Source organism: Ruegeria sp. J8 (assembly GCF_056531925.1).
In genome coordinates this window covers 1-54448 of the sequence record NZ_JBQFMR010000016.1, presented here as the reverse complement: position 1 = coordinate 54448, position 54448 = coordinate 1, and the positions used below count along the sequence as shown (strand labels likewise).

66 protein-coding genes and 1 tRNA gene are annotated in these 54448 nt (G+C 56.9%); 14 read left to right on the top strand and 53 right to left on the bottom strand.

What is annotated here, in order from left to right; all coding sequences use genetic code 11:
* Nucleotides 1-767: 767 nt before the first annotated feature.
* The 4 genes from ACR0L1_RS22460 to ACR0L1_RS22445 form a co-directional block, all read right to left on the bottom strand.
* Entirely contained in the window at nucleotides 768-2441 is a 1674-nt protein-coding gene (locus ACR0L1_RS22460; RefSeq protein WP_480860871.1) for a sulfatase-like hydrolase/transferase, read from the bottom strand.
* A complete protein-coding gene (locus ACR0L1_RS22455) occupies nucleotides 2438-2686 on the bottom strand; it encodes a hypothetical protein (RefSeq protein ID WP_480860870.1) in 249 nt (82 codons plus the stop codon). Before ACR0L1_RS22455 ends, ACR0L1_RS22460 begins: the two co-directional genes overlap by 4 nt.
* Before the next feature lie 57 nt (nucleotides 2687-2743).
* Nucleotides 2744-3976, bottom strand: coding sequence for a DUF3179 domain-containing (seleno)protein (locus ACR0L1_RS22450; RefSeq protein WP_480860868.1), 1233 nt, complete (start codon nucleotides 3974-3976; stop codon nucleotides 2744-2746).
* Between the two features lie 534 nt (nucleotides 3977-4510).
* Nucleotides 4511-5521, bottom strand: coding sequence for an AraC family transcriptional regulator (locus ACR0L1_RS22445; protein ID WP_480860867.1), 1011 nt, complete (start codon nucleotides 5519-5521; stop codon nucleotides 4511-4513).
* Between ACR0L1_RS22445 and ACR0L1_RS22440 the strand changes: the two genes are divergently transcribed.
* Nucleotides 5521-7020: a metal-dependent hydrolase family protein gene (locus tag ACR0L1_RS22440; protein WP_480860865.1), complete on the top strand. Its 1500-nt coding sequence runs from the start codon at nucleotides 5521-5523 to the stop codon at nucleotides 7018-7020. The two genes, ACR0L1_RS22445 and ACR0L1_RS22440, sit on opposite strands and share 1 nt — an antisense overlap.
* Nucleotides 7021-7618: 598 nt before the next feature.
* Here ACR0L1_RS22440 and ACR0L1_RS22435 read toward each other — a convergent pair.
* The 4 genes from ACR0L1_RS22435 to ACR0L1_RS22420 form a co-directional block, all read right to left on the bottom strand.
* Nucleotides 7619-7695: transfer RNA gene (locus ACR0L1_RS22435), tRNA-Arg, on the bottom strand.
* 64 nt (nucleotides 7696-7759) lie between these two features.
* Nucleotides 7760-9142, bottom strand: a complete 1383-nt coding sequence (locus ACR0L1_RS22430; protein WP_336510186.1) for a sensor histidine kinase — start codon at nucleotides 9140-9142, stop codon at nucleotides 7760-7762.
* 18 nt (nucleotides 9143-9160) lie between these two features.
* Nucleotides 9161-10579 carry a dihydrolipoyl dehydrogenase family protein gene (locus ACR0L1_RS22425; protein WP_480860864.1) on the bottom strand — a complete coding sequence of 473 codons (1419 nt, stop codon included), beginning with the start codon at nucleotides 10577-10579 and terminating at the stop codon, nucleotides 9161-9163.
* A gap of 4 nt (nucleotides 10580-10583) precedes the next feature.
* Nucleotides 10584-11315 (bottom strand): TVP38/TMEM64 family protein, encoded by a 732-nt coding sequence (locus ACR0L1_RS22420; RefSeq protein ID WP_480860862.1) that lies wholly within the window; start codon nucleotides 11313-11315, stop codon nucleotides 10584-10586.
* Between the two features lie 296 nt (nucleotides 11316-11611).
* Here ACR0L1_RS22420 and rpmH point away from each other — a divergent pair, with 296 nt between their 5' ends.
* The 12 genes from rpmH to ACR0L1_RS22360 all read left to right on the top strand — a co-directional run bounded on the left by rpmH (nucleotide 11612) and on the right by ACR0L1_RS22360 (nucleotide 22090).
* A complete protein-coding gene (gene rpmH / locus ACR0L1_RS22415) occupies nucleotides 11612-11746 on the top strand; it encodes a 50S ribosomal protein L34 (protein WP_005980833.1) in 135 nt (44 codons plus the stop codon).
* 26 nt (nucleotides 11747-11772) lie between these two features.
* Nucleotides 11773-12195 (top strand): ribonuclease P protein component, encoded by a 423-nt coding sequence (gene rnpA, locus ACR0L1_RS22410; protein WP_170773665.1) that lies wholly within the window; start codon nucleotides 11773-11775, stop codon nucleotides 12193-12195.
* Nucleotides 12192-12428 (top strand): membrane protein insertion efficiency factor YidD, encoded by a 237-nt coding sequence (gene yidD, locus ACR0L1_RS22405; RefSeq protein ID WP_170773663.1) that lies wholly within the window; start codon nucleotides 12192-12194, stop codon nucleotides 12426-12428. Before rnpA ends, yidD begins: the two co-directional genes overlap by 4 nt.
* A gap of 42 nt (nucleotides 12429-12470) precedes the next feature.
* Nucleotides 12471-14087, top strand: coding sequence for an acyl-CoA dehydrogenase family protein (locus ACR0L1_RS22400; protein WP_480860860.1), 1617 nt, complete (start codon nucleotides 12471-12473; stop codon nucleotides 14085-14087).
* 44 nt (nucleotides 14088-14131) lie between these two features.
* A complete protein-coding gene (gene ttcA / locus ACR0L1_RS22395; RefSeq protein ID WP_480505960.1) occupies nucleotides 14132-15025 on the top strand; it encodes a tRNA 2-thiocytidine(32) synthetase TtcA in 894 nt (297 codons plus the stop codon).
* A gap of 71 nt (nucleotides 15026-15096) precedes the next feature.
* The gene (locus ACR0L1_RS22390) at nucleotides 15097-16629 is read left to right on the top strand and encodes a putative bifunctional diguanylate cyclase/phosphodiesterase (RefSeq protein WP_480860858.1); all 1533 of its coding nucleotides are present in this window, start codon (nucleotides 15097-15099) and stop codon (nucleotides 16627-16629) included.
* 123 nt (nucleotides 16630-16752) lie between these two features.
* Nucleotides 16753-18582, top strand: coding sequence for a membrane protein insertase YidC (gene yidC, locus ACR0L1_RS22385; protein ID WP_170773655.1), 1830 nt, complete (start codon nucleotides 16753-16755; stop codon nucleotides 18580-18582).
* The gene (locus tag ACR0L1_RS22380; RefSeq protein ID WP_480505963.1) at nucleotides 18579-19316 is read left to right on the top strand and encodes an MOSC domain-containing protein; all 738 of its coding nucleotides are present in this window, start codon (nucleotides 18579-18581) and stop codon (nucleotides 19314-19316) included. The genes yidC and ACR0L1_RS22380 overlap by 4 nt, the downstream gene beginning before the upstream one ends.
* Nucleotides 19313-19966 (top strand): ribosome biogenesis GTP-binding protein YihA/YsxC, encoded by a 654-nt coding sequence (gene yihA / locus ACR0L1_RS22375; RefSeq protein WP_170773652.1) that lies wholly within the window; start codon nucleotides 19313-19315, stop codon nucleotides 19964-19966. Before ACR0L1_RS22380 ends, yihA begins: the two co-directional genes overlap by 4 nt.
* Before the next feature lie 60 nt (nucleotides 19967-20026).
* Entirely contained in the window at nucleotides 20027-20890 is an 864-nt protein-coding gene (gene argB, locus ACR0L1_RS22370; RefSeq protein WP_170773651.1) for an acetylglutamate kinase, read from the top strand.
* Nucleotides 20891-20909: 19 nt separating this feature from the next.
* Nucleotides 20910-21596, top strand: a complete 687-nt coding sequence (locus ACR0L1_RS22365) for a ferredoxin (RefSeq protein WP_480551869.1) — start codon at nucleotides 20910-20912, stop codon at nucleotides 21594-21596.
* Nucleotides 21593-22090, top strand: a complete 498-nt coding sequence (locus tag ACR0L1_RS22360; protein WP_480860856.1) for a SixA phosphatase family protein — start codon at nucleotides 21593-21595, stop codon at nucleotides 22088-22090. The genes ACR0L1_RS22365 and ACR0L1_RS22360 overlap by 4 nt, the downstream gene beginning before the upstream one ends.
* A 46-nt stretch (nucleotides 22091-22136) precedes the next feature.
* Here the strand turns inward: ACR0L1_RS22360 and ACR0L1_RS22355 are convergent, their stop codons facing one another.
* From ACR0L1_RS22355 to ACR0L1_RS22140, 44 genes are all read right to left on the bottom strand, one after another.
* A complete protein-coding gene (locus ACR0L1_RS22355; protein WP_269149621.1) occupies nucleotides 22137-22928 on the bottom strand; it encodes an amino acid ABC transporter ATP-binding protein in 792 nt (263 codons plus the stop codon).
* Between the two features lie 12 nt (nucleotides 22929-22940).
* Complete coding sequence (locus ACR0L1_RS22350) at nucleotides 22941-24239, bottom strand: amino acid ABC transporter permease (protein WP_480505969.1); 1299 nt, start codon at nucleotides 24237-24239, stop codon at nucleotides 22941-22943.
* 3 nt (nucleotides 24240-24242) lie between these two features.
* Entirely contained in the window at nucleotides 24243-25475 is a 1233-nt protein-coding gene (locus tag ACR0L1_RS22345; RefSeq protein WP_170773647.1) for an amino acid ABC transporter permease, read from the bottom strand.
* 122 nt (nucleotides 25476-25597) lie between these two features.
* A complete protein-coding gene (locus ACR0L1_RS22340) occupies nucleotides 25598-26614 on the bottom strand; it encodes an amino acid ABC transporter substrate-binding protein (RefSeq protein ID WP_170773646.1) in 1017 nt (338 codons plus the stop codon).
* A 207-nt stretch (nucleotides 26615-26821) separates the two neighbouring features.
* On the bottom strand, nucleotides 26822-27529 hold the full coding sequence (locus tag ACR0L1_RS22335) for an ATP12 family chaperone protein (protein ID WP_480860854.1): 708 nt from the start codon (nucleotides 27527-27529) through the stop codon (nucleotides 26822-26824).
* A gap of 4 nt (nucleotides 27530-27533) precedes the next feature.
* Nucleotides 27534-28205, bottom strand: a complete 672-nt coding sequence (locus tag ACR0L1_RS22330; RefSeq protein ID WP_170790530.1) for an HAD-IA family hydrolase — start codon at nucleotides 28203-28205, stop codon at nucleotides 27534-27536.
* Complete coding sequence (locus tag ACR0L1_RS22325) at nucleotides 28202-29245, bottom strand: RluA family pseudouridine synthase (RefSeq protein ID WP_480860852.1); 1044 nt, start codon at nucleotides 29243-29245, stop codon at nucleotides 28202-28204. The genes ACR0L1_RS22330 and ACR0L1_RS22325 overlap by 4 nt, the downstream gene beginning before the upstream one ends.
* Nucleotides 29246-29340: 95 nt before the next feature.
* The gene (locus ACR0L1_RS22320; RefSeq protein WP_480860851.1) at nucleotides 29341-30651 is read right to left on the bottom strand and encodes a replication-associated recombination protein A; all 1311 of its coding nucleotides are present in this window, start codon (nucleotides 30649-30651) and stop codon (nucleotides 29341-29343) included.
* The gene (locus ACR0L1_RS22315; RefSeq protein ID WP_480860850.1) at nucleotides 30648-32033 is read right to left on the bottom strand and encodes a trypsin-like peptidase domain-containing protein; all 1386 of its coding nucleotides are present in this window, start codon (nucleotides 32031-32033) and stop codon (nucleotides 30648-30650) included. Before ACR0L1_RS22315 ends, ACR0L1_RS22320 begins: the two co-directional genes overlap by 4 nt.
* Nucleotides 32034-32163: 130 nt before the next feature.
* Entirely contained in the window at nucleotides 32164-32586 is a 423-nt protein-coding gene (rplQ, locus tag ACR0L1_RS22310) for a 50S ribosomal protein L17 (RefSeq protein ID WP_039538314.1), read from the bottom strand.
* 118 nt (nucleotides 32587-32704) lie between these two features.
* Nucleotides 32705-33721, bottom strand: coding sequence for a DNA-directed RNA polymerase subunit alpha (locus ACR0L1_RS22305; RefSeq protein ID WP_170773634.1), 1017 nt, complete (start codon nucleotides 33719-33721; stop codon nucleotides 32705-32707).
* Between the two features lie 114 nt (nucleotides 33722-33835).
* Complete coding sequence (gene rpsK, locus ACR0L1_RS22300) at nucleotides 33836-34225, bottom strand: 30S ribosomal protein S11 (protein WP_170462414.1); 390 nt, start codon at nucleotides 34223-34225, stop codon at nucleotides 33836-33838.
* A 15-nt stretch (nucleotides 34226-34240) separates the two neighbouring features.
* The gene (gene rpsM, locus ACR0L1_RS22295; protein ID WP_170456119.1) at nucleotides 34241-34609 is read right to left on the bottom strand and encodes a 30S ribosomal protein S13; all 369 of its coding nucleotides are present in this window, start codon (nucleotides 34607-34609) and stop codon (nucleotides 34241-34243) included.
* Nucleotides 34610-34819: 210 nt separating this feature from the next.
* A complete protein-coding gene (locus ACR0L1_RS22290; RefSeq protein WP_480860848.1) occupies nucleotides 34820-35467 on the bottom strand; it encodes an adenylate kinase in 648 nt (215 codons plus the stop codon).
* A complete protein-coding gene (gene secY, locus ACR0L1_RS22285) occupies nucleotides 35464-36828 on the bottom strand; it encodes a preprotein translocase subunit SecY (RefSeq protein ID WP_170773630.1) in 1365 nt (454 codons plus the stop codon). Before secY ends, ACR0L1_RS22290 begins: the two co-directional genes overlap by 4 nt.
* A 109-nt stretch (nucleotides 36829-36937) precedes the next feature.
* A complete protein-coding gene (gene rplO / locus ACR0L1_RS22280) occupies nucleotides 36938-37411 on the bottom strand; it encodes a 50S ribosomal protein L15 (RefSeq protein WP_170773628.1) in 474 nt (157 codons plus the stop codon).
* 200 nt (nucleotides 37412-37611) lie between these two features.
* A complete protein-coding gene (locus tag ACR0L1_RS22275; RefSeq protein WP_170773626.1) occupies nucleotides 37612-37827 on the bottom strand; it encodes a DUF1127 domain-containing protein in 216 nt (71 codons plus the stop codon).
* Between the two features lie 239 nt (nucleotides 37828-38066).
* A complete protein-coding gene (gene gntH, locus ACR0L1_RS22270; RefSeq protein ID WP_480860847.1) occupies nucleotides 38067-39326 on the bottom strand; it encodes a guanitoxin biosynthesis MBL fold metallo-hydrolase GntH in 1260 nt (419 codons plus the stop codon).
* 227 nt (nucleotides 39327-39553) lie between these two features.
* Nucleotides 39554-39742: a 50S ribosomal protein L30 gene (gene rpmD / locus ACR0L1_RS22265; protein ID WP_074736195.1), complete on the bottom strand. Its 189-nt coding sequence runs from the start codon at nucleotides 39740-39742 to the stop codon at nucleotides 39554-39556.
* Between the two features lie 13 nt (nucleotides 39743-39755).
* Nucleotides 39756-40319 carry a 30S ribosomal protein S5 gene (rpsE, locus tag ACR0L1_RS22260; protein ID WP_170356677.1) on the bottom strand — a complete coding sequence of 188 codons (564 nt, stop codon included), beginning with the start codon at nucleotides 40317-40319 and terminating at the stop codon, nucleotides 39756-39758.
* Nucleotides 40320-40435: 116 nt separating this feature from the next.
* Nucleotides 40436-40795 carry a 50S ribosomal protein L18 gene (gene rplR / locus ACR0L1_RS22255; protein WP_170356678.1) on the bottom strand — a complete coding sequence of 120 codons (360 nt, stop codon included), beginning with the start codon at nucleotides 40793-40795 and terminating at the stop codon, nucleotides 40436-40438.
* Nucleotides 40796-40806: 11 nt separating this feature from the next.
* Complete coding sequence (gene rplF / locus ACR0L1_RS22250) at nucleotides 40807-41340, bottom strand: 50S ribosomal protein L6 (RefSeq protein ID WP_170456135.1); 534 nt, start codon at nucleotides 41338-41340, stop codon at nucleotides 40807-40809.
* Between the two features lie 11 nt (nucleotides 41341-41351).
* Nucleotides 41352-41744, bottom strand: a complete 393-nt coding sequence (gene rpsH, locus ACR0L1_RS22245) for a 30S ribosomal protein S8 (RefSeq protein ID WP_068340741.1) — start codon at nucleotides 41742-41744, stop codon at nucleotides 41352-41354.
* Between the two features lie 13 nt (nucleotides 41745-41757).
* Nucleotides 41758-42063 carry a 30S ribosomal protein S14 gene (gene rpsN / locus ACR0L1_RS22240; protein WP_068340744.1) on the bottom strand — a complete coding sequence of 102 codons (306 nt, stop codon included), beginning with the start codon at nucleotides 42061-42063 and terminating at the stop codon, nucleotides 41758-41760.
* A gap of 19 nt (nucleotides 42064-42082) precedes the next feature.
* The gene (gene rplE / locus ACR0L1_RS22235; RefSeq protein WP_170755578.1) at nucleotides 42083-42643 is read right to left on the bottom strand and encodes a 50S ribosomal protein L5; all 561 of its coding nucleotides are present in this window, start codon (nucleotides 42641-42643) and stop codon (nucleotides 42083-42085) included.
* The gene (gene rplX / locus ACR0L1_RS22230; RefSeq protein ID WP_170356681.1) at nucleotides 42636-42947 is read right to left on the bottom strand and encodes a 50S ribosomal protein L24; all 312 of its coding nucleotides are present in this window, start codon (nucleotides 42945-42947) and stop codon (nucleotides 42636-42638) included. Before rplX ends, rplE begins: the two co-directional genes overlap by 8 nt.
* Before the next feature lie 2 nt (nucleotides 42948-42949).
* Nucleotides 42950-43318 (bottom strand): 50S ribosomal protein L14, encoded by a 369-nt coding sequence (gene rplN / locus ACR0L1_RS22225; RefSeq protein WP_008757934.1) that lies wholly within the window; start codon nucleotides 43316-43318, stop codon nucleotides 42950-42952.
* Between the two features lie 76 nt (nucleotides 43319-43394).
* Nucleotides 43395-43625 carry a 30S ribosomal protein S17 gene (gene rpsQ / locus ACR0L1_RS22220; protein ID WP_152459158.1) on the bottom strand — a complete coding sequence of 77 codons (231 nt, stop codon included), beginning with the start codon at nucleotides 43623-43625 and terminating at the stop codon, nucleotides 43395-43397.
* A 4-nt stretch (nucleotides 43626-43629) separates the two neighbouring features.
* Nucleotides 43630-43836, bottom strand: coding sequence for a 50S ribosomal protein L29 (rpmC, locus tag ACR0L1_RS22215; protein WP_010437082.1), 207 nt, complete (start codon nucleotides 43834-43836; stop codon nucleotides 43630-43632).
* 182 nt (nucleotides 43837-44018) lie between these two features.
* Complete coding sequence (locus tag ACR0L1_RS22210; protein WP_480860845.1) at nucleotides 44019-44885, bottom strand: glycosyltransferase family 92 protein; 867 nt, start codon at nucleotides 44883-44885, stop codon at nucleotides 44019-44021.
* 59 nt (nucleotides 44886-44944) lie between these two features.
* Nucleotides 44945-45565, bottom strand: coding sequence for a 2OG-Fe(II) oxygenase family protein (locus tag ACR0L1_RS22205; protein ID WP_170773620.1), 621 nt, complete (start codon nucleotides 45563-45565; stop codon nucleotides 44945-44947).
* A 40-nt stretch (nucleotides 45566-45605) separates the two neighbouring features.
* The gene (locus tag ACR0L1_RS22200; RefSeq protein WP_480505996.1) at nucleotides 45606-46154 is read right to left on the bottom strand and encodes an amino acid synthesis family protein; all 549 of its coding nucleotides are present in this window, start codon (nucleotides 46152-46154) and stop codon (nucleotides 45606-45608) included.
* Nucleotides 46155-46307: 153 nt separating this feature from the next.
* Complete coding sequence (gene rplP, locus ACR0L1_RS22195) at nucleotides 46308-46721, bottom strand: 50S ribosomal protein L16 (protein WP_058283513.1); 414 nt, start codon at nucleotides 46719-46721, stop codon at nucleotides 46308-46310.
* Nucleotides 46722-46733: 12 nt separating this feature from the next.
* Complete coding sequence (gene rpsC, locus ACR0L1_RS22190) at nucleotides 46734-47444, bottom strand: 30S ribosomal protein S3 (RefSeq protein WP_008758042.1); 711 nt, start codon at nucleotides 47442-47444, stop codon at nucleotides 46734-46736.
* Nucleotides 47444-47824 (bottom strand): 50S ribosomal protein L22, encoded by a 381-nt coding sequence (rplV, locus tag ACR0L1_RS22185; RefSeq protein ID WP_039538267.1) that lies wholly within the window; start codon nucleotides 47822-47824, stop codon nucleotides 47444-47446. The genes rpsC and rplV overlap by 1 nt, the downstream gene beginning before the upstream one ends.
* A 3-nt stretch (nucleotides 47825-47827) precedes the next feature.
* Complete coding sequence (rpsS, locus tag ACR0L1_RS22180) at nucleotides 47828-48106, bottom strand: 30S ribosomal protein S19 (RefSeq protein WP_005980699.1); 279 nt, start codon at nucleotides 48104-48106, stop codon at nucleotides 47828-47830.
* Nucleotides 48107-48109: 3 nt separating this feature from the next.
* Complete coding sequence (gene rplB, locus ACR0L1_RS22175; RefSeq protein WP_170356688.1) at nucleotides 48110-48952, bottom strand: 50S ribosomal protein L2; 843 nt, start codon at nucleotides 48950-48952, stop codon at nucleotides 48110-48112.
* Nucleotides 48953-49200: 248 nt separating this feature from the next.
* Nucleotides 49201-49776 (bottom strand): hypothetical protein, encoded by a 576-nt coding sequence (locus ACR0L1_RS22170; protein ID WP_480505998.1) that lies wholly within the window; start codon nucleotides 49774-49776, stop codon nucleotides 49201-49203.
* Between the two features lie 135 nt (nucleotides 49777-49911).
* A complete protein-coding gene (locus ACR0L1_RS22165; RefSeq protein ID WP_480860844.1) occupies nucleotides 49912-50544 on the bottom strand; it encodes a hypothetical protein in 633 nt (210 codons plus the stop codon).
* Entirely contained in the window at nucleotides 50541-50837 is a 297-nt protein-coding gene (locus tag ACR0L1_RS22160) for a 50S ribosomal protein L23 (protein WP_008757532.1), read from the bottom strand. The genes ACR0L1_RS22165 and ACR0L1_RS22160 overlap by 4 nt, the downstream gene beginning before the upstream one ends.
* Nucleotides 50834-51451 carry a 50S ribosomal protein L4 gene (gene rplD, locus ACR0L1_RS22155; RefSeq protein ID WP_480860842.1) on the bottom strand — a complete coding sequence of 206 codons (618 nt, stop codon included), beginning with the start codon at nucleotides 51449-51451 and terminating at the stop codon, nucleotides 50834-50836. Before rplD ends, ACR0L1_RS22160 begins: the two co-directional genes overlap by 4 nt.
* Complete coding sequence (gene rplC / locus ACR0L1_RS22150) at nucleotides 51448-52173, bottom strand: 50S ribosomal protein L3 (RefSeq protein ID WP_008758167.1); 726 nt, start codon at nucleotides 52171-52173, stop codon at nucleotides 51448-51450. Before rplC ends, rplD begins: the two co-directional genes overlap by 4 nt.
* An 18-nt stretch (nucleotides 52174-52191) precedes the next feature.
* Nucleotides 52192-52506, bottom strand: a complete 315-nt coding sequence (rpsJ, locus tag ACR0L1_RS22145; RefSeq protein ID WP_008756422.1) for a 30S ribosomal protein S10 — start codon at nucleotides 52504-52506, stop codon at nucleotides 52192-52194.
* A gap of 230 nt (nucleotides 52507-52736) precedes the next feature.
* Complete coding sequence (locus ACR0L1_RS22140; RefSeq protein ID WP_480506004.1) at nucleotides 52737-52946, bottom strand: hypothetical protein; 210 nt, start codon at nucleotides 52944-52946, stop codon at nucleotides 52737-52739.
* Between the two features lie 111 nt (nucleotides 52947-53057).
* Here ACR0L1_RS22140 and ACR0L1_RS22135 point away from each other — a divergent pair, with 111 nt between their 5' ends.
* Nucleotides 53058-54251 (top strand): alpha/beta hydrolase, encoded by a 1194-nt coding sequence (locus tag ACR0L1_RS22135; RefSeq protein WP_480860841.1) that lies wholly within the window; start codon nucleotides 53058-53060, stop codon nucleotides 54249-54251.
* A gap of 107 nt (nucleotides 54252-54358) precedes the next feature.
* Here ACR0L1_RS22135 and ACR0L1_RS22130 read toward each other — a convergent pair.
* Nucleotides 54359-54448 (bottom strand): EF-Tu C-terminal domain-related protein (locus ACR0L1_RS22130; protein WP_480495899.1); only part of this gene is annotated, 90 nt, incomplete at its 5' end.

Below are 54448 nucleotides of genomic sequence, written 5' to 3'. Positions count from 1 at the left end.
CCAGAGCGCACACGTAATCTTGAGTGCTTGGGCGGATAACGCTTCAGGTTTCGGTCTCATGTTTGCCATTCTTGGTCCTCCGTTTCCTAAACATAGCAATGGACCAGTTCAGTTGGGGAAGCTCATACACGGCTGTAGGCTGACCGCTCTGAGCCCAAAGCAGCCACCCTTTCGGCATCTTATCTTTGTCCGCGCAATGAATACTCGCTAGATCACTGGACGAACAGCCTCCTTCGATCCACCGCATGTGTTCGAAAGTGGCAATGGCGGTACCTTTGTCCAAACCTTGGAGTACTCTTCGGACCAAGCGGAGCAGAACGAGGGTGAGGACTATCACCTCGTCGCCGGACCCGGAGGAAACAAACCTTCACGCGCAGCTGGTAAGCCCGCTGGATCTCAATCCGAACAAAGGCTCGCACCCGGTCAAACCCATCATCAAACTGGGCGCGAAGCGAACGTCGATGTCGATGTCGATGTCGAATTTGACGACGATGAACGCGACTATCTTGTCGAGAATGATACGGCGCGAGGGTTTGTTGCAGGAGTAGGGCTAGGCGCTTCAGTTTCGAACTCCAACAGTTCGTCATCGACCCAAAGCTCTAATGACACTTGTTTGGATGAAAACCAAGACGGTGTTTGTGACGATAGTCTGTAGGATGCCTTTGCAATTCTTGAAAAAAGCTTCGCCACACTGGCTTGGAAGTGCCCGCCAGAAGGAGCTTATTACGGGTAGGTTGAGGCGACGGTCTTTCGCCGCCTCAACTCAGCTATTTCTGCGGTGAAGCTTGTTTAATTTGGAATGCCTCAACCGCGGCTGCGGTCTCAGGGCGAATGTTTTCAATCCCTTCATAGGGTACGCCAAACGCTGGCTTCTCGTCAGGGAATTTTTCCTTCCGGGCTTGGTGCCGCGCGAGAATTCGAACGAATTCCTGGCCTCCCCAAGCTCCAACTTCGGTCGAAACAGGATACTTTTCATGAGTGTCGCGATAGATGTCGATGAAGTCTGCCAAAATACCGTTTGCAAGGTCCTTCGGTAGGTTCATACGGAATTTATCTTTGATGATAGCTCCGGGTTTATCGATGTTATAGACAATCAAAGAGTCCCTGCGACCTTTGGATTCATCGGCAAACAAAATCGAAGCTGACTGATCGACACCATCCACCAGCCGATCACGTGGAATGAACGCATCTGCGCCGGCTATGCGTGACAGCGTTGTATAGAGATCGGAGACGTGAATGATGTTGTTTACCATTGAGTCAGCGCCGATAACGCCGGGCCAGCGTATGAAGGCGTCAACTCTAACTCCGCCTTCAGTGGTGTCGCCTTTACCACCTTTGTAGATCATCGGTGTGAAGCCAGATTGAGGTGAGTATTTGGTGAAATGTCCGTTGTCGCCCATGACTACGACGACAGTGTTATTCGCGACGCCAAGGTTTTCCATTTCGGCGAAGATTTCCCCCAGGTACTCATCGAGCAGCTGGAGCTTATCCGCGTAGAGGCCACCATTGGGTGACTCTGGCCCAGTTCTCCCGGTGCGCGTGTTATGTAGTGGGATCATCGGCCAGTATTGAAGGAAGAATGGTTCCTCACCGGCAGCAAGACGTCTTAGCTCTTCTATCGTCTTATCTTGGTAGGCTTGGTTCATCTCATCGTATTTCAATGCGCCCCAACGCTCTCCAGGTTGCATTCGAATTTCCCGAATTGGTCCACCTGCATCGCCTTCGATAACGGTCATCATCGCCGAAGCGTCTGGACGGAACCACTCGTCGAGCACGTACTCAGGAACAAAATCTCCGATACCAACTGAGACCTGCTCGCGGATAGCATCGTCGTTGAAAATCGTAAGTTGGCCTTGCTGGTGGATCGCATGTTGTGCGTAGTCAAAACCCTGGTTCATCGCCCAGCTTTCAGCGATGTCACCCATATGCCATTTACCCACATGACTGGTTGCATAGCCAGCTTCTTTTAGGACCTCAGCTAGAGTAACTTCCTTTCCTGGGAGACCAAACCCTGCAATGTCCACAGTTGTGTTGCCCATTCCGATGCGTACTGGAAGACGACCAGTCATTTGAGCAACCCGCGTAGGAGTACAGGATGGTTCGGTGTACATTCGCACCATCCTCATGCCTTCATCCGAAAATTGGTTGATGTTCGGAGTTTCGATGCCACGTACTGCGTTCAGCTCAGGTATGCCCATGTCACCAAAACCAAGATCATCTATCAGGATGGAGACGATATTTGGCGGATTGCCATCATTGCGCTCCCGAAACTCAGACAGCAGCGCGTCGACGGCTGCATCATCATCGGCCCATTTATCGGCGTGCTGGGCCTGCAGTATATAGTACTCAGCATCATGCTGAATGGGTGCTTCCTGCGCGAAGCAAGGCGTCGCGGCAGCTACCGCGAGCGTTAGTTTCTTAAACAAAACTCTTCCTTTCATTCTGTTATTCCAAAGCTGAGCTTTTCATCTCGGGGATACGAACCCCCATTATGAAAAATAAAGAGAACAAGAGCCTCAGCTGTAGTTAATTTGACATGGGGTGACGAATTTTTATCGCTGTAGCGATCAAAGCGATGTGTATCAAATAACGCATCGAACAATGGCGGCATTGTCCTACCGACTGAATCGTTGGCCGCACCACACTCCTCGAACTTCTCTGCGATTGAGAAGTATTTCAAGGTCATTCTCGGCCGTTCGTAGAATTCGCGTGCGACAAAATTTGGGCTACCGTTTTTGAGTGCTTACGTCTCCATTTCTTTAGAAACGGCCACGCGATTAATGTCCGTATGGGGGAAGAACTCTGCCCAGACATGCCAGAAAAGACCCGCCTTCACATCTGGAGATCGCCGAAGCTGGCCATTTGCCGTTTTTCCCCAGAAATCAATCTCCTCGACGGGAGCGCCCGTATCATTTATCCAGACGTTCAAGCTTTCGAAAATAGGGTCCCAACTTACTACAAGTGGCGTCCCACCGACCTCAGCGTTGACGACATTTCCGCATTGAACAACAAAGTCATCGGTCCAACAGGCCGCATCGTCGCCTATGTTCACTCCCCAGACATAGGTCTTGGTTGGGAGCCTTGGATCAATTGGACGCTCAAGGTTCTGCATCGCCGGCTTAGCTTCCGTGTGATGCTTAGAAATAGTGGCCGTAAAGGCCATCTCCATTGCAAAGTCGAGCAGATAGAGAAACGGGTTGGTCGACGGTTTATTTAGGAACACTGTCCCGTCAGGATAAGCCTTCTGAAACCCTCGGAAAGTCATGCGAAATGTCGGCCAAGGCTGCATTACCAATGATTGTCGCAAAGCACATACAGGGCCATCAGTCGATGTGTCCTGATCCATTGAGCGGAAGCCGTATATCTGCTGTAATGGCTCACCGGTTTTGTTGTCTCTCAAAACGAGATTGTTTCCATGTTGCGCCAGTACTTCCATGTCGATGTGCTGCCCTTCGACCTCAGGCGTGTAGCCAAGGCCGAGATTGGCGATAGCGCAATATGTCATGACAACGTTCTCACCGTCGAGCCCGTCTTGGGTCCCGACAAGATGCGGACGCATAATCTGCGGTTGCGGATGGGCCCGGGCCACGCCATTGTTTTCCAGAACGATGACTTGAGTAGTCGGACTAACGAAATCCTTGGCTTCCTCGATAGAATAGAATTTTGCCGTCTCTTTTTGGTTTCGAAGGCCGAGATGGACGTAGATCCAAGTGAAGGCAATCAATCCAAGGGTGAGCACTGTCGCAAGCCAGAAAACCAAACCTGAACCAGCGCCAAATCCGAAATGTAGAATTGCAGAAATGAACCACGCTCCTAGCCCAACCGCGATGAACCGATATTCGTTTCGAATAAACCGATCAACATTGGATCGCTTGGTTTTCATGAATAGCTGGGGAATGTCGCCAAGGTCACGGAAGTATAGCAACGCAATTGCCAATGACGTCGCTGTCGACAGATAGAATAAGATGCTGCTCACAGCGTGTCTCCGTTTTCAATTCGCCCTAAGCGCCGGATAAACTAAACTAGAAATACCCTCGCTTGCTCCTTGGCTCGCACTAACGTCGAACTGAAAGCCGCCTTGGAACGTATCAAACATTTTGCATAGGGAGCGGAACGTATCAAACATTTTGCATAGGGAGCAAAATCAGCGGAGTTCCGTTTGTCAATAAGAGGCGGCGCTTAACAGTGGAGAACAATAGTCTATTCTGCCTGTTCAGCGCATTTGCCATCCACCCTTTGGCAAGTTTGACGTGCAAAACTTGTTTTGTCGCCGTAGCAGCAATTCGATTTAGGCTAGCGAGTTGCCTTTCAGCGCCCTGCCGCCGCGTCCGCGATTCGGTCATTGATCCAATTTGCGCCAACGTCCACAGTTGCAAGGAGGAGCCGTCCACAGTCGGAACGTCAAAATTTTTTGCCATGAAGTTCGGCTTTGCACCTCCAATCAGTTATCTGAGTAAGTTAGTCAGATGACCGCCTTGAGCCCAAAGCAGTCACTTCAAAAGGATACGAATTACTCCCGCGCCGCCGCAGTGTACTGCCGACGATATTTCTCTGGAGAAGTGCCAAACCAGCGATGACAGGCGCGTGTGAATGCGCTGGCGTTTTTGTACCCCAGGTCACGTCCGATTTGAGTTATGGAGCGCGTAGCTTCTCTCAGCCCCAGATCAGCGAGATGCTCCTTCGCGCGATCTATTAGTTTCGCACCGTTCGTTCCATGACTGCTGAGTTCTCTTTGCAGCGCCTTTGGATGAACTCCGACAAAGGCAGCCAGCCCGTCCAAACCGGGCCAGTCAGAATAGTCGAACACTCGAAACAGTGCGAACAAATCCAGCGGTTGTTGCTGCGTAGAAGCATTTTCCGGTTCTTTGTTTCTGGGAAACGGGGACTGTTGCATAAGCCAAGCTGACGGAAACGACATGCTCAAACCCCAGGCGTCGGCTTTCTTCACGTTGGGCGACGGCACCAATTCGGCTGGGATAGCGTGAGGATCAAACACATGAATTTCGACTTCGCTTTGATCCCAAACTCTCCCCAATCTCGCCTTCAACATCTCAGACCAAGCAACGACATCCCATGCGTCCGCTTGCCCGGGCGGTTGCGGCGCTTTGAGAAATCGCCTACCGACCAAATTGGCGCGTTCTGTTTCAACGACAAGTTGGTAGTGCATCGAGACTTGAACTGTCTCGACAAAGTGCAACCAGGCCACCAGCAGATCACCCAAGCTGGGCGTGTTGCTTATGGTGGCCGGAGGCACGAAACCGGTGCTCCACTCATACTCTCGTGCAATCTCCGCGCAGAGGTAACGATTTCCCGACTGCTCTGCTGCTTGTGTCGAGGCCAGATAAACGCAAGCACTGGGTATTGGTTGGCTTGCTGCGTCGAATACTTCGGGCCGCAGCAAACACCCTTCCAATATTTGATTGCGATCCGCACCCAATTTGCAGGCTCGGTCAATCACCTCCGCCAAAAATTTTGACTGCATCACTGGAAGCGTCGTTTGTGCGATCAGTGGCTTGTTCAATGAGTTATCCTTACTGGACTGAGAAAACAGAAATTGTCCAGAAATGGCAACATACGAACTTCCCGCTTCCTGCTAAAGTACATCTAAGGTCAGAATTTACAAATCAGGGAGTTATCTTGATGGGTTTCCAATTCTATCCATATGTATTGCTCAAGGCAGTTGCAGCCGCTTCGACGCTTTCCATCTTGGGACTTTCGGCGTCACAAAGCATTGCGCAAGAAGAAGACTTTCCAATCCTTTTCACGAACGTCCACGTCTTCGATGGTGTAAGTGAACAGCGGATCGAAAATGCCAATGTGCTGGTGGTCGGCAATCTTATCACTGAAGTATCTGCCGAGCCTCTTGCCGCAGCGAATGCTCGGATCATAGATGGGGGCGGTCGGACACTCATGCCGGGATTGATCGATGCGCATGTCCACATGACGATTACAGAACCGCTCGCCGATCTGAGGGACAACTTCGATTGGATGTATTGGGGCGCAGTTTCAACAATTGAAGCAGAAAAGATGCTTCTGCGCGGTTTTACAACTGTCCGTGATGCCGGTGGCCCCGCGATTGGACTGCACAAGGCGATTGAACGTGGCAAAGCAGTCGGACCGCGCATTTATGCATCGGGACCGGTAATATCACAAACCTCCGGACATGGTGAGCACCGGCTTTACAATGAACCGCACCCCAATTTCATGGGCGCGCATCCGTCTTTCTTCAATCAGCACGTAGAGTTTTTGGCAGATGGTGTGCCTGAAACACTTCGTGCGACACGCGAGGCCCTGCGGCTTGGTGCAGTGCAGATCAAAGTCATGGCGGGAGGCGGCGTGTCCTCCAGCGTTGATCCCCTGCATACGGTGCAGGGATTGCCCGAAGAGTTGGAGGCTTCTGTGCAAGCGGCGGCTGATTGGGGAACCTATGTGATGGTTCACGCCTACACAGACGCATCCATCGTGCGGTCCATTGAGGCAGGCGTCATCAGTATCGAACACGGACAACTGATGACCGAAGTCGGTGCTCAGGCCATAAAGGATGCGGATGCGTGGATTGTGCCTTTCTATTCTCTATTGGGTTTGGAAGAGGAGGCCGTCGTCATGGCATTGGGGCCAAGCGCTGGTGCAAAATTCCTAAGCGTGCAGGCCGGTGCGAGAAAACAAATGCAGCTGATAAAGGACTTTGGGATCGAGAACGTTGCTTTCTCGACGGACATCATCGGTGATCCTGTTGCGCTGACCAAGCAGAACGATGAGTTCAAGTATCGTCTTGAAGTCTGGAGCAGCCACGAAATTCTGCAGCAAGCGACGTCGAAGACAGCTGAACTTTTGGCACTTTCTGGTCCGCTCAATCCCTACCAGGATGGCCCCTTGGGCGTCATTGCTGAAGGTGCATACGCTGATCTTCTGCTTGTGAAGGGCAACCCTGTCGAAGACGTTGAATTGCTCGTCGATTACACAAACAACATCGACCTCATCATGAAGGATGGGGTGATTTACAAGAATACACTCGATTGAGTGTTGCGCGGGGTGAAACAACCTCGGCACCCCGCGCGTCTATTTTCTGAAACCGAAGTGGTCGCTAGTTCGCTCCGTCGGGAACGTCTGTTAAGTCCGCAACTCGGTCATAGCCGCATTTTTCGCCAATGTCTGCTCTGGGTCAAAGCTGCCGTTGAGACCGGTATCAGATCGTGAAGGCAGCAGTTGAGGCCGAGGGTTACCAGCGCAAGCGTGCTGATGACTTTTGGGTCAACCACAATATCATTCAAGACATCCTAGAGCTAATTTGCACTTCTTCAGTCGCAATTTGCGATTTGTCGGACAAGAATCCGAACGTGTTTTATGAGGCTGGTATTGCCCACACGTTGGGCAAAGAGGTTATTCTAATTACGCAATCCATGAACGATGTCCCGTTTGACCTTCGCTCACTGAGGTGCATCACCTACCTGAACAACCAAGAGGGATTCGACAAACTTGCATCTGATTTGTTGGCCAGACTCCATTTTTTTTGGCCTGATACACAAATCCATGGTGGCGACTCGGTGGCGATTCACACGCACAAAACACTAGATTTCTCAGACGCCCAAGGGCAATCACTTGAAATATTTAAGAAAAGTGGCGGACCGAGGAGGATTCGAACCCCCGACCCCTTGATTCGTAGTCAAGTACTCTATCCAGCTGAGCTATCGGTCCGCGTTGGTGAGGCGCTGTTTAGACCTCGTGTTCGGGACGTGCAAGCCGATTCTGCAAAAATATTTTAAAAAGTCACATCGCCCCGCGGCAGGCGGATTTCAAAGGTAGTCCCCATCGGGCCCGTCTCGGCCAGAACGAGGTCGCCGCCGTGACCGCGCACCAATTCCTGCGAAATTGCCAGACCCAGGCCCGAGCCGCCTTTGCGCACGCCACCCTGAAAGGGCGTGAACAGGTTTTCGCGGGCCTTGGGCGGCAATCCCGGTCCGTTATCCCGTATCTCGATGCACCAGTTCGTTTCATATTCACATCCGGCAATCGTGATTCTACCGGGCTTCCCAGCGGCCACAAGCGCCTGACGCGCATTGCGCACAAGGTTCATGATCACCCGGAAAATCTGTTCGGGATCTGCACGAGCGATCAGATCCTCGGGTAGTTCGTTGACGATCTCGACACACCCGCCTGCGACGGCCAGCTGCTCGCTTGCAACGACATCGTCTGCGACGGCGCGCATGGGGACCATCGTCAGCGTGGGGGCCGGTTCCTCGGCCCGGCCAAAGGCCAGCGTGCTTTCGCACAATGACACCGCGCGGGTGATCGAGTTCACCAGCTTAGGCGCCATGCGACGGACCAAAGGATCATCACTGGATTCAATCCGGTCTGTGAAAAGTTGGGCCGAGGTCAGGATATTGCGCAAATCGTGGCTAACCTTGGCCACCGCCCCGCCCAGTTGCGCCAGACGCTCGCGCTGTTTCAGCGCGTGGGTCAGTTCGGTCTGCATCTGTTGCAACGCTTCCTCGGCCTCACGCAGCTCGGTCACCTTGGAATTGGGCGAGATGATCCCGCGCGCGTCCTCGGGCGCGCCGGCATAGCGCTGCATGTAGCCAACCACGCCCTTGATCGGCTTCACCAGAACTACGCGCACGGCAAGGAACAGGAAAAAGGCGGTGATGATTGAGATCACGAAAGACAGCCCGAGAATGCGCAGCCCGTAATCGGTCATCGCCATGCGCAAAGGCATACTGTCGGTGGTCACTTCGATCAACAGACCGGCGCCCTTGACCGGCTCACCAATCACACGGATTACTTCGTTTTCCGGAGTGAACAGACGCGCGACCGCATCGCGGATCAATATCCACGGGGTTGCGTCGCGCAGGTCATAAGTTTTGGTGATCTGTTCAGGGATGGGGGAAGACAGCATCAGCTGCCGCACTTCATCGCGACGCAAAACAACGTTGTAGACGCCCGCATTGGCCAGCAACTCGGCCTCGAGATCATCGGCCAGCATGTCATCGGCCAACAGCGCCAGCGACGCGATCTGGGCGCGCTCTAGCCGGTTCAACAAAAAGTCTTCGCGGAACCGCGCTATCGAGGGGACAAAAATCAGGATCTCGGCCAACATGACGAAGACCGTGGTCAGGATCAGAAATCGGCCCGACAGCGAGTTCACTTTTTACTCTCCTCCCAGTCAGGGCAGCCAGCGCTGGACGAACCCGACCACTCGTTTAACTGTCTGATTCTCAAACAGCCTTGGCGAGAAATAGGCACCCGCCACGCGTTTGTTAAGCTCTCCGATCGTCGGATAAGGCGAAACCATCGCGGCGACCTGTCCCATCTTCAGGTTATTCGCCAAGGCCAGCGACCACAAGTTGATCAATTCCCCCGCCTGATGCCCTACGATTGTGGCCCCCACGGGTCGGCCTTTTACGACCATGACCTTAATGAAGCCTTTCGTTTTGCGCTCGGATATGGCGCGGTCGTTGTGGTGGTAGTCAAAGCGCGCGATTTCCATCTTGTCGCCATGCTGCGTGCGAGCCTGCGCCTCAGTCAGACCAACCTGAGCCAGTTCGGGGTCGGTATAGGTGGCCCAAGGGATATGCGCGGTTTTCGCCTTGGAGGGCAGACCGAACAGGGCCGAGCGGATGATGATGCTCGCGTGATACCCCGCGACATGAGTGAATTGCAGCCCACCTGCAACGTCGCCGATGGCATAGACCTTTTTATTCGTGGTGCGCAGCGCGTCGTCGACTTTGATGCCGTTTCGTATTGGCTCAATCCCGGCCGCCTCAAGGTTCAGGCGATCAGTATTGGCCTTGCGCCCAGCGGCCAGCAACAAGTGCGAGCCGGTATAGATCTGGCCCGTCTCGGTCACGACCTCGACCTTTCCGTCCGCGCCGCGAATCTGTGCCACCATAGCTTGTTCATGAATTTCGATGCCCTCCGCGCGCAACGAATCCAGAACGATCTCTGCCGCCGCAGGGTCGTCCTTGCCCAGAGCCTGCATTCCCTCGATCACGGTGACTTTGCAGCCCAGTCGGATATGCGCCTGTGCCATCTCTATCCCGATGGGGCCGCCGCCGATGATAACCAGATGCTCGGGCTTGTCGCGAAGATCGAAGATCGTCTCGTTGGTGTAGTATGGCACCTGATCCAGACCGGGTATCGAGGGCACCATTGGCGAGGAACCGGTCGCAATCACGACACGCCGTGCAGAGATCAGATTGTCCCCCGCCTGCACCTGCGTGGGCGAGACGAAGTGACCATATTCGCGGATTACCTTGACGCCGAAGCCTTCGAACCGTTCCTGACTGTCCATCGGTTCAATCTGCGCGATCACGTCATGGACATGATCTTTTGCGGCGGCGTAGTCCACCTGCGGCACTACATCCGCGACGCCCAATGCCGAGGCATGCGCCTGCCCGTAAGCCGCCTTGCCGCTGGCGATCAGCGCCTTCGAGGGCACGCAGCCAAAGTTCAGGCAATCTCCGCCCATCTTGTGACCCTCCAGCAGGATCACATCCGCGCCCATCTGGCTGGCCCCGGCAGCCACCGACAAGCCACCCGACCCGGCGCCAATGACCAGGATATCCGTCTTCAATTCTTGCATAAGATCAGGCGTCCTTTTTGCCGCGCATGGCTTTGATCAGGATGGGCAACGCCGCCAGCATACACAAGCCAATGATGGGTCCGATCACGAACGGCTCCCACAGCAGGGACACGTCAGGCGTCTCACCCCGGTCAAACACGCCACCCAGACCAACACCGATCCAAGTGTAAACGATGCCGCCCGGAATAATGCCCAGCGCGGTGGTGAACAGGAAATTTCGGAATTTGACGCCCACCAGTGCTGGCACCAAATTGGCCACAAAGAACGGCACCACCGGTACGAGGCGCAACAGGAACAGGACCGAGATTTCATTCTCGCGCAGCCCGTCCTTCAGCTTTTTAACCGTCCCTTCGGATGACTCCAGCTTGGCGGTCAGGGATTCGCCCAACCCCCATCGCGCCGCCAAAAAGATCGCCGATGCGCCAATGGTGGCCGCAAACACGTTGAACACGGTGCCTGCAAATAAGCCGAACAGGAACCCTCCCGTCATCGAGGCTACGGCGGCGCCCGGCAGTGAAAAGGCAACGATCACGATATAGATCACCACGAATGCACCTGCCATGGCCCAGTAATTTGCATCTCGCCATGCCAGCAGGGATTCGCGGTTATCGCGCAGGGTCTCAAAGGTCAGGTAATCGCCCAAGGTGAAGAACCCCGCCACCGCAACGGCAAGGATCACCAGCAAGGGAATATGGCGCGCAAGCCCGCTGCGCGGGGCCTGTGTTGTATCGCTCATGTCTGTGTCCGGTTTTGTGCGTTTCATCTGCACACAACATGCGCTGTCCAGTGCCTGCGCAACAGGCCCCTCACGCGGCGTTGATCTTGACCGCAGGGAATGTGACGGAATAAAAGGGCAACACTGTCATTTTGAAACGTTTGTCCCGGTGGGATACCAGAATTGTTGCAAAAGGCGGCAAAACCCCCACCTAAGGGTTTGACTTACCCCCCGCCACCCAGTAGAGGACGGGCTTCGAACACTAGGGCAAGGCGAATCTGCGCCGCACCCGACCGCTATAGATTGGAGACGGAGCGATGAAACGCACCTATCAGCCTTCGAACCTGGTTCGCAAACGCCGCCACGGTTTCCGCGCGCGCATGGCCACCAAGGCCGGCCGCAAAATCCTGAACGCACGTCGCGCACGCGGCCGCAAGTCGCTGAGCGCGTAAGCCGCTCGACCTTTCAGGTTATGAACATGACGCCGCCGGAGGCCCCTGAGGATGGTTCAGTCCAGCCCAGCAAGCCTCCGGCGGCGTCCGTTTGCGTGTCTGCACCTGTGATCATCCTCAAGAAGCGATCCGATTTCCTGAAGGCGGCCCGCGCGCGACGGCAGGGGACGTCGTCGATGATGGTACAGGCCCGCAAGCGCACCCTGGACGAAGGATCGGGGATTCGCGTGGGTTTTACCTGCTCCAAGAAGGTGGGCAATGCCGTCGCTCGCAACCGCGCCAAACGCCGTCTGCGCGAGGCCGCACGCGCCGTTCTGCCGGTGCATGGCCACGACGGTTGGGATTATGTCCTGATTGGCCGCGCCGAGGTGACGGCGAACCGCCCCTATGACGCGCTGTTAGGCGATCTGCGCTATGCGCTGCGCAAAATCCATAGTGACCGGAAATGACCCCGCTGGCGCGCGTCTTTGCCCTGCCGGTCAAGGCCTATCGCCTGATCTTCAGCCCTTGGGTTGGCCATAATTGCCGCTATCAACCTACCTGCTCGGCCTATGCGCTTGAAGCGCTAGAAAAGCACGGGGCCATCAAAGGCGCCTGGCTGACCGCGCGCCGTATTGGCCGATGTCATCCGTGGGGCGGTACCGGATATGACCCAGTGCCAGATGAGTCCGACCATCGCTAAGTCAGGCTTGACCAGACGGGTTGCGGGCGGAACACTCAGCCCATGACCACACCCGCCCGCGATACCCTGCCAACCCATGAAGTGACCAACCAACCAACCGATCGCGATCCAATCAACCTATGGGCTGCGGACCCTGTGCTGCAAGAGTGTGTGACCCGTGCCAAAGGGTGTTCCGAGCCGCTTGCCCGATATGGCAAAACTTTGGGAATGCCCGAGATCCACGAGACGGCGCGCGCGGCCAATGCGCACCCGCCGCACCTGCGCCTGTTCGATAGCGGTGGGCGACGGCTGGACGAGGTTCGCTTTCACCTCGCCTATCACCAGTTGATGCAACTAAGCCAAAGCGCCGGATACGCCGCACTACCGTGGAATGACGAACCCGGCGGCCACTCGACCCATGCCGCTATGGTATATATGGCCAGTCAGGTCGAGCCCAGTCATTGCTGCCCCCTGACGATGACCTATGCTGCGGTACCTGCATTGAAAACCGACGCCAGTATCGCCCAGCTCTGGGTGCCGAAACTGACCGCGCATACTTACGATCCTACAATCCGGCCCATAGCGCAGAAACACAGCGCTACGTTGGGTATGGCGATGACTGAAAAACAAGGTGGATCGGATATCCGCGCCAATACCACCACCGCCACGCGGGACGGCGATCATTGGCGGTTGCGCGGTCATAAATGGTTCTGCTCGGCCCCGATGTCTGACGGATTCCTGACCCTGGCGCAGGCCCCCGGCGGGCTGACCTGTTTCCTTGTGCCACGCTGGTTAGAGGGGGAACGCAACGCCATCCACCTCATGCGCCTGAAGGACAAGTTGGGCAACCGCGCCAACGCCTCGGCCGAGATCGAGTATCACGACGCACTGGCCTATCAGTTAGGGGACGAGGGCGCGGGCATTCGCACGATCCTTGAGATGGTGCATCACACGCGGCTGGACACCGCGATGGCCCCTGCCGGGTTGATGCGCGCGGCCCTGTCCGAGGCGCATCATTGGGTGAGCCACCGAAGCGCCTTTCAACGCCGCCTGATCGACCAACCCCTGATGCGCGTGGTGCTGGCCGATCTAGCGCTGGATTGGCAGGGCGCAGTGACCCTTGGGATGCGCGTGGCCCAGGCCTTTGACGGACAAACCCCGGAAGACCGCGCCTTTGCCCGAATCGGCGTGGCGCTGGCCAAGTTCCTCAACAACAAACGCTGCCCCGTGGTCGTGGTCGAAGCGATGGAGATACTGGGCGGCATGGGGTACGTCGAGGATACGCCCCTGCCCCTGCTCTACCGCGAAGCACCCCTGAATGGCATCTGGGAGGGGTCCGGCAATGTGATCTGCCTTGATATTCTGCGGACATTGGCGCGTGAACCTTTGGCCGCCGAAGTGCTGCGCGCCGAAGTAGACGCCGCAAAAGGCGTGGATCGAGGATATGATGCGGCCCTGCGGGATCATATCGGACGCTGGCCTGACCTCCCTCCCGAGGCTGAGGCCCGCTGGTTTGCGGAACGCACCGCTCTGCTGCTGACGGCCTCACTGCTGTTGCGCCACGCCCCGCCTGCCGTGGCCGATGGGTTCATCGCGACGCGCTTGACCGGCGACAGCGGTCGGGTGCCCGGGTCGGTTCGAGGGTTGGACACCGAAGCCCTGTTGGCCCGCCTTGGCTAAGCGCCGCCCTTGCCCGGTTGCAGCAACTATTGTAGGGGCTGCGCATGTTTGACGAAGCTGACGATATCCACCCGCTGTTTTCCGGTGCGCCCTCGACCACCGAGTTCAAGAAGCTGCGCAAGCGCATTGTGCGCCAAACCCGTGAAGCCATCGAGCAATACGGGATGGTGGACCCGTCTGCCCATGACAAAGACGGCAAACCGCCGCGATGGTTGGTCTGCCTGTCCGGCGGCAAGGACAGCTATACCCTGCTGGCAGTTCTATACGAGTTGAAATGGCGCGGCTTGCTGCCCGTCGATCTGCTGGCCTGCAATCTGGATCAGGGTCAACCCGGCTTTCCGGCCACCGTTCTGCCCGAGTTTCTGAACCGCATGGGCGTACCTCACCGGATCGAATATCAAGACACCTATTCCGTCGTGATGGACAAGGTTCCGCTAGGTCGGACTTATTGCGCGCTGTGCTCGCGCTTGCGCCGGGGCAACTTGTACCGCATCGCACGGGAAGAGGGATGCTCGGCCGTGGTGCTGGGACATCACCGCGACGATATCCTCGAGACATTTTTCATGAACCTCTTCCACGGTGGGCGTCTGGCCACGATGCCGCCGAAACTGGTGAATGAAGAGGGCGACTTGTTCGTCTACCGCCCGCTGGCCCATGTGGCCGAGGCCGATTGCGAGAAATTTGCCAACGCGATGAACTATCCCATTATCCCCTGCGATCTCTGCGGCAGTCAGGACGGGCTACAGCGCCAACAAGTGAAACAGATTCTGGATCAGTGGGAAAAGAACAGCCCCGGTCGCCGACAGGTGATGTTCCGCGCCCTGACCAACGCTCGGCCTTCGCATCTGCTGGACCCGAAATTGTTCGATTTTCAAGGCCTTGCGTTGCGCCCAGGCAAAAATGACGAAAATTCGGATGAAATTCCGCGTCTGCGTTAACGTCTGACTCAGAATGGTTTTCTACGGTTTTCCCAAGCGTGCGATGCCCAAGGGAAAGGCCCGGAACACCAATGTGGAAACGTATCCCGGTTGAAAAAGCTCTCAATGTTCTGACCACCGCCCTCAGCGGCCCGCCCGCGCTGGCCTTTGCCCCTGCGATCAGCCTGGCCGCGTTCTGGATGGGGGGAGAGCGGGCTTTGGTTACTGTGGCTTTGACCCTGCCGCTTTTACTGGCGGCATTTTCCGCGCTGGCCACAACACCCGGCGACCAAACCGTGCCCAGCGGGTTGATCCCGCTCGACAGCTTTGCCGCAGGGATGGAGGGATTTTTCAGGTCCACCGCCACCACGCGTGACGACTCGGCCTGCCTAATTGTGGCATTGGACGGGTACATTGAATTCGAGGATTTGCACGGCACCGCAGCGACGGCACATGTGGTTGATCAGTTCCGCAGCCGAGTGCTGTCGGTGATCCGCGCTCATGATATCGCTGCCCGATTGGATGAGGACAAAATCGTCGTCGGACTTAACCCGTCCAAGCATCTTGATCTTGAAGCTTGCATCCAAATGTCGGGGCGCATTCAAGCCACTAATGAAGAACCCGTGGTGCTGAACGGCACCGGCATTTACCTGTCTTGCTCGATCGGGTTCAGCCTGTTGTCCAGCATCCGGAATGATGGGTTTGAGGCGTGGATTGATGCTGCCTCAGCCGCTTTGGATGAGGCGCAAAGAAATGGCCCCTCGACCATCCGCGCCTATTCCAGCGAAACGCGGCGCCGCTCACGCATCCGGGCCAACCTGCGGCGCGAGTTTGATGCCGCACTGGATAGTGGCGAGATTCGACCCTGGTTTCAGCCTCAGATTTCGACGGATACCGGCCGCGTCACCGGGTTCGAAGCGCTGGCACGTTGGGAGCATCCGCAAAAAGGCGTGCTGAGCCCGCATGTATTTCTGCCTTTTGCCGAACAGGCGGGTCTAATGGAGCGTTTTGGCCAAACCATGCGCCACCACGCCTTCGCCGCCATGCGTCAATGGGACAATGCCGGGATCGTTGTGCCCCGGATCGGCGTGAATTTCTCCTCAGATGAGCTGCGCGACCCAGCGTTGATCGACCGGCTGAAATGGGAGCTGGACCAAAACGACCTGACCCCTGACCGGTTGGCCGTTGAAGTGCTGGAAACCGTCTTCTCGCGCCGACCCGATGACGTGATTACCCGCAACGTGACCAGCCTGTCGAAACTGGGGTGCTGCATTGATTTGGATGATTTCGGGACGGGACATGCCTCAATCGCGTCGATCAAGCGCTTTGATGTTTCTCGGATCAAGATCGACCGCTCTTTTGTGGCCAAGGCAGATCGAGATGCCAGCCAGCAGCAGCTGGTCAGCGCCATCCTGACCATGGCCGAGCGGCTGAACGTCGAAACTCTGGCCGAAGGGGTCGAAACGCCGGGCGAACACGCACTGATGGCTCAGCTGGGCTGCAACCAGGTTCAGGGCTTCGGGATTGGCAAGCCCATGCCCTTCGAAAACACGTTCGACTGGATCATGACCCATCAGAACAAGCTGAACGGTGTGCCCAAGATTGGTCGCAAAGCCGGCCCATAAACGCAAAATTGCACCACAAATACGCACTCAGCGGCGGTTTGACGGGCGAATCCGCTTGACCTTTGGGGCTGCACTCTGTTGAACCCACCGGGTGTGTTTCACTGCTTAAGGTGGCTGTCCCAGATGGACGATCAGAACAAGAATCTCATCCTCGCAACCGCGCTCAGCTTTCTCGTGATCCTAGTTTGGTTCGTGCTGTTCCCGCCGCCGGAACAAACGACGCTGCCCGATCAGGCCGAGATCAGCGCCACCGACGCGACCGAGGTTCAGACGCCCAGCGCGTCGGATGCAGGCACGACTGGCGAGGCAACAGCCGCAGCGGAAGAAACTCTGCCTGATGCCGAAGCACCGCGCATTGCGATCGACACACCGCGCCTGGAAGGCAGCCTATCCCTGTCAGGTGGCCGCATCGATGAGCTATTCCTGAAGGACTACAAAGTCTCGATCGAAGAAGGCGCACCGATTGTGGAGCTACTGTCCCCGGTGGGATCGGAATCGGCCTATTACGCGCTCTATGGCTGGGCGCCTGGCGCAGGTGTTGCGGGCACCGATGTTCCGGGGCCGAACACGCTGTGGACGCTGGAAAGCGGTGAGACGTTGGGCGTCGACACGCCGGTCACTCTGAAATGGGATAATGGCAACGGCCTGACCTTCCGCCGGACCATCTCGGTGGACGAGAACTATATGTTCGACGTTACCCAATCGGTGGAAAACAACACGCAGGCCGAAGTGGGCATGGCCCCCTATGGCATCCTAGCCCGTCACGGGATCGGCGAAGATGGCGATCTGCCCGGTCTCAAGAACTTCTTCATCCTGCACGAGGGCGTCATGGTCATGGCCGATGGCGTGCTGGACGAGATCGACTATGGCGATGTCCGCGACTTTGACATCGACCCGAATGAACGTGCGCAGGCCGAGGTGTTTCAGGTCAAGGAAGGCGGCTGGGTTGGCTTCACCGATCACTACTGGATGACCACCCTGATCCCCGAAGAAGGATCGGCCTTCAAAGCCGCCGCCAAATACGATGCGCGCCGCAAGATTTACCAAACCGAAACCGTTCTTCCGACATTGTCTGTAGCCCCCGGCGCGACTGAAGAGGTTACGACCCGTCTGTTCGCGGGCGCCAAGGAATGGGAAACCATTCGCGAATACCAGGCTGAAGGCGTTCAGAAGTTCATCGACAGCATCGACTGGGGCTGGTTCTATTTCCTGACCAAGCCGATCTTCTGGCTGCTGCACAACATCAATGCGCTGATTGGCAACATGGGCTGGTCGATAATCGGCCTGACGTTGATCATTAAAGCCATCTTGTTCCCGCTGGCGTTCAAATCCTACGTCTCGATGGCGAAGATGAAGGAGCTGCAGCCGCAGATGGAGGCCCTGAAAGAGGCCGCAGGCGACGACCGCCAGAAGATGCAGCAAGGCATGATGGAGCTGTACAAGAAGGAAAAGGTAAACCCCGCCGCGGGCTGTTTGCCAATCCTGTTGCAGATCCCGATCTTCTTCTCGCTGTATAAGGTGATTTTCGTCACCATCGAACTGCGTCAGGCCCCATGGTTCGGCCCTTTCCAAGACCTGAGCGCGCCGGACCCGACCTCGATTATGAACCTGTTTGGCTTGTTGCCCTGGGCGGCGCCGCAACCTGAAAGCTTCATGGCGCTGATCTTCATCGGTATCCTGCCATTGCTTCTGGGTATCTCGATGTGGCTGCAACAGAAACTGAACCCGGCCCCAACTGACGCGACGCAGGCGATGATCTTCGCCTGGATGCCTTGGGTCTTCATGTTCATGCTGGGTGGGTTTGCCAGCGGTCTGGTCGTCTACTGGATTGCAAACAACACGATCACTTTCACGCAGCAATACCTGATCATGCGCAGCCAGGGCTATACACCGGATGTGTTCGGCAACATCAAATCAGGCTTCAAGCGCACGCCAAAAGCGGATGACAAATGACCGGTGAAGTAACCAGCCTCTGGCGGCATCCGATCAAAAGCCATGGCCGCGAGGCCGTCCAGACCGTCACTCTGAACCCCGGGCAAACCATGCCCGGGGATCGCGTTTGGGCGGTCGCGCATGAGGCGTCCAAGGCCGATGGGTCCGAATGGGTGCCGTGCCCAAATTTCAGTCGCGGGGCCAAGGCACCGTCACTGATGGCAATCTCGGCCCGGACCGACGGTGACATCGTCACCCTCACCCATCCCGATCGCCCCGAGCTGCGCTTTCAGCCGGACACGCAGCAGGATGTCTTTCTGGATTGGGTCAAACCGTTGATGCCTGTAGACCGCGCGGCCTCGACCCGGATTGTCCGAGTGCCCGGGCGCGGCATGACCGACAGCGATTTCCCCTCGATCAGCCTGTGCAACATGGCCTCACATCGCGCGGTCGAGCAAAAGCTGGGGCAGGAGCTGTCCCCCATTCGCTGGCGCGGCAATATCTGGTTCGACGGCTTGCCCCTGTGGGAAGAATTTGACTGGCTGGGCCGCGACATTCAGATCGGTCAGGCCGTTCTGAATGTGCGTGAACGGATCACCCGTTGCCTTGCGACAACCGCGAACCCGGATACCGGGCAGCGCGACGCTGACACGCTGGCGGCCCTGAACGCATGGGATCATCAGGATTTTGGCGTCTACGCCGAAGTGATCCAGGGCGGCGAGGTCAAGCCGGGCGACAAGGTTCAACCGCTATGAACACCCTGCCCTTTCCCCTAGCCGAAACACCGGATGAGTTCGCGCAAGAACGTGGCCGCAAACTTTTTGCGGGCGAATCCGAGTTCGTCAAAGGCGTGGTCGCCATGGACGGCCTGCCCGCACCCGACCGGCTCGAGGTGTGTTTCGCGGGTCGTTCGAACGTGGGCAAATCTAGCCTGATCAACGCTTTGACAGGCACCAAAGGATTGGCGCGTGCCTCGAACACGCCGGGCCGCACGCAAGAGATCAACTTTTTCACCCAAGGCCCCGAGCTGTATCTGGTCGACCTACCCGGCTATGGCTATGCCAACGCGCCGGTCAAGGTGGTCGAGAAATGGCAGCGGCTGCTAAAACAATACCTGAGCGGGCGTCAAACCCTGCGTCGGGCCTTTGTCCTCATAGACTCGCGCCACGGCGTGAAACCGGTCGATGCCGAGATCATGAAGCTGCTGGACACCAGCGCCGTGACCTTTCAATGCGTGATGACCAAGGCCGATAAGGTCAAGGCCAAGGACCGCGAAAAGGTGCTAGATCAGGTGCGCGGCGCGCTGTCAAAACACCCTGCCGCCTTCCCTGAGATTGTGCTGACGTCGTCCGAAAAGGGTGACGGGATTCCGACCTTGCGTTCGATCATCGCCAATCTGGAATAGCTTGCCCCTTGGCAGCACCGTGCAAAGGCCCTAACACGGAACGTCAGAGGGACCTAAGCCATGAAGACACGAGATATGAACCGGGACTGGATCGCCACCGCTGCCACTTTGAACAGCGCCTTGCCGTATCTGCAACGCTATGACGGGGCAATTGTCGTCATCAAGCTGGGCGGGCACGCCATGGGCAGTGATGAAGCGATGGAAAGCTTTGCCCGCGACGTGGTGCTGATGCGTCAGGTTGGGGTGAACCCGGTGATCGTCCATGGCGGTGGTCCGATGATCAACGCGATGCTGGATAAACTGGACATCCAGTCCGAATTTGTCGGCGGCAAGCGTGTCACTGACAAACCGACCGTGGAAGTGGTCGAGATGGTTTTGTCCGGCCTCGTGAACAAGCGCATCGTACAGGCGATCAACGGCCAGGGCGGCACTGCCGTGGGCCTGTCGGGCAAGGATGCCAACCTGATCATCTGCGAGCAGACAGACCCTTCATTGGGGTTCGTAGGTTCTCCGTCGCAGATGGACCCGAAAATCCTACATGATTTGTTTGCCCATGACGTGATACCAGTGATCGCGCCGTTGGGCGCCGGGCGCGGGGGTGAGACATTCAACGTCAATGGCGACACCGCCGCCGGTGCGATCGCCTCGGCGCTGAAGGCGGACCGCTTGCTGCTCCTGACCGATGTCTCGGGCGTAAAGAATGCCGCCGGAGAGGTCGTGACCGAGTTGAAAGCCGGCCAGATCCGCGAAATGACCCTGGAAGGCACGATTGCGGGCGGCATGATCCCCAAGACCGAAACCGCGCTGGACGCGCTACACAGCGGCGTGCGGGCGGTGGTCATTCTGGACGGGCGCGCGCCAAACGCGGTACTACTGGAGCTGTTCACCGAGCATGGCGCCGGGTCATTGATCCGCCCTGACTGACCCAAAGAGCCAAAAAGAGATGACTGCACTTCCACCAGCCTCAGCCTATCGCACAGCGATCAGCTATGGCTGGGTGGGGCGCGTGGCGCATCAGGCAGGCCTGATCGTGATGGGCGCAACGCATCCCCGGATCAGCGAGGCCAAAGGACTGGACGGGGGCACTTTGGTTCTACTGGGCGCAGGCTCAGCCTTCTGGCCCGTTCTGAAAGCCGCACCGGAATGGCAGGAACCTGACCCGGTGGACCAATGGTCGACCCGTGTTATTGGCCAGATGGCGCGGGATTTGGGCGCTACCGCACATTTCCCGTTTGGTGGCCCACCCTATGCACCGTTCATCGATTGGGCACTGAAATCGGGCCGCACGTTCAGCAGTCCGGTCGGCGCGCTGGTACATGATACCGTGGGCATGATGATCTCATATCGGGGTGCCCTGCATTTTGAGCAGGAATTTTACATACCCGAGGTCTCTGATCTCTCTCCCTGTACGAACTGCCCAGCCCCTTGTGTGACTTCCTGTCCGGTGGAGGCCCTAAACAGCCGCGAATTCTACAACGTGGCCGCATGCCATGACCACCTGTCCACCATCGAAGGCCAGACCTGCATGACCGGCGGTTGTCAGGCGCGGCTGGCCTGCCCTCTGAGCGCCGGTGCAGGCCGCGACCCGGAACAATCCGCGCACCATATGCGGGCCTTTCACCCGTCATGAGCCTGACGCTGATCCTGACCCGGCACGCAAAATCCAGTTGGGACAACCCAACGCTTGACGATCATGACCGTCCTTTGAACAAACGAGGCCGGAAGTCCGCCCAAGCGGTTGGTGCATGGTTGCAGCAGCACAACCTTGTCCCGGACGAGGTTCTCAGCTCGACCTCAGCCCGCACGCGCGAGACCTGGGACCGGATGGGGTTGCAAGCGGAAAAAATCTGCTTTCATCGCACGCTCTATCTGGCGGAGCCCGAAGAGATGTTGATCGAATTGTCGGGGGCGACCGAGCCCACGGTGCTGATGCTGGGCCACAATCCCGGTATTGCCGAATTTGCCAGCCGTATCGTACGAAGCGCGCCGGATCATGCGCGGTTTCACGACTATCCCACAGGCGCCACAATGATCATCCGCTTTGGCATCACCGATTGGGCCGACATAGACTGGCACAGCGGGGACGTTCAGGACTTCGCCATTCCGCGCGAACTGCTGGAATAGAAAAAGGCGAGGCCGAAGCCCCGCCCTTTCCCAAATTTCGAATGGATCAGTGGCCCAGAATCTGGCTGAGGAACAGCTTTGTCCGTTCGCTTTGCGGGTTGTTGAAGAACTCTTCGGGTTCGTTCTGTTCCACGATCTGGCCTGCGTCCATAAAGATCACACGGTTGGCGACCTGACGGGCAAAGCCCATCTCGTGCGTGACGCACAGCATGGTCATACCTTCCTCGGCTAGTTCGATCATGGTGTCGAGCACCTCTTTGATCATCTCGGGGTCCAGCGCCGAAGTGGGTTCATCGAACAACATGATCCGCGGCATCATGCACAAGGACCGCGCAATCGCCACACGCTGCTGCTGACCACCGGACAATTGGCCGGGATACTTCAGCGCCTGATCGGGAATTTTCACCTTTTCCAGGAAATGCATTGCCCGCTCTTCGGCCTCTTTCTTGGGCGTCTTGCGCACCCAGATCGGCGCCAGCGTGCAGTTTTCCAGAATGGTCAGGTGTGGGAACAGGTTGAAGTGCTGGAACACCATGCCAACCTCGGACCGGATCTTGTCGATGTTCTTAAGGTCATTCGACAACTCGGTCCCGTCCACCACGATCGTGCCCTGCTGGTGTTCTTCCAGAGCATTCAGACAGCGGATCAGAGTGGATTTGCCCGAGCCCGACGGCCCCGCGATCACAATCCGCTCGCCCTGATTGACGGTCAGATTGATGTCGCGCAGCACGTGGAAAGACCCGTACCACTTGTTCATGCCGTTGATTTCGATGGCGACCTCGTCGCTCACCTGCATCTTCGAGCGATCGATTTCGCGTTCAATTGCAAGTTCAGACATGTGTTGAACTCCTTAACGATGGTCCGTGGCAAGGCGACGCTCGAGCCACTGGGAATATTGAGAGATGCCGTAACAAACGACGAAGAACAGAAGCGCGGCAAAGCCCAGAAGCTCCCAATAGACGCCGTTCCATTCGGTTGACGCCAGGATGGGCCCCCGGATCATGCCCACCAGATCGAACATCGAGATGACCGAAACCAGTGTGGTGTCTTTGAACAGGCCAACGGCCACGTTCACGATACCAGGGATCGAGATCTTCAGTGCCTGCGGCAGGATGATCAGGCGCATCGCCTGCGGGTAATCCAAACCAAGGCTGTCTGCTGCCTCGTACTGCCCGCGTGGTAGAGCTGCCAGACCGCCACGGATAACCTCGGCGATATAAGCGGCCGAGAACATGGTGATCATGATCACAACGCGCAGGAACAGGTCGACCGTGCTGTCAGGCGGGAAAAAATAGGCCAGCATCACCGAAGCCACGAACAGCAGCGTGATCAGAGGCACACCACGGATGAATTCGATGAAGATGACACAGACCCACTTAATCAGCGGCATGGAAGATTGACGGCCCAGTGCGAGTGCAATCCCAAGCGGAACCGACAGTGACACGCAGGTCAGGCCCAGCATCATGTTCAGCATAAAGCCGCCCAGATCACGACTTGGAACAGCCGTGAGCATAGCCCCTTCGTTGGCGTCTTCCGGGATCAGCGCCCCGCCGATATTCCAGATAATTAGAGCCACCACAATCGCGCCGAAGAACCCGGCAGCGAAGCTGTTGCGGCCAAGCTTCTGAAACACTGCTCCTGCCGCTATAAAGCCAACCAATGCCACGAGTGGAACCAGAATAGTGCCGCCCCAGATCAGCCAGAAAGCGATAAAGGGGTAGAGCGCCGTGAACACCAGCAGCTTGCGCGGCAGGTCAAAGAATAGGACCGGTGCCAGAGCCACCAACATCAATACGAATGCCAGATTCGGGCGCCAGTAGGCCTCGTCAGGGTATTTGAAACCGTAGATCAGTTGCGGCCAGCGTTCTGTAAGAACCGCGAAACAGGCCCCAGTCTTACCAGCCAGAATTTCACGGCATTCCGCCAGAGAATTGGCATTCCATACCCCGTTCATAATCCACGGCAACGTGTTTTTGAGCAGAACATAGATCAGAATCAAAGACAGAAGCGTCAGGATCGTGTTGGTCACGCCCGAGAACAGGTTCTCGCGCAGCCATTTGACGATCCCCGTCTGGTTCGCTGGTGGAGGAGAAGGAGGAATGGTGCCTTCAGCCACAAAAGCGATCGGATTTGTTGTTTGATCAGCCATGGCTCAGCGCTCCTTCAACTTGACGGATGCGTTGTAGACGTTCATCGCCATCGAGATCAGCAGCGAAGCCGTCAGATAGAACAGCATAAGCAGCAGAACACACTCAATCGCGCGGCCAGTCTGGTTCAGCGTGATACCCCCCAAAGTGGCGGTGATATCCGCATACCCCACGGCAATCGCCAGTGACGAGTTCTTGGTGATGTTCAAGTACTGTGAAATCAACGGCGGGATAATCACACGCAATGCTTGAGGCAGGATCACAAGATTCATGATGCGACCGGGGCGCAGGCCCAACGCAGCAGCAGCCTCAGTCTGGCCTTTGCTGATCGCCTGAATACCCGCGCGCACGTTTTCCGCGATGAAGGCACCAGTATAGATCGACAAGGCGAACCAAAGTGCGATCAGAGGTCCACCGATCTTGATGCCACCGGAGAAGTTAAAACCCTTCAGCTCGGGCACATCCCAAGTCAGCCCCATCAGCACCATCAGCAACGCGACGGGCACTAGCCAGACACCCAGTTTGACAAGGCCGGTTTTGGGTCGTTGGCCGGTCTGTTCCTGTTGCAGGGTTGCACGCTTCTCAACCTCTCGCGAGGCGAACCACGATCCAATCAATACAGCAATCACCAGCAACCAATTCAGAAAAGCTGCACTGAAAAAACCGCTAGAGAAATGAGGCCCGGGGATATAAACGCCGCGGTTGGTAAAGGCGAACAAGTCAAACAGCATACTTGAAGTCGGGTTGTCACCTCGGAAGGCGCGCGGACCCGGCAGCACAGCCGTCATGATCGTAAAGATGATGATGATCCAGATCAGCACTGGAATATTCCGGAAGATCTCGACGTAGACCGCCATTAGCTTTGAGACGAGCCAGTTGTTCGACAGACGCAAGACCCCAGCGATCACTCCAAAGACAGTGGCGGTGATACACGCAAGAAACGCCACCAGCAGAGTGTTCAGAATGCCCACAACAGCCGCACGTCCATGCGAGGACTGGCTGTCATATTCGATCAAACGCTGGTTGATGTCGTATCCGGACGGATCGCCCAGAAAAGTATAGGAAATGTTCAGGCCTGCGGCCCGCAGGTTCTGGATCAGGTTATTGCCCAGATACCAAATGGAAAGCGCAATAGCGATGGCCGCGATCACTTGAAATGTCAGCGAGCGATAGCGGGTATCGTTTATGAGCATAGACAACCGAAAGTCAGCTTTCGGCGGGTCGGTCATAGTCGACATATTTTGGATCCCCGTAGTCTGCGGATTCTTCTTTTCCGGCAGGGTTCTCCCCGCTCATGAGCTGTCCGCAGCAATTTGATGAGAAAAGGGCGCAGGTTCCCCCGCGCCCTTTTCCTTAGGATTTAGCGGAACGGCGGCGAGTACAGCAGGCCGCCATCGGTCCACTGCGCGTTCAGGCCGCGTGCCAGACCGATCGGAGTTTCTTCGCCGATGTTCTTGGCAAAGACTTCACCATAGTTGCCGCCCGATTTGATCGCGCGCATCGCCCACTGAGCGTCGAGGCCCAGCATCTCACCCAGAGTGCCTTCGCTGCCCAGCAGACGGTTCACTTCGGGGTTGTTGGTGCCAGCGGCCATCTCGTCGATGTTTGCCGAGGTCACGCCCAGCTCTTCAGCCGAGACCAGCGCGTTCAGAGTCCAGCGGACAACGTCGCCCCACTCGTGATCGCCGTGACGGACCAGCGGGCCCAGAGGCTCTTTCGAGATGATTTCGGGCAGAAGGACATGCGCCGCCGGATCTTCGAACGTGGCGCGGGTTGCGGCCAGGCCCGATGCGTCGGTGGTGTAGACGTCACATGCGCCAGCCAGGTACTGCTGCTGCGCTTCGGCGTTGGTTTCGATCGGAACCGGCTCGTAGCTGATGTTGTTCGAGCGGAAGAAGTCCGCCAGGTTCAGCTCTGTCGTGGTGCCGGTCTGGATGCAGACGGTTGCGCCGTCCAGTTCCTTGGCCGAGCTAACACCCAGCGCCTTGGGAACCATAAAGCCCTGACCGTCATAGTAGTTCACGCCCACGAATTCGAACTTCAGGTCGACGTCGCGGCTGAAGGTCCAGGTGGTGTTACGGGCCAGCATGTCGATCTCGCCCGAGGCCAGCGCGGTGAAACGCGTCTTGCCAGTGGTCGGAACGAATTCTACGGCGCTTGCATCGCCCAGAACAGCAGCAGCGACCGCGCGGCACAGCGAGACGTCAAAGCCTTGCCATTCGCCATTCGCGTCGGGTGCAGCAAAGCCAACCAGACCGGTGGTCACACCGCAGTTCAGCTTACCGCGCGCTTTGACATCATCGACAGTCCCCGCTGCCGCTGCGCCTGCAGCCAGGCCGGCAACGGTTGCCACGCCCAAGATTACGGATTTTTTCATTTTTACCTCTTCCTGATTTTCCGCCTCTGTCCAGAGACGGCTCTGTCCGGCACCTTTGGCACCAGAAAGGTTTCCCCAAAGGTGTCTCCCCTTTAGTGCGCCCGAGTTTGGTCGCATTCATAAACAAACGTCAAGGGTCGGATCAGTGAAAACGATGGATCATCTTCCAGATGTCCGCAGTAACGGCAAAAATTCCGGCATAAGGGCTCAAACCGAGAGGTCAAAGAACCGCTTGGCGTGTAGGAAAGCGGCCCTTTTGACCTCGGACGCGGCGTGGGCCTCGTCGTCGTGACCCCATTGTTCGATTTGCCACAACTCGTCCAATCGAGAGGCTTGCCAGATCTCCTCGGCAGGGCGCCAATCTGCGGTGGCAGCAAATCCAAGCACCAGTGAACCAGACAGGCTGACCAGATCGTGGAAGGCGGCCAATTGGAAGTCACTGTAATCATGGACACGTTGGCGTAGGCCCAGCAGGGCCTGCGGGTCCTGGGGTTGATGTAAAACTCCCGCAACCGGCAGCAAGCGCGCGGCAAGCGTCTCGGCCGCCCATTCAAGGGCAGGGTCCCACTGATCCGCCTGCCGCTGCTGCAACTCTTGCGGGTGCGTGGCGCGGTAGCACAGCAGATCCGAATCGCCGTAATCGGCCAGCATATCTGCAACCTCGGCGTGCTGATGCCGGACCTTGTCGATGGCTGCATTGGCCGAGCGGGTGAAGGGCATGGTGGTCGGATCGACCTCTTTTTCCTGCGCGTCCCACTCGGTGGCGATTTCATGAGCCATGGCCTGTGTCGGCACGACCAACCCCGCCTTGGCCGGGGTTTTCACACGTCGGCCGTCCAGCTCGACGGTAAAGCCGCCTTCGATCTCAACCACTGCGCTTTGGGTCCAGAATCGTTTCGGTTTCCAGTCGCTCATCATTTCAGGTCCAAATTTGATCCAGCGCGCCGGGCAACTGGTCGAAGGTTTCGATGATAGAGGTTGCTGCCTCTAACGCGGGCCGCGCGTGATAACCCCATGTGACGCCGACGCTGCGCACACCGGCAGCCGCGGCCATGTCCATGTCAAACCGGGTGTCGCCGATCATCACGGTATCGGCAGCCTCAACCCCCGTCTCAGCCCGCGCGGTGTCAATCATCGACGGGTGCGGTTTTGAAGGGTGATGATCCGCCACCTGCCGCGTCACGAAATAGCCCTGCAGCCCGTGCCCTTCGATCAACGCATCCAATCCGCGCTGAGATTTGCCGGTCGCCACGCCCAGCAGCACCTCGGGGATGGCGTGCAACGCCTCAATCACCTCGCGGGCACCGGGATAGAGCGGCGATCCCGCCATACCCTGTTCCAACCGATGTGCGTGATAGGCCTGTTTATACCCCTCGACCAGCCGCACCTGATCTGCATCCGAATGCTGCGGTGCAAGCTGCGCCATCGCCTTGGGCAAGGACAGGCCAACAATGGACAGGATCGCCGTGCGATCCGGCACCGGCAAGGACAGCGCGTTGAAACTGGCGGTCATAGCAGCAACGATACTGCCCTGACTGTCGACCAGAGTGCCGTCCACGTCGAACAGCACCAGACGCAGGGGTGCGCTCATTGCAGTTCCTCGAACGGGTCGTCGGCGGCCAAATCCTCGGTCCAGCCGAAGGTGTCCCAACTGTGTTTCATGTGATCCGGCAAGGGGGCCTTCACGGTGATCGTCTTGCGCGTCACCGGGTGTTCGAACGAGGCCTGCCGCGCATGCAGATGCAGCTTTTTGCTGATGATCCCGCCCAACTGCGCACCCCAGCCATCGCCAAGGTTTTCCTGACCCGAGCCGCCATATTTGCCGTCACCGATGATCGGATGACCAATCGCCGCCATATGCGCCCGAAGCTGATGCGTGCGGCCGGTGATCGGCTCCATCGCGACCCAGGCCGCGCGCCCGGCCACACGGTAAAGCGTGGCATAGTGCGTATGCGCCCGTTTCGCGCCGGGGGTTTCGTTGATCTCGTTCAGATGAACGGGGATCATTTTCTCACCCTCGCCGTGCTTGCCGTGACCTGCGGCCTTGACCAAACCGGTCTTGATCTCACCCAGATAAGGGGTCGGCACACCGGCCACCAAAGCCCAATAGATCTTGCGCGTGTCACGGTGACGGAAAGCGGCGGTCAGGCCCTTGGCGGCCTCGCGCGTGCGGGCCAGCAGCAGAACGCCGGATGTGTCCTTGTCCAGACGATGCACAAGGCGCGGGTTCTCGTCATAGCCAAAGCGCAGCGCTTCGGACAGGCTGTCCACGTGGCGGGTCTGACCGCTGCCGCCCTGCACCGGCAGGCCGTGCGGTTTATTCAGCGCCAGCACGTGATCGTCGCGGTAGATCACACAAGACTGGATCATCTTGGCATCCGCATCCGAGATACGCCGCTTGACCTCAACCGGTTTGTGATCTGCGTCGGGCAGAGGTGGCACGCGCACGACCTGCCCGGCCTCAAGCCGGGTCGCGGCTTTCACCCGTCCGCCATCCACGCGCAATTCACCCTTACGGCACATCTTTTCGATGCGGCCCTGGCTGACATGCGGAAATAGACGGCGCAGCCAACGGTCAATCCGCTGGTCGCCATCGCCTTCTGCCACGGTGATCATTTGTACGCCACTCATACCGATATCCCCTTCACGCGGCGGGTCCGCGCGGATTGCATGCCATTCAGTGCCATTGAAAACATGCGCGTCTGTGGCGTGCCTTACCGGCAGAGTCAACCGTTGCGTTGCGCCCGCAGCTTGGCGAAATAGTCCAACCGTTTTTTCAACTCGCGCTCGAACCCGCGTTCGACCGGTTGATACAGCTCAGGCCTGTCCAATCCGTCGGGAAAATAGTTCTGGCCGGAAAACCCATCCTCGGCATCATGGTCATAGGCATAGCCCGCGCCATAGCCCTGATCCTTCATGAGCGAGGTCGGCGCGTTCAGGATATGCTTGGGCGGCGGTTCACTGCCGGATTGCTTGGCCAGCCGCATCGCCTCCTTATATCCCACATAGGCCCCGTTCGATTTGGGGGCGAGCGCTAGATAGACCAGCGCCTGCGCCAGCGCCAGTTCGCCCTCGGGGCTGCCAAGGCGTTCATAGGTCTGCCAAGATTGCAGACAGATCGCCTGTGCCTGCGGATCGGCCAGCCCGATATCCTCGACCGCCATGCGCGTGATGCGTCGCGCCAAATAGCGCGGGTCTTCACCCCCGTTCAGCATCCGCGCGAACCAGTACAGCGCCGCGTCTGGGTCCGACCCGCGCACCGATTTATGCAGGGCCGAGATTAGGTTGTAGTGTTCATCCCCCGACTTGTCGTATTTCGCCGCCCGCCGCATCAGACGGGTCGATAGCGCATCCGGGTCCAGCGGCGCGTCTACTTTCCACGCTGCGATTTGTTCGATCAGATTCAACAACGCCCGCCCGTCGCCATCGGCCATTTCCTGTAGTGCCTCGCGTGCGGGGCCGGTCAGGGGCAGCGCCGTGCCCAGTTCCTTTTCGGCACGCTGGGTCAGACGTTCCAGATCGGCCAGATCAAGGCGTTCCAGCACTAACACCTGCGCGCGGCTCAGCACAGCGGCGTTCAACTCGAACGAGGGGTTCTCGGTCGTCGCCCCCACCAGCAGGATCGTGCCGTCTTCCATATAAGGCAAAAACCCGTCCTGCTGGGCCTTGTTGAACCGATGGATCTCATCCACGAACAGCAGCGTACCCTGCCCGTTCTGGTGGCGGATTTTCGCGGCCTCGAAGACCTTACGCAAATCGGGAACACCAGAGAAAATCGCGCTGATCTGCACGAAATGAAGGTCGGTTTCCTGCGCCAAGAGGCGTGCAATGGTCGTTTTGCCCACGCCCGGCGGCCCCCAAAGGATCAGGCTGGACAGGCTGCCCGAGGCCAGCATGACACCCAACGGAGCATCCGGTCCCAGGACCTGCTCTTGCCCGATCACATCCGCCAAGCTTTGGGGACGCAAACGGTCGGCCAACGGACGATGCGCTGACGGGGCTGGTTGGGTCGCGCCGGTATCGAACAGATCACTCACAAGCGGAACCTTACCGAAACCGAACGCCCCCCGCGCGACACATCCAACTGCAATCTGCGCCCCGGATCGGTCAGCGCGTGAACCACATCATCAGGGTGTTCAATTGAGACCCCATTGATGCTGTTGACTACGTCACCAACACGCAGACCCGAGCGCCCGCCATAGCGCCCCGGATCGGTGACGACCACGCCGGTCTGCGACAAGATCAACCCCATCCGTGCAATGACAGCCGGGTTGATCCGCGCTACTTTCAACCCAGGCATAACCGTCTGGTTGTCCAGTATCGTATCGTCCGAGGGCGGAACCTCGGGCGCTCTGATCAGGGCGATCTCGATCTCTTCCCGAACATCGCCCCGCAACAGCGTCAGGACCGAACTGCCGCCCACACCCGCGACAGACATGCGAAACTTCATTTCAGCGGGTGAGTTCACCTCGTCCCCATCCACATGCGTCACCACGTCGCCAACCCGTAGCCCGGCTTCGCCCAGAGGGCTGAGCGGATGCAGATCGGACACCACGACGCCCTGCGGAATTACAAGACCCAGAGACTCGGCGATGTCCGCACTCATGTGCTGGCCCGCCATCCCGGCCCATGGGCTTATGAAACTGTTATTTCCAGCCTGGGCCTGACGCAGGAATTCCGCAACCAAATTGGCCGGTATCGCAAAGCCGATTCCGTTCGACCCGCCCGAACGCGTCAGGATCGCGGTGTTGATGCCGATCAGATCACCGTTCACGTCAATCAATGCCCCGCCGGAATTGCCCGGATTGATCGCTGCATCGGTCTGGATGAAATAGCCCCGCGCATTACCGGTTGCCGTGCCCGTACGCGCCAACCCCGAGATAATCCCAGACGACACCGTTTGTCCGACGCCAAACGGGTTGCCAATTGCCAGCGCCAGTTCACCAACCTCAACCTGATCGGAATCGCGCAGAGGCAGATAAGGCAACGCCTCGGCCTCATCCAAACGCAGAATGGCGATATCGCTTTCCTTGTCGCCCAGCACCACCTGCGCGGAATACTCGCGACGATCGGTCGTGACCACCCGGATCTCAGTTGCCTTGCCGACAACGTGGAAGTTCGACACCACATACCCGTCTGCAGTCAGGATCACCCCCGACCCCAGCGAGTTCTGAACCCTTGGGCGCGGCTCGGCAAAACCGCGGCCGTAAAAGTTCTGAAAAAACGGGTCCGAAAACAGAGTGTTCCCCCGCCCTTCCCGCACGATCTTGGCATAGATATTGACCACCGCCGGTGCCGCTTGCTTCACCACCGGCGCAAAGCCGAGACTGATTTCGGCCTGCGAGGTCGGCACTTTGGTTTCAGCGTGGCTGTGGGATGCAAGACTCAATAGCATCAGGGTCAGAAAGACGCGGATCATGAGACCTCCGGGATTTGGATCGCCCCAGATATGCGGACCCGCGCAGCCGAATGCAAGTCAGCGATGCCGCAAAAGAAAAACCTCCGCCCGACGTTGGGCGGAGGTTTCTAATCAGCCAGACGGCGCGATCTTATTCTTCGTCAGCGGCTTCTTCGGCGGCAACGCGGGCCTTGTCGGCTGCGCCTTTGGCGTCGACGTCACGATCAACGAATTCGATGATCGCCATCGGCGCCATGTCGCCATAGCGGAAGCCTGCTTTCAGGATGCGGACATAACCGCCCTGACGCTCGGCGTAGCGGGGGCCCAGAACTTCGAACAGCTTGGCGACGTCTTTGTCTTCTTTCAGCTGTGCTGCGGCCTGACGGCGGGCGTGCAGGTCGCCGCGCTTGCCCAGAGTGACCAGCTTTTCGATGATCGGGCGCAGTTCTTTTGCCTTGGGCAGAGTTGTCTTGATTTGCTCATGTTCGATGAGCGAGCCAGCCATGTTTGCAAACAGAGCCTTACGGTGCTCATGAGTACGGTTCAGGCGGCGGTAACCACGTGCGTGACGCATTTTCTAGTTCCTTCTTTCGCGTTGTGCTTTGTCTGGCCGGCGATGCGTGTCACCGGCTCTCCTTGGGGCGGAAGTGCCCATATGATCCCCGGAAGTCCGGGCATTTGTGAAGACGCGCTTAGAACGCGTCTTCGAATTTCTTCGCCAGATCTTCGATGTTGTCGGGCGGCCAATCCTCGACATCCATGCCGAGGTGCAGACCCATGCCGGACAGCACTTCCTTGATCTCGTTCAGCGACTTGCGGCCGAAGTTCGGGGTGCGCAGCATCTCGGCTTCGGTCTTCTGAATCAGGTCGCCGATATAGACGATGTTGTCGTTCTTCAGGCAGTTTGCCGAACGGACCGACAGTTCCAGCTCGTCCACTTTCTTCAGCAGCAGCGGGTTGAACTCCAGACCATCGTCTTCGTCTTGGCGGCTGGCCGATTCCGGCTCGTCGAAGTTGACAAAGATCGACAGCTGATCCTGAAGGATGCGTGCGGCAAATGCCAACGCGTCTTCGGGAGTGATCGAACCATCGGTTTCGATCTTCAGGGTCAGTTTGTCATAGTCCAGAACCTGACCTTCACGGGTCGGCTGAACGTCATAGGCAACCTTCTTGACCGGTGAATAGATCGCGTCGATCGGGATCAGGCCGATGGGTGCATCTTCGGGCTTGTTCTTCTCAGCCGAGACGTAACCCTTGCCGGTGTTGACGGTCAGTTCCATGAACAGGTCGGCGCCATCATCCAGGTGGCAGATGACGTGATCGCGGTTCAGAACCTCGATACCGGCGCTTTCGCTGATGTCACCAGCGGTGACAACGGCGGGGCCTTTGGCATTGATCGACAGGCGCTTGGGACCTTCGACTTCCATACGCAGCGACACGCCTTTGAGGTTCAGGATGATGTCGGTGACGTCTTCGCGGACACCAGCAACCGACGAGAACTCGTGCAGGACGTTGTCGATCTGAACGCTGGTGATGGCCGCCCCTTGCAGCGAGCTCATCAGAACGCGGCGCAGCGCGTTGCCCAGGGTCAGACCAAAGCCACGTTCCAGCGGTTCAGCAACCAGCGTTGCCTGACGCGCGGGGTCGTTGCCCGGCTTGCCGTCCAGCTGAGTCGGCTTGATCAATTCTGCCCAATTCTTATGGATCATGTAATCCCTCCATTCCTGTCCGCGCCCCATGACCAACAAGGTGCAGACGCCCGAGGTTCAAAATGACGTGCTGGGGCCGTGCAAAAACACAGCCCCAGCTTAATTCAAAATCGCTTAGACGCGGCGACGCTTCGGCGGGCGGCAACCATTGTGCGCAATCGGCGTCACGTCGCGGATCGACGTGATGTTGAAGCCCACAGCAGCCAGAGCGCGCAGAGCCGATTCACGACCCGAACCAGGGCCTTGAACTTCGACTTCCAGCGTCTTGACGCCATGTTCCTGCGCCTTCTTGCCTGCATCTTCTGCAGCCATCTGAGCGGCGTAAGGTGTCGATTTCCGCGAGCCTTTGAAGCCCATGGTACCGGCAGACGACCACGAAATGGCGTTGCCCTGTACGTCCGAGATCAGGATTTTGGTGTTGTTGAAGGTCGAGTTCACATGGGCAACGCCCGATGCGATGTTCTTACGCTCTTTGCGCTTGATGCGAGTCTTATCGCGTGCCATCGGTCAGACCCTCCCTTATTTCTTCTTACCAGCAATGGCCTTCGCGGGGCCTTTGCGGGTACGAGCATTGGTGTGGGTACGCTGACCGCGAACCGGCAGGTTGCGGCGGTGACGCAGACCGCGGTAGCAGCCCAGGTCCATCAGGCGTTTGACGTTCATCTGAACTTCACGACGCAGGTCACCTTCGACAGTGTAGTTTTCGTCGATGTACTCGCGGATTTTCAGAACTTCAGCGTCGGACAGTTCGTTGACGCGACGGGTCGCTTCAATGCCCACGGCTTCGCAAATCGCTTTGGCCGAGGTGTTGCCGATACCGGTGATATATGTGAGGGCGATAGGTACCCGCTTTGCAGTCGGGATGTTTACGCCGGCAATACGTGCCACGTGTCACTTTCCTTTTCGTTGCGGTTCCGTAACTCCAGAACCTTTTTTCACAACGCTTGACCTTGGCAGTGTCGCCAGCGGGCCCAGCATTATTCGAGGTGGTCGGGGCGGTTGGGACGAATCCCTCACGCAGTCTTGATTCCCTTTAGGGATGGGGGTCGATATGGGCTTTTGGCAGTGCCGTCAAGCCCATATTCAAATGTGGATCGATCAGGCGTCCAACACGCCAGCAATCGCGTCCTGAACCTCATCAATCTCGCCCAGACCATCAACCCAGGACAGGTTGCCCTTGGCGTGATAATAGCCGATGAGCATTGAGGTCTTTTTGTAGTACTCCATCAGACGGGTCTTGAGGCTTTCCTCATTGTCGTCCGCACGGCGTTTGAAGTCACCTTCTTTGCCGCAGTTCGAGCATTTGCCGTCCGCCGGGATCGGTTTAGTGATGTCGTTGTAGACTTCACCGCAACCGCCGCAGGTTGACCGAGCCGTGATACGCGCGACCAGAGCGTAGTCGTTCACTTCCATCGCGATAACCGCGTCCAAGGTCTCGCCGGTGCTGTCCAGCAGCTCACCCAACGCATCGGCTTGGGCCAGAGTGCGCGGGAAACCGTCAAAGATGAACCCGCCTTCAGCGCCTTGTTCCAACTTTTCGCGGATCAGGCCGATCACGATCTCATCCGTCACAAGCTGGCCCTTAGCCATCACCTCGGCTACGCGGTTGCCCATTTCGGTGCCGCTGTCTTTGGCTTCACGCAGCATGTCGCCAGTGCTCAGCTGGACCATGCCGCGGGTTTCAACCAAGTGACGCGCTTGCGTTCCTTTGCCTGCCCCCGGGGGGCCGAGAAGAATGATGTTCATCGACGAGCGGGTCCCTTCCTGCCACGTTTCTTGCCTTTGCCGCGCAGTTGGGACTTTTCGATCAGCCCTTCGTATTGGTGCGCCAGCAGGTGGCTCTGGACCTGTTGGATCGTGTCCATGGTCACAGAGACGATAATCAGAACCGAGGTGCCGCCGAAATAGAACGGGATGGCAAACTGGCCCCGAAGAATTTCAGGCAACAGACAGACCGCCGCCAGATAGGCCGAACCCAGAACAAGTACGCGGTTGACCACGTATTCTAGATACTCGGCGGTTTTTTTGCCCGGACGGATGCCCGGCACGAAACCGTTCTGCTTTTTCAGGTTATCCGCCACATCGTCCGGTTTGAACGACACGTTGAACGTGTAGAAATAGGCAAAGAAAACGATCATCGAAGCGAAGAACAGCAGGTACAGAGGCTGTCCGGGACCAAAGTTGGCCAGAAGCCAAGACATGACCGGCCCGTTGGTCGCCCCCGAAGAGAAGGTCGAGATCGTCACCGGCAGCAGCAGCAGCGAGCTGGCAAAGATCGCCGGGATCACGCCCGCTGGGTTCACTTTGACCGGCAGGTGGCTCGAGCCGCCCTCATAGATCTTCATACCGGCCTGACGACGCGGGTATTGAATATGGATCTTGCGCAAGGCGCGTTCCATGAAGACCACGAATGTAATCACGGCAATCACCATCACGATCACACCGATGATCACAGCAGGGCTGATCGCGCCCGAGCGGCCCGAAGCGAAGAACTGTGCCAAAGCGGCCGGAACTTCGGCGATGATGCCCACGAAGATGATCAGAGAGATACCGTTGCCGATTCCGCGTGCTGTGATCTGCTCACCCAGCCACATCAGGAACATGGTGCCACCAACCAAGGTGATCATGGTCGACAGGCGGAAGAACAGGCCCGGATCGGTTGCCAGATCGCCCGATTCCAACGAAACCGCCAGACCGTAAGCCTGAACGGTGGCCAAGGCCACGGTGCCGAAACGGGTATATTGGTTGATCTTCTTGCGGCCCTGCTCGCCCTCTTTCTTGAGCTGTTCGAGCGCGGGAACCATAGATGTCAGCAGCTGCACGATGATCGAGGCCGAAATGTAGGGCATGATGCCGAGGGCAAAGATACCCATCCGCCCCAGCGCCCCGCCGGTAAACATCGAAACCATGCCGCCGATGCCCTGCCCCGCTTGCTCCATGAACTCGCGCAGTGCTTGGCCGTCGATGCCCGGAACCGGAATAAAGGTGCCCAGACGATAGACGATCAGCAATGCAAGCGTGAACAGGATGCGGTTGCGCAGATCGGTGGCTTTGCCCAAAGCAGCCCAGCTTGTGTTGGCTGCCATTTGTTCTGCTGCTGATACCATAAATCGGTCTCTCTTATGCAAACACCGCCCGGAACCGTTTTCCGGCTCGGGCGGCGTCTTGGAAAACTCTGAAGTCTATGTAAGCGGGTCTTGGCCCGCTCACAAGCGCTTACTCTGCCGCAGCGGCTTTTGTGACCGTCAGTGAACCGCCCGCTTTCTCAACTGCCTCAACAGCAGATTTCGAAGCACCGGTTACTTCCAGGTTCACTTTGGCGCTGATTTCGCCTTTGGCCAGAACGCGGATACCGTCCAGTTTGCGGCGCACCAGACCGGAAGCGACCAGCGCATCCTCGGTGATCGCAGCCGATGCGTCCAGCTTGCCCGCGTCAACGAATTTCTGGATCAGGCCCAGGTTGATAACGGCGAATTCCTTGCGGTTCGGCTTGTTGAAGCCACGCTTGGGCAGGCGCTGGTACAGCGGCATCTGGCCACCTTCGTAGCCGTTGATGGCCACACCCGAACGGGATTTCTGGCCCTTGATACCACGGCCACCCATTTTACCTTTGCCGGAACCCGGACCACGGCCAACGCGGGTGCGTTTCGGGGCGGCGCCAGCATTATCGCGCAATTCGTGCAGTTTCATTTCGCTTCTCCTTAGCCGGATGTGACCCCCGAAGCGTGATGGGCCAAACACGGCATTTCTTGGTTTTGATTCTCGTGTACATAAATCCACCGGAGCGCTCTACAGCTTTGTCCCGCTGGATGCAAGGTTTGTTGTATCACACCCCCGAAACCAAAAGAGGCGCCGATTTGGCGCCCCTTCATCAGTGAGTGGTGGTAGCGTTACGAGCAGTAAGTGTGCTCACGCGCGATGTCTTTGATATCGCAGCGACGCACACCGATGTCGTTCAGTTCCCGATCAGACAGGCTTTGCAGCTCTGCATAGGTGCGGTTGTACTCGGTGCGCAGGGCAAAACCCTCTTTGATGCGCGCAACGAGCGCTGTGATGCGGGCGGTCAGGCCAAAGCCTTCGCGAGTAAATGTTGCTGTATGTGCCATGGTTCGTTTCCTTTCTAAGCCCGAGGCGAATTCCCCGAGTGACTGTTTGCGTTCCTGTTTGGGACAGGGCTCAGATAAGGAGGCCGGGTATCGCTAACAACGGATGTTTCGGTCTATCCGGTATGCGTTGAGGGAATGGCCCAGTAATTGGGTGCTTGGCACTACTTAAGACACGATCCGCTTTGCGGACAAAGCTGACCTTGCAACTTGCAATTCTTTGGGGTGCTCCGACGCCTTATTCACTCTTGGAAGGGAATGCTTGTATAAGCTCCGACCTCGTCATTCCCTGTGCGTTCGTTGAATGCCCTGATCATTTCGTTTGTAGCTTCTGCTGCCCCGAGGTCCATGCTCTCGAGATCAAATTCGGAGAACGGGAACTCTGCAGCTGAGTCAGGCGGTTGCTTGGGCATTTGTACCGGTGCCGGGAAAGACTCTTCATTGGGCACTCCTTGACGAGTACGAATACTATCTTTGGTTACATTCCAGGTCATGAAATCAGCCGCCAAGTCCAATGGCCCATCATATGTCTCTCGAATTGCTGAATAGACGGCCAGCGCAATGTCATGATCGTTTTGGAAGTGGTAGCAAACCGCCAATCTTGGTTCCGTTTCGGACATAATCTTGCCGAATGCTTGCGCGGAAGTGTGCCCTTGAGAACCAACAAAAATTGCTTCGGAAGGGGCAAACCCATATTTCTCGATCATGAAATCTGGAGGGGTGAAGCACTCATGAATTGCAAGGTCCGCACCTGCTGCATGCTCTCTCCACCATCGCGTAGGAAGAGTGTCGGATGAAAAAGCAAACTTCAGACCGCTCCATTCAAGTAGAAAACTAACTGATTGTTCGCCATGTATGGCCGGCAGGGTTCTGACCTGAACACCGTTTTCGTCAAAAATGAGGTTATTCACGATTTTCCAATCGAATTCGTTAACCTCAAGTTGCAGCCCTCTGGGGTCGACCGCCGCCCCACGAGTCGCTTCTTCCCATGCCCACATTTTCTTCATGTGATCTGCCCAAGACTTTGTTCCCCACTCAGGCTTGATACCTTCGGGCCCCCAAAGGCGAACAGGCGTTAGACGGTTGTTTACGGGACCGGTGAAGTAAAAGGCTGGAAAATCGCCAGCATGATCTAGGTGCAGGTGACCCAAGAAGACTTTATCCAGCTGATCCAGTGGAATCCCAAGCGCCATGATCCTTTCATAGGATCCCTCTCCCATATCGAAGATAAACTTTTCGCCATTTCCCAATTCAACCAAGAAACATGCCGCAGCTTGTTTCAGACGCGGCTGTGGCATACCGGTGCCACAGGCGACAACTCGCATTTCGTCAGGACCCAGAGCCTCGGTTCCTGGATAATAAACAGTTTGGTTAGGAAACGGCTCCGTCCTAGACCATTCGGCTGGATCATTACTTTGCGCGCCTACAGTATTCGCCGAAGCCCAAAAAAACGTAGATATTAACGCCAAAATACAGTTTCTGTTTTGAGCGGAAAAAGCCATTGCAATTGCCTCCGATTAGGACGACCGGGAATTTTCAATAGTGTGAAGCCGACTCATAATAGGATCGCAGATTTTGAATACGTCTGGCAAGGCCTCAAGAAATCGGCGGGTTTAAGGTAGGGCTTTCTTTAAACTTCTGTTGCCGCATTGGGCTCAAAGCAGACATATATTACAAAAAAAACGCCCCCAAAAATCGGAGGCGTTTCTTTGTTCGATAGAACTCGCGCTTAGCCGCGCTCTTCAATGATCTCAACCAGATGCGGGATCTTGTTGACCATGCCGCGGACAGAAGGTGTATCCTCCAGTTCACGGGTGCGGTGCATCTTGTTCAGGCCCAGACCGATCAGGGTTGCGCGCTGTTCGGCGGGGCGGCGGATCGGGGAACCGATCTGCTTGACGACGATGGTTTTTGCCATGGTACGCTACTCCTTACGCTTCGGCTTCAGCCGGTGCTTCGTCCCGCTTGGGCAGGATGTCAGCAACTTTTTTGCCACGACGTGCGGCGACCGAACGCGGGCTCTGCTCTTTCTGCAGGCCGTTGATGGTGGCGCGGATCATGTTGTACGGGTTCTGCGAGCCCAGCGACTTGGACACAACGTCCTTAACGCCCAGCATTTCGAACACGGCACGCATCGGACCACCGGCGATGATACCAGTACCTTCAGGTGCGGTGCGCATAACCACTTTACCAGCGCCGTGACGGCCTTCGATGTCGTGGTGCAGGGTCCGACCTTCGCGCAGTTGCACGCGGATCATCTGACGCTTGGCTTGCTCAGTCGCCTTGCGGATGGCCTCGGGTACTTCTTTCGCTTTACCCTTGCCAAAGCCGACGCGGCCTTTCTGATCGCCGACAACCACCAGAGCGGCGAAGCCAAAGCGCTTACCACCTTTAACGGTTTTCGACACGCGGTTGATTGCGACCAGGCGGTCTGCAAATTCCGGTGCTTCTTCACGGTCGCGGCCACGGCCCCGACGGTTTTCACGTTCTGCCATTTGGCATCCCTTTTCTCATGTGGCGCTTTCGGCGCCGTTTTCGTCAATCCAAGTGAGCCCCGACTGACGTCAGGGCCCCCGGATCATCGGGGCAGCCGTCAAGCTGCCCGCAGGTCTTAGATCTTCAGACCACCTTCACGCGCGGCGTCGGCAACTGCCTTCACCTTGCCGTGGAACAGGAAGCCACCACGATCGAAATAGGCCTCTTCGACGCCCGCCTTCTTGGCACGCTCGGCGATGGCCGCGCCCACTTTGGTGGCCGCTTCGACGTTGTTCTTGCCAACAACACCCAGATCTTTTTCCAGGGTCGAGGCTGCGGCCAGGGTCACGCCACGAACGTCGTCGATCAGCTGAACGCTGATGTTCTTGTTCGAACGGTGAACCGACAGGCGTACGCGGCCGGCGTTGACTTTGCGAAGTTTGTTCCGAACGCGCAGGCGGCGCTTCAGAAACAGGGTTCTTTTGCTGTTTGCCATTGTCTGCGTCCTTACTTCTTCTTGCCTTCCTTGCGGAAGATGAACTCGCCCTTGTAGCGGATACCCTTGCCTTTATACGGCTCGGGACGACGCCATTCGCGGATTTTGGCCGCGACTTCGCCCACCTGCTGCTGGTCGATACCTTCCACAACGATCTCGGTCTGCTTCGGCGCGGTGATGGTGACACCTTCCGGGGCAGTGAAATCAACATCGTGGCTGTAGCCCAGGTTCAGCTTCAGGGTGTTGCCCTGCATCTGAGCCCGGTAACCAACACCCTGGATCTCCAGCTCTTTTTTGAAGCCAGTCGTCACACCGGTTACCAGGTTGGCAACCATGGTGCGGCTCATGCCCCACTGCTGGCGGGCACGCTTGGACATGCCACGGGGGTCGATCTTGACCACGTTGTCTTCAACCGACAGCGTAACGTCGTCGGTGGCGGTGAAGCTGCGGGTGCCTTTCGGACCTTTCACTTCGATGGTCTGGCCAGACACAGAGGCGGTAACGCCGCTGGGCAGCTCGACCGGTTTTTTACCAATACGAGACATTGCAGACCTCCTTAGAAGACGGTGCAGAGCACTTCGCCGCCAACATTGTTGGAGCGAGCGTTTGCGTCCGACATCACACCTTTCGGAGTGCTGACAATCGACACGCCCAGACCCTGACGGACCTGCGGGATGTCATTGACGCCCATGTAGACGCGACGACCGGGTTTCGAAACCCGCTTCAGTTCGCGAATAACAGGGGTGCCTTCGTAGTATTTCAGGCTGATTTCGATGGCCGGATGACCGTTTTCACCGGTCGTCTTTTCATAACCACGGATGTAGCCTTCGTCCGCCAGCACGTCCAGAACCCAGCCACGCAGCTTGGATGCGGGGGTGGAAACGGTGGACTTGCCGCGCATTTGCGCGTTGCGGATACGGGTGAGCATATCGCCGATAGGATCATTCATATCTATGTCTCCCTTACCAGCTCGATTTCACCATGCCGGGGATCTGACCAGCAGAACCCAGCTCGCGCAGCGCGATACGGCTGACCTTCAGCTTACGGTAGTAAGCGTGGGGACGACCGGTCAGCTGACAACGGTTGTGCAGACGGGTAGCCGAGCTGTTGCGCGGCAGTTTCGCCAGTTTCAGACGCGCTTTGAAACGCTCTTCCATCGGGCGGCTCTCGTCATTCGCGATTTCTTTCAGCTCGGCACGCTTTGCGGCATATTTGGCCACCAGGCGTTCGCGCTTCTTTTCGCGTTCGATCATTGCTTTTTTAGCCATGTCTCAATCCTCCCGGCGCTTACGCGTTGAACGGCATGTTGAATGCTTTCAACAGGCTCTTCGCTTCAGCGTCGGTTTTCGCTGTGGTGGCAATTACGATATCCAGGCCCCAGACCTCGTCGACCTTGTCGAAGTCGATTTCCGGGAACACGATGTGCTCTTTCATGCCCATGGCAAAGTTGCCCTGACCATCGAAAGACGGCTTAACACCGCGGAAATCACGAACGCGCGGCAGCGCGATGGTGATCAGACGATCTAGGAATTCGTACATCCGGTCACCGCGCAGGGTCACTTTCGCGCCCAGCGGCATGTCTTCACGGACTCGGAAACCCGCGATCGACTTCTTCGCCTTGGTTGCAACGGCCTTTTGACCAGCAATCGCAGTCAGATCTTCGACAGCAGCTTTCGCTTTCTTCGAGTCTTTGACCGCCTCAGCACCACAACCGATGTTCAGAACGATTTTCTCCAGCTTGGGCAGCTGCATGTCGTTCTTGTAGCCGAACTCTTCTTTCAGAGCGGCACGGATGGTTTCAACGTACTGAGCTTTCAGACGCGGGGTGTAGGTTGCGGAATCAAGCATCGATCACGTCCCCTGTGGTCTTGGCGAAGCGCACCTTCTTGTCACCTTCCATGCGGAAGCCAACGCGGGTTGCTTTGCCGTTTTTGTCCAGCAGCGCCAGGTTCGACAGTTGGATCGGGTTTGCCTGAGGCAGACGACCACCTTGCGAAGTTTGCGACTGACGGGTGTGACGGATGGCAATGTTGATGCCTTCGACAACAGCTTTACCGGCTTTGGGGTCAACCGAGGAAATGGTACCCTCTTTGCCCTTGTCCTTGCCGGCCAGCACGACGACCTTGTCGCCTTTGCGGAGTTTAGCAGCCATGATTACAGCACCTCCGGAGCCAGCGAGATGATTTTCATGAAGTTCTTGCCGCGCAGTTCGCGAACAACGGGGCCAAAGATACGGGTACCGACTGGCTCGTTGTTGTTGTTTAGGATGACGGCGGCGTTGCGATCAAAACGGATCGCGGTGCCGTCTTCGCGACGGACTTCCTTGGCGGTGCGTACGACGACGGCCTTACGGACGTCACCTTTCTTTACGCGGCCGCGCGGGATGGCTTCCTTCACCGAGACGACAATGATGTCGCCAACGGAGGCGTATTTACGCTTGGAACCACCCAGGACCTTGATGCACTGAACTCGGCGTGCGCCGGAGTTGTCAGCGACATCCAGATTGGTCTGCATCTGGATCATGTGGTTTCTCCCGACCTGTGGGGGCTGGTCTGATTAGATCCCCCAGGGTTTCGACAAATGGGAAAATCCTAGGGGCTTACGCCTCCAGAACTTCCCAACGTTTCGTCTTCGATTTCGGCGCGCATTCGATGATGCGGACTGTGTCACCGACCTTGAAGGCGTTCTTTTCGTCATGAGCCCGGTATTTCTTGGACTTACGAACGGTTTTGTGCAGCAGCGGGTGCTTGAAACGACGCTCAACCGAAACGGTTACGGTTTGCTCGTTGGCGTCGCTGGTTACCACGCCGGACAGGATACGCTTGGGCATAGGATTACTCCTCCGATGCCGCAGCAGCGGCCTTTTCGTTCAGAATGGTTTTGACGCGGGCAGCGTTGCGGCGGGCCGCTTTGATACCAGCAGTGTTTTCCAGCTGACCGGTTGCCTGTTGAAAGCGCAGGTTAAAGCTTTCTTTCTTCAGGTTGGCCAGTTCCTCGCGGAGCTGGTCCGGGGTCTTGTCACGCAGTTCTTGGGCGTTCATCGCCTTTTTCCTTTGCTCAAAACACCAGAAGGCCCCGTACACGGGTCACCTTTGACCTGGTGGATGAATGATAGACATACGAATCGCCCGACAACGCCGGGAGATCGCAAGATGCCGCCGTATAAGGGTTTGAGGGTTGGGTGGCAAGAGGAAGTTTGAAAGACTCCAATCTTCCAGCCCTTTTACGATTCGAGTGATCGGAGTCTATCTGCAAATTGCGTGTCCAACTCCGTGCACAGTTTATCAAAGTCGATGAGATGTTGGAGTTTTCGACTGTGATCTTGGTGGAATTTATCAGCGTCTCCCCGAGTCAACTTAACGTTTTGCCAGTAATGTAGGCTTTGAAACTGATAGTGGTTAATCTGGAAGGTCTCGTTGTCAGAGATCGTGCGGCATGAATCCGCGCCACGTACATAGTGTACCCCGATATCCCCTAGTTTTTTCGGGACTGACGTCCTCACAAGGTACTTTTGCCATTTGTGTGGGCTCAAACCGGGTTTTCGTTTGACCAGATTTTTTCTCAAGCTGTTGGGATGTTCTTTGTGACCTGAAGTACCAAAGACCGTCCAGTTCGCATAAACAACGTCCACATCGTCAAATTGCTCTAACGCATCAACCAGCTTGGCCCCATCTTTGCAGAACCAAAACTCATCAACGTCAGCAACCAACATCCACTCAAACAACTGCGGAACCTGAAATTTTTGGAATGCCTTCCAATAATGAGCCACTTGCTTGTGTTTTTGGGGGAGACTGACAACTTCTACGAAACCAGAACTTAGGAAGCTCGAAATTACTTCCATCGAGTTGTCTGTACTTCCGTTATCGATAAGAAATACTTTGTCGGCACCCTGCTGTGCGTAGTGCTCGACCCACTCGGCCAAATTCAAGGCCTCGTTTTTTGCTGTTCCAAGTACGCAAAGGCGGTTCTTGTTGGAGTTCTGAGTTTTAGCCTTGGCAAGCTCATTCCTACGAACCTTTCTCCTATGATTCCAAAACTTGGCCCAAAGATACAGATTGTTGAGTTTGTGAAGTATTGTGCTCGAACTCATCTTGATCACGTACAATCTGGATGTTTAATGAAAAATGCTCGCGCCTGAGGTAACTGTCATCACTCCCACTTGTAGTTAAAGCTGACACTGATCCGCTCATCCTCGGCCATGTTCATCGGCACCTCGTGGCGCAGCCAGCTTTCCCACAGCAGCACGTCCCCCACCTGCGGCTTCATATAGATGAACGGCTGCAAATCCCTCCGCCCGCCTTTAACGCGCGTCGGCGCAGCCATCATGCGACCCGAGCGGGGATCCTCCAGCTTCAACGCACTCGCCCCCTCGGGCATCGCCACATAGGTCGTGCCCGAGATTACGCTGTGCGGGTGCAGGTGGCTGGAATGCATTCCGCCCTCGGGCAGGATGTTGATCCACAGGTCTTCCAGCTTCAACGCGCCCTCACCCAGATCGAACTCCAAATCCTTGGCAAAAGCGGCGACGTGCTGATCCAAGGCAGCGACCAGATCGGCGAAAATCGGGAACCGCCACGGCAGGTCGGTCAGCGAAGCATAACTGGTATAGCCGGGATAGCCGTTCTCTTCGCACCATTCCTGCCCCGCCTCATCATCCTCGGCGATAACAAGGCAAGAGCTTTCCAATTCCTGAGCGTCGATCTTCGGATCGAACTCGGAAAGAGACGCGCGGTAGAGACGGGTTACGAAGAGTGATTCAATCTGTGCCATGGGCCGGGCATACCGCAGTGTTTTCTACAAGGCCAGTCGATTAGCTTTTGACGGGTCCTTTGCCACAGCGGGGAATTGGGCGGCCGCCATCAGCATAGGCGAGGCACAGTACGATCTCATCCGGTTTCGGCGCGTCTGGAATGTTTAGCGTCATAGTGTCGAAATGGTCGAACGACCACGGGTTATCTTTATGCCCCAGTGGCAGATCAATCGCGCAACCCGGCGCGCCTAATTTGGCATTCGAGGGGATAACCGCCTCTCCTCCGCCCGCCGCCGCGCGCATGGGAGCACCGAGTTTGGGGTGGATCACCGCCCCGCCCTGTTCAAGATCGCCGTTCACGCCGATGATCGCTGCCTTACCGTAGGATACCGGCGCACCGTCCAGTTGGGATATCGCTTCGGATGCGAGGTCCGGGCCAAGAAGCGCACCAATCTCAAACAACTCTGAAAGGTCATCCGAGAACCGTCCAGCCAGAGGGTTCATGAACACCGCCAGAGCAGCAACCCGGCTTATCGGATCACTGGGCTGGCCCAACTGATCGGTGGTTATGATTTCCTTGATGAACATCTTTTTGCGCAGCTGAACCATAGGGCCCTCCCATTTCTACCGGGCAGCCTAGGGGCGCGATAGGAAGAGGTCGACGGTTTTTGCGGCCCTTAACTTCACAAGCGCAACAGAAAACCCCCGCCGGCTTCCCGACGGGGGTCAATCTTGTCACGAACGGGGTTGCCCCCTGATCGCTTACCAGTCTTCGCGAACCACGACGCGAGTCTTGATCGGCAGCTTCATCGCGGCCAGGCGCAGGGCCTCACGCGCGATGTCGTCATTAACGCCGTCGATCTCGAACATCACGCGGCCAGGCTTGACCTTGCAGGCCCAGCGGTCGACCGAACCTTTACCTTTACCCATACGAACTTCGATCGGCTTGGCCGTGACCGGAGTGTCGGGGAAGATGCGGATCCAGACACGACCCTGACGCTTCATGTGACGCGTCATGGCACGACGTGCAGCTTCGATCTGGCGTGCAGTTACACGCTCAGGCTCAAGAGCTTTGAGGCCGTAGGTGCCAAAGTTCAGATCAGAGCCGCCCTTGGCGAGACCCTTGATCCGGCCTTTGTGCATCTTGCGGAATTTAGTACGCTTTGGTTGAAGCATATCTTTCCCTCCTTAGCGACGACCGCCACCAGCACCACGAGGTGCAGGGCCGTCCTGGAGTTCCTGTGCTTTACGGTCACGTGCCTGCGGATCGTGCTCCATGATCTCACCTTTGAAGATCCAGACCTTGATCCCGATGATCCCATAGGGGGTCATCGCTTCGGCATGTGCGTAATCGATGTCGGCACGCAGGGTGTGCAGAGGCACGCGGCCTTCGCGGTACCACTCGGTCCGTGCGATTTCAGCGCCGCCCAGACGACCAGCGACGTTCACCCGGATACCCAGGGCGCCCATGCGCATGGCATTCTGAACCGACCGCTTCATTGCACGACGGAACGAAACACGACGTTCCAGCTGCTGAGCGATGGACTCGGCAACCAGCTGCGCGTCAAGCTCGGGCTTGCGCACTTCGACGATGTTCAGGTGCAGTTCGCTGTCGGTCATACGCGCAAGCTTTTTGCGCAGAACTTCGATGTCTGCACCTTTCTTGCCGATGATGACACCGGGACGTGCGGTGTGGATCGTAACGCGGCACTTTTTGTGCGGACGTTCGATGATCACACGGGCAACACCGGCCTGCTTGCACTCTTTGTTGATGAACTCACGGATCTTGAGGTCTTCCAGCAGAAGATCACCGTAGTCCTTGGTGTCGGCGTACCAGCGGCTGTCCCAGGTGCGGTTGACCTGCAGGCGCATGCCGATCGGATTTACTTTATGACCCATTAGGCTTGCTCCTCAACTTGACGCACCTTGATGGTGATCTCCGAGAACGGCTTCATGATCTTGCCGAAACGGCCACGGGCACGCGGACGACCGCGCTTCATGACCAGGTTCTTGCCAACCCATGCTTCGGCGACGATCAGCTCGTCAACGTCCAGGTTGTGGTTGTTTTCGGCATTCGCGATTGCGGACTGCAGGCACTTCTTGACGTCCTGCGCGACACGCTTGTTGCTGAAAGTCAGGTCGGTCAGAGCCTTCTCAACTTTCTTGCCGCGGATCATTTGCGCAACCAGGTTCAGTTTCTGCGGGCTGGTGCGAAGCATGCGGGTTTTCGCCATTGCTTCGTTTTCAGCCACGCGGCGGGGGTTCTTTTCCTTGCCCATGACTTACTTCCGCTTCGCTTTTTTGTCTGCGGCGTGGCCATAATAGGTACGGGTCGGCGAGTATTCACCGAACTTCTGACCGATCATGTCTTCCGAGACGTTGACGGGGATATGTTTCTGGCCGTTGTACACACCAAATGTCAGACCCACGAACTGGGGCAGAATGGTGGAACGACGCGACCAGATTTTGATGACTTCGTTGCGGCCCGACTCGCGCGCTGCTTCGGCTTTTTTCAGCACGTAAGCATCGACGAAAGGACCCTTCCAAACAGAGCGAGACATAGATTAACGTCCCTTCTTCTTGGCGTGCCGCGAGCGGATGATCAGCTTCTGGGACGCTTTGTTCTTGTTGCGGGTACGCTTACCCTTGGTGTCCTTACCCCACGGCGTAACCGGTGTACGGCCACCCGAGGTACGACCTTCACCACCACCGTGCGGGTGATCGATCGGGTTCATTGCAACACCACGAACCGACGGACGAACGCCCTTGTGGCGCATACGACCGGCTTTACCGAGGTTCTGGTTCGAGTTGTCGGGGTTGGACACGGCACCAACGGTAGCCATGCATTCCTGACGGACCATGCGCAGCTCGCCCGAGCTCAGACGGATCTGAGCGTAGCCGCCATCGCGACCAACGAACTGAGCGTATGTACCGGCTGCACGTGCGATCTGACCGCCTTTGCCAGGCTTCATCTCGATGTTGTGGACGATGGTACCAATGGGCATGCCCGAGAACGGCATTGCGTTGCCCGGCTTGATGTCGGCTTTTGCCGACGCGATGACTTTGTCACCAACAGCCAGACGCTGCGGAGCCAGGATATATGCCTGCTCACCGTCTTCGTATTTTACCAGTGCGATGAATGCGGTCCGGTTCGGGTCATATTCGATCCGCTCGACGGTTGCCGCGACATCAAATTTGTTCCGTTTGAAGTCAACGATCCGGTAGAGACGCTTTGCGCCACCGCCGCGGCGGCGTGAAGTGATCCGTCCGGTGTTGTTCCGGCCGCCCGATTTGGTCAAACCCTCAGTGAGAGACTTGACCGGACGTCCTTTCCAAAGCTCCGAACGGTCGATCAGCACCAGCCCGCGCTGGCCCGGCGTCGTCGGCTTGTACGACTTGAGTGCCATGCTTTCTGTCTTCCGTTTAGCAAGTGCAGGGAGTTTCCCCGCTATGTGATAGGCCCCCGTAGGTGCCAAGGGTATAGGGCCCCGAAGGTCCCCGGTTACAAATATCAGAGGCCCCGGAACGAATCCGAGGCCGCAAGATTGGGAGCGTGTAACAGGGTTGGGGGTGGGTGTCTATAGGTCGAGGTAAATTTGACTATCTACAGGTTTCAAAGAATAAGGCTTCAAGAACACACCAAAGAAAACACAACTTAGTGAAGAATTAGCTTGGGGTTTTTTTCATCTCTAGGCGTGATTTTGTATTTTTTCCTGATGCGGTCAATTTTTCGCTGTATGATTTTATCGTATTCGAAGACTTCTTTGCGACAAGCATCCCAAGCTTTGCACGCTTGCGGAAACTCTTTTCCGAAAGTTCGGAGAAAAATTGCGCCAGGCGCCCTAAGTTTCTCCCAATTCTTCGCGCGCTCCCTCTCGAAGTAGAGACATTTGTTTTGTTTGAACTCGTCCCGAATTTGTTCACACGTCTTCGTAACCACAAACATCTTTTTAGAAAGGTCTTTGTCCAATCTCTGCGCAGCTTCCCCAATTTTTTTTCCGGTTTCTATGGCCTGCTGAATAGTAGTGACTGTACGTGGAACTTTTACTCGAAATTTCTTTATCTCTTTAACAACCCTCAATAAATCCTTGCACATGGGGTCTTTTGAAACCGGCTTGCAGAGCTTCTCAAGAGCCTCCAGCCTGTCAAATGTCTGATCATATTTTTTTCGGATCTTCTCCAGATCTTTGTTGAGATCTTTAATTAAGTCGTCGAATTCATTTTTTGACATCGGCCCAAACTCCATAAGCAACTTACTTAAAGTGTTGAAATTCAAATTGTTCAGTAAAGCTATCAACAGCGAGTTACAGTGGTCAACAAGGCTCGCCGTTCAGAAACCCTTTTCATCTTTCCCTGCGACAACAGCTCACCCCAAAGACCGCCTGCGGCACAGCGGCTCGGACTCCACCGCGATCCGCTGCTTGAGCTTGATATGCCCCAGCACCTCGCGAAAGGCGCGGTGTTTGGGTTTGCCTTCCAGATAATCCGCCAGTTTGAGCAGGTTGATCGGGTGCTTCGCAATCAGCTCTTCGATCCGCTGCACCGCGTCGTCCAACTCATAGTGATCCACGTACTGACAGGCCACCTGTGTGGGCGTCAGCAGACAGTAGTCCTGCGGGCGTTTCTCGGTATAGCGCACAATGTCGAAAGGCGACGCGCCGAGTGCGTGGAACTTAGGGATATGCACCCGCATATCGGCCTCGGCGTGCTCCAGCACGGTGCCGGAGGTCTGCCGGAAGCCCAAGGGGCCAAGCTTGCCGACCACATGGTGACGCATCGCCGGAGAGATCATGTCCACATCTGCCCGGTCGTATTTCAGATCATCGAACACCGACAGCAGCCCTAGCTTCTCATCGGCAATCTGGAAATAGGGCTCGGTACTGAACGCCCGCATCTGCTCCAGCACCTGCGCACGCACAGTTTCAGGGTCTGAAACGAAATCGGCCCCGGCGGGTTGAACCGCCGAGGCCGTGAATAGTCGCAGTAAGCGTCGGATCAAAGACCGGTGCTCACGTCGATTGTGTTGCCCTCTTCCAGGGTCACATATGCTTTTTTGACGTCTTTCCGACGACCCAGCTGGCCGCGGAACCGCTTGACCTTGCCTTTGGTCACGGTGGTGTTCACCGCTTTGACCTTCACACCAAACAGCGCCTCAACGGCCTCTTTGATCTGCGGCTTGTTGCTGTCGATCGCCACTTCAAAGACAACCGCGCCATTTTCAGACGCCATGGTCGACTTCTCAGTGATGATCGGCTTGCGGATCACGTCGTAGTGTTCTGCCTTCGCGCTCATTTCAGACGAGCCTCCAGTGCTTCGACAGCCGCTTTGGTGAGCACCAGAGTGTCACGCTTGAGGATGTCATAGACGTTTGCGCCCATCGACGGCAGGATATCCAGACCTTCGATGTTCTTGGACGCTTTCAGGAACCCTTCGTTCACGGACGCGCCGTCGATGACCAGAGCGCGTTTCCAGCCCAGGTTTGCAACCTGTTTGGCCAGAGCGGCGGTCTTGCCTTCGGTTTCGGCGTTCTCGATCACAACCAGTTCACCTGCCTTGGCTTTGGCCGACAAAGCGTGGCGCAGGCCAAGCTTGCGGAACTTCTTGGGCAGGTCGTGGCCGTGCGAACGCGGGGTCGGGCCCTTGTAGATACCACCCTTGCGGAAGATCGGCGCGTTGCGGTCACCATGGCGTGCGCCACCGGTGCCCTTTTGACGATAGATCTTCTTGGTCGAGTAGCTGGTTTCCGAACGGGTCTTTACCTTGTGGGTGCCGGCCTGCGCGTTGTTGCGCTGCCAACGGACCACACGGTGCAGGATGTCCGCGCGCGGCTCGAGACCGAACAGATCGGCGTTCAGCTCGATGTCGCCGGCTTTGCCGCCGTCCAGTTTGATTACATCAAGTTTCATGCTTCACCACCTTCCGCGGGAGCTTCTTCCGCAGGTGCTTCGGTTGCAGCCGATTTCACAGCAGCCGGGAAAGGCAGGCCTTCCGGTGCTTTCTTCTTCACGGCGTCCTTGACGGTGACCCAGCCCGATTTCGGTCCGGGAACGGCGCCTTTGATGAAGACCAGGTTCCGGTCGGCGTCGGTTTTGACGACTTCCAGGTTCTGGGTGGTAACACGGGCAGCACCCATGTGACCGGCCATCTTCTTGCCTTTGAATACCTTGCCCGGGTCCTGACACTGACCGGTCGAACCGTGCGAACGGTGGCTGATCGAAACACCGTGCGAGGCGCGCAGACCACCAAAGTTCCAGCGCTTCATCGCACCGGCAAAGCCTTTACCGATCGAGGTACCCGAAACGTCAACTTTCTGACCTTCCAGGAAGTGTTCTGCCGAAATCTCGGCGCCCACATCGATCAGGCCATCTTCCGACACACGGAACTCGGCCAGCTTACGCTTGGGCTCAACCTTGGCAGCGGCGTAGTGACCGCGCATGGCTTTCGAGGTGCGTTTTGCCTTGGCAGCACCGGCGCCCAGCTGAACAGCGGTGTAGCCGTCTTTGTCAGCGGTACGCTGTGCAACAACCTGCAAGTTGTCCAGGTGAAGAACGGTCACAGGGATCTGCTTGCCGTCTTCCATGAACAGGCGGGTCATGCCGACTTTTTTTGCGATAATACCAGAGCGCATAATCTATACCCTCCGATCTTACGACTGCAGCTTGATCTCGACGTCCACACCAGCAGCGAGGTCGAGCTTCATCAGCGCGTCAACGGTCTGGGGGGTCGGATCAACGATGTCGAGCAGACGCTTGTGCGTGCGGATCTCGAACTGGTCGCGGGATTTCTTGTCAACGTGAGGGCCACGGAGAACCGTGAACTTCTCAATCTTGTTCGGCAGCGGGATCGGGCCGCGCACGTTCGCGCCGGTCCGCTTGGCAGTGTTGACGATCTCTTGCGTGCTGGCATCCAGAACGCGATAGTCAAATGCCTTCAGCCGAATACGGATGTTTTGGCTTTGCATAGATACAGCCTTTTATCAGGCGTTGAGGTTGAGAGGAGGACAGACGCGCATCGCCAACCCTCTTCGAACCCAAAAGGCGGGAATCACCCCGCCTTGATGTTCTTAGTGAGAACTCGCGCGTATTAGTGGGGTTGGTGTGGTTTGGCAAGGGGTAATTGACCCAAGCCCATAAGGTATGCCTATCAGTAACAGCGATTCCCAGCGGGAAGCAAATTTCGAAACAGAAGCATCTATTGAAGAACCTGTCCCAGCTGTTTCAATCGAGCTTGTGGCAAGGCCAAACGCTGTGCCAAGGCAACATTACCTTCCAACAACGCCAGACAAATTTCCTCTTCCAGTTGGGTTGCAAGTTGTTGCACCAATACTGCCGCCTCGGCTTTCGTGGTACTCTCACTAATTGTCAGGTTTCGGCTCGAATTGTTCGTCGAGATATGTGGCATCGTTTTTATCCTGATTGATCTCGCAATTCAGTTTACCCTTGGCAGAGAACCGATGCCGTTGACTTATCGTTGTTTTATCGTTGAGTTTGAGAAATCGCATTGGAGGCGTGCATGGGGCAATGGGTGCTGAATCTGAACGATGGCAAGCTGTCATCGGAACAGGGAAATGCGTCGCTGTCTCCGAAGGCGACCGATATTTTAGCTCTTTTGGTAGCCAAACCCGGCGTTGTGTTGTCTCGCGAGGAGATACTTCACGCAGTCTGGAAAGACCTGCACGTGAACCCGGATCTGGTACGAGAGTATATTTTTGAAATTCGAAAAGCGCTTGGCGACAAGGCTAAAGACTCGCAATACATAGAAACGGTGCGGCGGCGCGGTTTCCGTTTGATCGGTCAGATCTCTGTTCAGTCTGGCGAAGACAGATCTTCATTTCACCGACGCCGAAATCTTCAACCGGACACATTGCCGACCGTAAAGTTCTGCCAATCATATGACGGCACATCCATCGCACACACGGCATCGGGTGAGGGTTACCCATTGCTAATTTCCGGGAGTTGGATGACACATCTGGAACAAGGCTGGCAGAATCCAGCATATGGCGACTATATTCGACATCTGTCGCAAAATTTTTCTGTCATTCGGTATGATCAGCGTGGCAACGGCCTGTCGCAATGGGCCAATGTTGACATTAGTTTCGACCGAATGGTCGACGATATGGAAGTGGTGGTCGACGCTTACGGCTTTGAAACAGTCGCAATACTGGGATTGTCGCAAGGCGCATCTGTGTCTGTCGCATACGCACTCCGCCACCCTTCGCGAATTTCACACCTGATCCTTAGCGGTGGATATCCACGTGGGCGAAGACAACGTGGCAACAGGATGGAATTTGAAGAAAGCGAGGCCCTCGTACAACTTATCCGTACCAGTTGGGGAAACGACAATCCCGCGATACGACAGATTCTGACTACGATGTTCATGCCGGACGCGACCAAAGAGGAAACGCAATGGTTCAACGAGTTTCAAAAGCTGTGTGGCCCTGCGGAAAACATCGCGCAGTTTCGGGCGCTTTTTGACGATATTAATGTGTCCGATCTTTTGCCACAGGTCACCGTGCCAACATTGGTCATCCACAGTGATAGAGATGCAGTTGCCCCACTTTCCGAGGGAAAATTGCTGGCGTCCAAAATTCCAAATGCGCTATTCGTGCAATTGAACAGCCCGAACCATTTGCTCTTTGAGGCCGAACCAGATTTCACGAGAATGATCGCCAGTATCCGCGATTTTGTTGAAGTCCCAAACAACTAGACACAACAAGTCGCCGGCAGAAGTATCTGTTGTTTCCGCACCGCTATTTCAAACAAAAAGGACGCCCCGAGGGACGCCCTTTCTGTCTGATCATTCGCTTGCGCGAATTACTCAGTGATTTTCGACACAACGCCGGCGCCGACGGTGCGGCCGCCTTCGCGGATCGCGAAGCGCAGGCCCTGCTCCATCGCGATCGG

What these genes read in the sequence shown, in the direction of transcription:
- ACR0L1_RS22460 (WP_480860871.1), bottom strand. Translation starts at nt 2,441, where the DNA reads ATGAAAGGAAGAGTTTTGTTTAAGAAACTAACGCTCGCGGTAGCTGCC.
- ACR0L1_RS22455 (WP_480860870.1), bottom strand. Translation starts at nt 2,686, where the DNA reads ATGACCTTGAAATACTTCTCAATCGCAGAGAAGTTCGAGGAGTGTGGT.
- ACR0L1_RS22440 (WP_480860865.1), top strand. Translation starts at nt 5,521, where the DNA reads ATGAGTTATCCTTACTGGACTGAGAAAACAGAAATTGTCCAGAAATGG.
- ACR0L1_RS22425 (WP_480860864.1), bottom strand. Translation starts at nt 10,579, where the DNA reads ATGCAAGAATTGAAGACGGATATCCTGGTCATTGGCGCCGGGTCGGGT.
- ACR0L1_RS22420 (WP_480860862.1), bottom strand. Translation starts at nt 11,315, where the DNA reads ATGAGCGATACAACACAGGCCCCGCGCAGCGGGCTTGCGCGCCATATT.
- rpmH (WP_005980833.1), top strand. Translation starts at nt 11,612, where the DNA reads ATGAAACGCACCTATCAGCCTTCGAACCTGGTTCGCAAACGCCGCCAC.
- rnpA (WP_170773665.1), top strand. Translation starts at nt 11,773, where the DNA reads ATGACGCCGCCGGAGGCCCCTGAGGATGGTTCAGTCCAGCCCAGCAAG.
- yidD (WP_170773663.1), top strand. Translation starts at nt 12,192, where the DNA reads ATGACCCCGCTGGCGCGCGTCTTTGCCCTGCCGGTCAAGGCCTATCGC.
- ACR0L1_RS22400 (WP_480860860.1), top strand. Translation starts at nt 12,471, where the DNA reads ATGACCACACCCGCCCGCGATACCCTGCCAACCCATGAAGTGACCAAC.
- ttcA (WP_480505960.1), top strand. Translation starts at nt 14,132, where the DNA reads ATGTTTGACGAAGCTGACGATATCCACCCGCTGTTTTCCGGTGCGCCC.
- ACR0L1_RS22390 (WP_480860858.1), top strand. Translation starts at nt 15,097, where the DNA reads ATGTGGAAACGTATCCCGGTTGAAAAAGCTCTCAATGTTCTGACCACC.
- yidC (WP_170773655.1), top strand. Translation starts at nt 16,753, where the DNA reads ATGGACGATCAGAACAAGAATCTCATCCTCGCAACCGCGCTCAGCTTT.
- ACR0L1_RS22380 (WP_480505963.1), top strand. Translation starts at nt 18,579, where the DNA reads ATGACCGGTGAAGTAACCAGCCTCTGGCGGCATCCGATCAAAAGCCAT.
- yihA (WP_170773652.1), top strand. Translation starts at nt 19,313, where the DNA reads ATGAACACCCTGCCCTTTCCCCTAGCCGAAACACCGGATGAGTTCGCG.
- argB (WP_170773651.1), top strand. Translation starts at nt 20,027, where the DNA reads ATGAAGACACGAGATATGAACCGGGACTGGATCGCCACCGCTGCCACT.
- ACR0L1_RS22365 (WP_480551869.1), top strand. Translation starts at nt 20,910, where the DNA reads ATGACTGCACTTCCACCAGCCTCAGCCTATCGCACAGCGATCAGCTAT.
- ACR0L1_RS22360 (WP_480860856.1), top strand. Translation starts at nt 21,593, where the DNA reads ATGAGCCTGACGCTGATCCTGACCCGGCACGCAAAATCCAGTTGGGAC.
- ACR0L1_RS22355 (WP_269149621.1), bottom strand. Translation starts at nt 22,928, where the DNA reads ATGTCTGAACTTGCAATTGAACGCGAAATCGATCGCTCGAAGATGCAG.
- ACR0L1_RS22350 (WP_480505969.1), bottom strand. Translation starts at nt 24,239, where the DNA reads ATGGCTGATCAAACAACAAATCCGATCGCTTTTGTGGCTGAAGGCACC.
- ACR0L1_RS22345 (WP_170773647.1), bottom strand. Translation starts at nt 25,475, where the DNA reads ATGTCGACTATGACCGACCCGCCGAAAGCTGACTTTCGGTTGTCTATG.
- ACR0L1_RS22340 (WP_170773646.1), bottom strand. Translation starts at nt 26,614, where the DNA reads ATGAAAAAATCCGTAATCTTGGGCGTGGCAACCGTTGCCGGCCTGGCT.
- ACR0L1_RS22335 (WP_480860854.1), bottom strand. Translation starts at nt 27,529, where the DNA reads ATGAGCGACTGGAAACCGAAACGATTCTGGACCCAAAGCGCAGTGGTT.
- ACR0L1_RS22330 (WP_170790530.1), bottom strand. Translation starts at nt 28,205, where the DNA reads ATGAGCGCACCCCTGCGTCTGGTGCTGTTCGACGTGGACGGCACTCTG.
- ACR0L1_RS22325 (WP_480860852.1), bottom strand. Translation starts at nt 29,245, where the DNA reads ATGAGTGGCGTACAAATGATCACCGTGGCAGAAGGCGATGGCGACCAG.
- ACR0L1_RS22315 (WP_480860850.1), bottom strand. Translation starts at nt 32,033, where the DNA reads ATGATCCGCGTCTTTCTGACCCTGATGCTATTGAGTCTTGCATCCCAC.
- rplQ (WP_039538314.1), bottom strand. Translation starts at nt 32,586, where the DNA reads ATGCGTCACGCACGTGGTTACCGCCGCCTGAACCGTACTCATGAGCAC.
- ACR0L1_RS22305 (WP_170773634.1), bottom strand. Translation starts at nt 33,721, where the DNA reads ATGATCCATAAGAATTGGGCAGAATTGATCAAGCCGACTCAGCTGGAC.
- rpsK (WP_170462414.1), bottom strand. Translation starts at nt 34,225, where the DNA reads ATGGCACGCGATAAGACTCGCATCAAGCGCAAAGAGCGTAAGAACATC.
- ACR0L1_RS22290 (WP_480860848.1), bottom strand. Translation starts at nt 35,467, where the DNA reads ATGAACATCATTCTTCTCGGCCCCCCGGGGGCAGGCAAAGGAACGCAA.
- secY (WP_170773630.1), bottom strand. Translation starts at nt 36,828, where the DNA reads ATGGTATCAGCAGCAGAACAAATGGCAGCCAACACAAGCTGGGCTGCT.
- rplO (WP_170773628.1), bottom strand. Translation starts at nt 37,411, where the DNA reads ATGAAACTGCACGAATTGCGCGATAATGCTGGCGCCGCCCCGAAACGC.
- ACR0L1_RS22275 (WP_170773626.1), bottom strand. Translation starts at nt 37,827, where the DNA reads ATGGCACATACAGCAACATTTACTCGCGAAGGCTTTGGCCTGACCGCC.
- gntH (WP_480860847.1), bottom strand. Translation starts at nt 39,326, where the DNA reads ATGGCTTTTTCCGCTCAAAACAGAAACTGTATTTTGGCGTTAATATCT.
- rpmD (WP_074736195.1), bottom strand. Translation starts at nt 39,742, where the DNA reads ATGGCAAAAACCATCGTCGTCAAGCAGATCGGTTCCCCGATCCGCCGC.
- rpsE (WP_170356677.1), bottom strand. Translation starts at nt 40,319, where the DNA reads ATGGCAGAACGTGAAAACCGTCGGGGCCGTGGCCGCGACCGTGAAGAA.
- rplR (WP_170356678.1), bottom strand. Translation starts at nt 40,795, where the DNA reads ATGGCAAACAGCAAAAGAACCCTGTTTCTGAAGCGCCGCCTGCGCGTT.
- rplF (WP_170456135.1), bottom strand. Translation starts at nt 41,340, where the DNA reads ATGTCTCGTATTGGTAAAAAACCGGTCGAGCTGCCCAGCGGCGTTACC.
- rpsH (WP_068340741.1), bottom strand. Translation starts at nt 41,744, where the DNA reads ATGAATGATCCTATCGGCGATATGCTCACCCGTATCCGCAACGCGCAA.
- rpsN (WP_068340744.1), bottom strand. Translation starts at nt 42,063, where the DNA reads ATGGCTAAAAAAGCAATGATCGAACGCGAAAAGAAGCGCGAACGCCTG.
- rplE (WP_170755578.1), bottom strand. Translation starts at nt 42,643, where the DNA reads ATGCTTGATTCCGCAACCTACACCCCGCGTCTGAAAGCTCAGTACGTT.
- rplX (WP_170356681.1), bottom strand. Translation starts at nt 42,947, where the DNA reads ATGGCTGCTAAACTCCGCAAAGGCGACAAGGTCGTCGTGCTGGCCGGC.
- rplN (WP_008757934.1), bottom strand. Translation starts at nt 43,318, where the DNA reads ATGATCCAGATGCAGACCAATCTGGATGTCGCTGACAACTCCGGCGCA.
- rpsQ (WP_152459158.1), bottom strand. Translation starts at nt 43,625, where the DNA reads ATGCCCAAGCGTATCCTGTCCGGCGTGGTAACCAGCGACGCCAACGAG.
- rpmC (WP_010437082.1), bottom strand. Translation starts at nt 43,836, where the DNA reads ATGAACGCCCAAGAACTGCGTGACAAGACCCCGGACCAGCTCCGCGAG.
- ACR0L1_RS22210 (WP_480860845.1), bottom strand. Translation starts at nt 44,885, where the DNA reads ATGAGTTCGAGCACAATACTTCACAAACTCAACAATCTGTATCTTTGG.
- ACR0L1_RS22205 (WP_170773620.1), bottom strand. Translation starts at nt 45,565, where the DNA reads ATGGCACAGATTGAATCACTCTTCGTAACCCGTCTCTACCGCGCGTCT.
- ACR0L1_RS22200 (WP_480505996.1), bottom strand. Translation starts at nt 46,154, where the DNA reads ATGGTTCAGCTGCGCAAAAAGATGTTCATCAAGGAAATCATAACCACC.
- rplP (WP_058283513.1), bottom strand. Translation starts at nt 46,721, where the DNA reads ATGCTTCAACCAAAGCGTACTAAATTCCGCAAGATGCACAAAGGCCGG.
- rpsC (WP_008758042.1), bottom strand. Translation starts at nt 47,444, where the DNA reads ATGGGTCATAAAGTAAATCCGATCGGCATGCGCCTGCAGGTCAACCGC.
- rplV (WP_039538267.1), bottom strand. Translation starts at nt 47,824, where the DNA reads ATGGGCAAGGAAAAGAACCCCCGCCGCGTGGCTGAAAACGAAGCAATG.
- rpsS (WP_005980699.1), bottom strand. Translation starts at nt 48,106, where the DNA reads ATGTCTCGCTCTGTTTGGAAGGGTCCTTTCGTCGATGCTTACGTGCTG.
- rplB (WP_170356688.1), bottom strand. Translation starts at nt 48,952, where the DNA reads ATGGCACTCAAGTCGTACAAGCCGACGACGCCGGGCCAGCGCGGGCTG.
- ACR0L1_RS22170 (WP_480505998.1), bottom strand. Translation starts at nt 49,776, where the DNA reads ATGTCAAAAAATGAATTCGACGACTTAATTAAAGATCTCAACAAAGAT.
- ACR0L1_RS22160 (WP_008757532.1), bottom strand. Translation starts at nt 50,837, where the DNA reads ATGAGCGCGAAGGCAGAACACTACGACGTGATCCGCAAGCCGATCATC.
- rplD (WP_480860842.1), bottom strand. Translation starts at nt 51,451, where the DNA reads ATGAAACTTGATGTAATCAAACTGGACGGCGGCAAAGCCGGCGACATC.
- rplC (WP_008758167.1), bottom strand. Translation starts at nt 52,173, where the DNA reads ATGCGCTCTGGTATTATCGCAAAAAAAGTCGGCATGACCCGCCTGTTC.
- rpsJ (WP_008756422.1), bottom strand. Translation starts at nt 52,506, where the DNA reads ATGCAAAGCCAAAACATCCGTATTCGGCTGAAGGCATTTGACTATCGC.
- ACR0L1_RS22140 (WP_480506004.1), bottom strand. Translation starts at nt 52,946, where the DNA reads ATGCCACATATCTCGACGAACAATTCGAGCCGAAACCTGACAATTAGT.
- ACR0L1_RS22135 (WP_480860841.1), top strand. Translation starts at nt 53,058, where the DNA reads ATGGGGCAATGGGTGCTGAATCTGAACGATGGCAAGCTGTCATCGGAA.